General features: G+C 71.8%; 55 protein-coding genes and 1 pseudogene (1 of these 56 cut by a window edge). 25 read left to right on the forward strand and 31 right to left on the reverse strand.

From position 1 onward, the window contains the following. Nucleotides 1-914: 914 nt before the first annotated feature. Nucleotides 915-1,652, reverse strand: coding sequence for a SigE family RNA polymerase sigma factor (locus ABZ354_RS24425; RefSeq protein WP_358660095.1), 738 nt, complete (start codon nt 1,650-1,652; stop codon nt 915-917). A 271-nt stretch (nt 1,653-1,923) separates the two neighbouring features. Between ABZ354_RS24425 and afsQ1 the strand changes: the two genes are divergently transcribed. From afsQ1 to ABZ354_RS24450, 5 genes are all read left to right on the forward strand, one after another. Continuing rightward, nucleotides 1,924-2,601 carry a two-component system response regulator AfsQ1 gene (afsQ1, locus tag ABZ354_RS24430; RefSeq protein WP_033272295.1) on the forward strand — a complete coding sequence of 226 codons (678 nt, stop codon included), beginning with the start codon at nt 1,924-1,926 and terminating at the stop codon, nt 2,599-2,601. After that, nucleotides 2,598-4,226, forward strand: a complete 1,629-nt coding sequence (locus ABZ354_RS24435; protein WP_358660097.1) for a HAMP domain-containing sensor histidine kinase — start codon at nt 2,598-2,600, stop codon at nt 4,224-4,226. Before afsQ1 ends, ABZ354_RS24435 begins: the two co-directional genes overlap by 4 nt. Further along, a complete protein-coding gene (locus ABZ354_RS24440; protein ID WP_358660099.1) occupies nt 4,223-4,825 on the forward strand; it encodes a hypothetical protein in 603 nt (200 codons plus the stop codon). Before ABZ354_RS24435 ends, ABZ354_RS24440 begins: the two co-directional genes overlap by 4 nt. A 117-nt stretch (nt 4,826-4,942) precedes the next feature. Beyond that, nucleotides 4,943-5,494, forward strand: coding sequence for a VanZ family protein (locus ABZ354_RS24445; RefSeq protein ID WP_358660101.1), 552 nt, complete (start codon nt 4,943-4,945; stop codon nt 5,492-5,494). A gap of 109 nt (nt 5,495-5,603) precedes the next feature. After that, nucleotides 5,604-5,804 (forward strand): PspC domain-containing protein, encoded by a 201-nt coding sequence (locus tag ABZ354_RS24450; RefSeq protein WP_358660103.1) that lies wholly within the window; start codon nt 5,604-5,606, stop codon nt 5,802-5,804. Between the two features lie 90 nt (nt 5,805-5,894). Here the strand turns inward: ABZ354_RS24450 and ABZ354_RS24455 are convergent, their stop codons facing one another. Both ABZ354_RS24455 and ABZ354_RS24460 read right to left on the reverse strand, forming a co-directional pair. Continuing rightward, complete coding sequence (locus ABZ354_RS24455) at nt 5,895-6,251, reverse strand: ATP-binding protein (RefSeq protein ID WP_358660104.1); 357 nt, start codon at nt 6,249-6,251, stop codon at nt 5,895-5,897. Between the two features lie 141 nt (nt 6,252-6,392). Next, nucleotides 6,393-7,550: an adenosine deaminase gene (locus tag ABZ354_RS24460; protein ID WP_358660106.1), complete on the reverse strand. Its 1,158-nt coding sequence runs from the start codon at nt 7,548-7,550 to the stop codon at nt 6,393-6,395. A 175-nt stretch (nt 7,551-7,725) separates the two neighbouring features. On the opposite strand from ABZ354_RS24460, the gene ABZ354_RS24465 reads away from it, so the two are divergent. After that, complete coding sequence (locus ABZ354_RS24465; protein ID WP_358660108.1) at nt 7,726-8,487, forward strand: alpha/beta hydrolase; 762 nt, start codon at nt 7,726-7,728, stop codon at nt 8,485-8,487. Between the two features lie 30 nt (nt 8,488-8,517). On the opposite strand, the gene ABZ354_RS24470 is transcribed toward ABZ354_RS24465, so the two are convergent. Continuing rightward, complete coding sequence (locus ABZ354_RS24470; protein ID WP_358660110.1) at nt 8,518-9,414, reverse strand: LysR substrate-binding domain-containing protein; 897 nt, start codon at nt 9,412-9,414, stop codon at nt 8,518-8,520. Nucleotides 9,415-9,605: 191 nt separating this feature from the next. Between ABZ354_RS24470 and ABZ354_RS24475 the strand changes: the two genes are divergently transcribed. Further along, nucleotides 9,606-10,901, forward strand: coding sequence for an MFS transporter (locus ABZ354_RS24475; protein WP_358660112.1), 1,296 nt, complete (start codon nt 9,606-9,608; stop codon nt 10,899-10,901). Nucleotides 10,902-11,090: 189 nt separating this feature from the next. After that, nucleotides 11,091-12,098 (forward strand): sigma-70 family RNA polymerase sigma factor, encoded by a 1,008-nt coding sequence (locus ABZ354_RS24480; protein ID WP_358660114.1) that lies wholly within the window; start codon nt 11,091-11,093, stop codon nt 12,096-12,098. Here the strand turns inward: ABZ354_RS24480 and ABZ354_RS24485 are convergent. Continuing rightward, the gene (locus ABZ354_RS24485; RefSeq protein ID WP_358660116.1) at nt 11,991-12,377 is read right to left on the reverse strand and encodes an STAS domain-containing protein; all 387 of its coding nucleotides are present in this window, start codon (nt 12,375-12,377) and stop codon (nt 11,991-11,993) included. The genes ABZ354_RS24480 and ABZ354_RS24485 overlap by 108 nt on opposite strands. A 223-nt stretch (nt 12,378-12,600) precedes the next feature. Between ABZ354_RS24485 and ABZ354_RS24490 the strand changes: the two genes are divergently transcribed. Further along, nucleotides 12,601-13,521, forward strand: coding sequence for an AEC family transporter (locus ABZ354_RS24490; protein ID WP_358660118.1), 921 nt, complete (start codon nt 12,601-12,603; stop codon nt 13,519-13,521). Between the two features lie 188 nt (nt 13,522-13,709). On the opposite strand, the gene ABZ354_RS24495 is transcribed toward ABZ354_RS24490, so the two are convergent. The 12 genes from ABZ354_RS24495 to ABZ354_RS24550 form a co-directional block, all read right to left on the reverse strand. Beyond that, on the reverse strand, nt 13,710-14,987 hold the full coding sequence (locus tag ABZ354_RS24495) for a thymidine phosphorylase (protein WP_358660120.1): 1,278 nt from the start codon (nt 14,985-14,987) through the stop codon (nt 13,710-13,712). 253 nt (nt 14,988-15,240) lie between these two features. Continuing rightward, nucleotides 15,241-15,636: a cytidine deaminase gene (locus tag ABZ354_RS24500; protein ID WP_358660122.1), complete on the reverse strand. Its 396-nt coding sequence runs from the start codon at nt 15,634-15,636 to the stop codon at nt 15,241-15,243. Beyond that, the gene (locus ABZ354_RS24505) at nt 15,633-16,910 is read right to left on the reverse strand and encodes an ABC transporter permease (RefSeq protein ID WP_358660124.1); all 1,278 of its coding nucleotides are present in this window, start codon (nt 16,908-16,910) and stop codon (nt 15,633-15,635) included. Before ABZ354_RS24505 ends, ABZ354_RS24500 begins: the two co-directional genes overlap by 4 nt. Then, nucleotides 16,907-18,031 carry an ABC transporter permease gene (locus ABZ354_RS24510; protein WP_358660126.1) on the reverse strand — a complete coding sequence of 375 codons (1,125 nt, stop codon included), beginning with the start codon at nt 18,029-18,031 and terminating at the stop codon, nt 16,907-16,909. The genes ABZ354_RS24505 and ABZ354_RS24510 overlap by 4 nt, the downstream gene beginning before the upstream one ends. Then, nucleotides 18,031-19,632 (reverse strand): ABC transporter ATP-binding protein, encoded by a 1,602-nt coding sequence (locus ABZ354_RS24515; RefSeq protein WP_358660216.1) that lies wholly within the window; start codon nt 19,630-19,632, stop codon nt 18,031-18,033. Before ABZ354_RS24515 ends, ABZ354_RS24510 begins: the two co-directional genes overlap by 1 nt. 157 nt (nt 19,633-19,789) lie before the next feature. Beyond that, the gene (locus ABZ354_RS24520) at nt 19,790-20,836 is read right to left on the reverse strand and encodes a BMP family ABC transporter substrate-binding protein (RefSeq protein ID WP_358660128.1); all 1,047 of its coding nucleotides are present in this window, start codon (nt 20,834-20,836) and stop codon (nt 19,790-19,792) included. A gap of 267 nt (nt 20,837-21,103) precedes the next feature. After that, on the reverse strand, nt 21,104-22,159 hold the full coding sequence (locus tag ABZ354_RS24525) for a BMP family ABC transporter substrate-binding protein (RefSeq protein WP_358660130.1): 1,056 nt from the start codon (nt 22,157-22,159) through the stop codon (nt 21,104-21,106). A gap of 275 nt (nt 22,160-22,434) precedes the next feature. Then, nucleotides 22,435-23,664, reverse strand: a complete 1,230-nt coding sequence (locus tag ABZ354_RS24530) for an amidohydrolase (RefSeq protein WP_358660218.1) — start codon at nt 23,662-23,664, stop codon at nt 22,435-22,437. Nucleotides 23,665-24,048: 384 nt separating this feature from the next. After that, a complete protein-coding gene (locus ABZ354_RS24535) occupies nt 24,049-25,197 on the reverse strand; it encodes a hypothetical protein (RefSeq protein ID WP_358660132.1) in 1,149 nt (382 codons plus the stop codon). A gap of 51 nt (nt 25,198-25,248) precedes the next feature. Next, nucleotides 25,249-26,187, reverse strand: coding sequence for an N-acetylneuraminate synthase family protein (locus ABZ354_RS24540; protein WP_358660134.1), 939 nt, complete (start codon nt 26,185-26,187; stop codon nt 25,249-25,251). Nucleotides 26,188-26,200: 13 nt separating this feature from the next. Continuing rightward, entirely contained in the window at nt 26,201-27,502 is a 1,302-nt protein-coding gene (locus ABZ354_RS24545) for an acylneuraminate cytidylyltransferase (protein WP_358660135.1), read from the reverse strand. Between the two features lie 68 nt (nt 27,503-27,570). Further along, nucleotides 27,571-28,863: a DUF6716 putative glycosyltransferase gene (locus ABZ354_RS24550; protein WP_358660220.1), complete on the reverse strand. Its 1,293-nt coding sequence runs from the start codon at nt 28,861-28,863 to the stop codon at nt 27,571-27,573. Between the two features lie 306 nt (nt 28,864-29,169). Between ABZ354_RS24550 and ABZ354_RS24555 the strand changes: the two genes are divergently transcribed. The 4 genes and pseudogenes from ABZ354_RS24555 to ABZ354_RS24570 form a co-directional block, all read left to right on the forward strand. After that, entirely contained in the window at nt 29,170-30,150 is a 981-nt protein-coding gene (locus ABZ354_RS24555; protein ID WP_358660137.1) for a glycosyltransferase family 2 protein, read from the forward strand. Continuing rightward, complete coding sequence (locus ABZ354_RS24560; protein WP_358660139.1) at nt 30,147-31,481, forward strand: polysialyltransferase family glycosyltransferase; 1,335 nt, start codon at nt 30,147-30,149, stop codon at nt 31,479-31,481. Before ABZ354_RS24555 ends, ABZ354_RS24560 begins: the two co-directional genes overlap by 4 nt. A 200-nt stretch (nt 31,482-31,681) precedes the next feature. Continuing rightward, nucleotides 31,682-32,833, forward strand: coding sequence for an acyltransferase (locus tag ABZ354_RS24565; protein ID WP_358660222.1), 1,152 nt, complete (start codon nt 31,682-31,684; stop codon nt 32,831-32,833). A gap of 48 nt (nt 32,834-32,881) precedes the next feature. After that, nucleotides 32,882-33,064, forward strand: a pseudogene (locus ABZ354_RS24570) (pentachlorophenol monooxygenase); the annotation flags it as partial. Between the two features lie 13 nt (nt 33,065-33,077). Here ABZ354_RS24570 and leuE read toward each other — a convergent pair. Both leuE and ABZ354_RS24580 read right to left on the reverse strand, forming a co-directional pair. Continuing rightward, nucleotides 33,078-33,728 (reverse strand): leucine efflux protein LeuE, encoded by a 651-nt coding sequence (gene leuE / locus ABZ354_RS24575; RefSeq protein WP_358660141.1) that lies wholly within the window; start codon nt 33,726-33,728, stop codon nt 33,078-33,080. 121 nt (nt 33,729-33,849) lie between these two features. Then, complete coding sequence (locus ABZ354_RS24580) at nt 33,850-35,430, reverse strand: methylmalonyl-CoA mutase family protein (RefSeq protein WP_358660143.1); 1,581 nt, start codon at nt 35,428-35,430, stop codon at nt 33,850-33,852. A gap of 261 nt (nt 35,431-35,691) precedes the next feature. On the opposite strand from ABZ354_RS24580, the gene ABZ354_RS24585 reads away from it, so the two are divergent. Continuing rightward, complete coding sequence (locus ABZ354_RS24585; protein WP_358660145.1) at nt 35,692-36,552, forward strand: L,D-transpeptidase family protein; 861 nt, start codon at nt 35,692-35,694, stop codon at nt 36,550-36,552. 210 nt (nt 36,553-36,762) lie between these two features. On the opposite strand, the gene ABZ354_RS24590 is transcribed toward ABZ354_RS24585, so the two are convergent. Further along, nucleotides 36,763-37,887, reverse strand: coding sequence for a hypothetical protein (locus ABZ354_RS24590; RefSeq protein WP_358660147.1), 1,125 nt, complete (start codon nt 37,885-37,887; stop codon nt 36,763-36,765). Next, complete coding sequence (locus ABZ354_RS24595; protein ID WP_358660149.1) at nt 37,887-38,549, reverse strand: RNA polymerase sigma factor; 663 nt, start codon at nt 38,547-38,549, stop codon at nt 37,887-37,889. Before ABZ354_RS24595 ends, ABZ354_RS24590 begins: the two co-directional genes overlap by 1 nt. A 551-nt stretch (nt 38,550-39,100) precedes the next feature. Here ABZ354_RS24595 and ABZ354_RS24600 point away from each other — a divergent pair. After that, complete coding sequence (locus ABZ354_RS24600; RefSeq protein ID WP_358660151.1) at nt 39,101-39,238, forward strand: hypothetical protein; 138 nt, start codon at nt 39,101-39,103, stop codon at nt 39,236-39,238. Next, a complete protein-coding gene (locus ABZ354_RS24605; RefSeq protein ID WP_358660153.1) occupies nt 39,235-39,501 on the forward strand; it encodes a hypothetical protein in 267 nt (88 codons plus the stop codon). The genes ABZ354_RS24600 and ABZ354_RS24605 overlap by 4 nt, the downstream gene beginning before the upstream one ends. 103 nt (nt 39,502-39,604) lie before the next feature. Here the strand turns inward: ABZ354_RS24605 and ABZ354_RS24610 are convergent, their stop codons facing one another. From ABZ354_RS24610 to ABZ354_RS24650, 9 genes are all read right to left on the reverse strand, one after another. Then, entirely contained in the window at nt 39,605-40,084 is a 480-nt protein-coding gene (locus ABZ354_RS24610; protein WP_358660154.1) for a hypothetical protein, read from the reverse strand. Nucleotides 40,085-40,271: 187 nt separating this feature from the next. Next, nucleotides 40,272-40,706, reverse strand: coding sequence for a hypothetical protein (locus ABZ354_RS24615; RefSeq protein WP_358660156.1), 435 nt, complete (start codon nt 40,704-40,706; stop codon nt 40,272-40,274). A 115-nt stretch (nt 40,707-40,821) separates the two neighbouring features. Continuing rightward, a complete protein-coding gene (locus ABZ354_RS24620) occupies nt 40,822-41,277 on the reverse strand; it encodes a hypothetical protein (protein ID WP_358660158.1) in 456 nt (151 codons plus the stop codon). Between the two features lie 152 nt (nt 41,278-41,429). Further along, a complete protein-coding gene (locus ABZ354_RS24625; RefSeq protein WP_358660160.1) occupies nt 41,430-42,935 on the reverse strand; it encodes an ATP-binding protein in 1,506 nt (501 codons plus the stop codon). Nucleotides 42,936-43,520: 585 nt separating this feature from the next. Next, nucleotides 43,521-44,363: a hypothetical protein gene (locus ABZ354_RS24630; RefSeq protein ID WP_358660161.1), complete on the reverse strand. Its 843-nt coding sequence runs from the start codon at nt 44,361-44,363 to the stop codon at nt 43,521-43,523. Nucleotides 44,364-44,536: 173 nt separating this feature from the next. Further along, nucleotides 44,537-45,154, reverse strand: a complete 618-nt coding sequence (locus ABZ354_RS24635) for an RNA polymerase sigma factor (protein WP_358660163.1) — start codon at nt 45,152-45,154, stop codon at nt 44,537-44,539. A 534-nt stretch (nt 45,155-45,688) separates the two neighbouring features. Beyond that, the gene (locus ABZ354_RS24640) at nt 45,689-46,105 is read right to left on the reverse strand and encodes a hypothetical protein (protein WP_358660165.1); all 417 of its coding nucleotides are present in this window, start codon (nt 46,103-46,105) and stop codon (nt 45,689-45,691) included. A 246-nt stretch (nt 46,106-46,351) separates the two neighbouring features. After that, entirely contained in the window at nt 46,352-46,930 is a 579-nt protein-coding gene (locus ABZ354_RS24645; protein ID WP_358660166.1) for a hypothetical protein, read from the reverse strand. Between the two features lie 281 nt (nt 46,931-47,211). Next, nucleotides 47,212-48,843, reverse strand: coding sequence for a glycoside hydrolase family 20 protein (locus tag ABZ354_RS24650; protein ID WP_358660168.1), 1,632 nt, complete (start codon nt 48,841-48,843; stop codon nt 47,212-47,214). 104 nt (nt 48,844-48,947) lie between these two features. Here ABZ354_RS24650 and ABZ354_RS24655 point away from each other — a divergent pair, with 104 nt between their 5' ends. The 9 genes from ABZ354_RS24655 (at nt 48,948) to ABZ354_RS24695 (ending at nt 55,612) form a co-directional block, all read left to right on the forward strand. Beyond that, the gene (locus tag ABZ354_RS24655; RefSeq protein ID WP_358660170.1) at nt 48,948-49,580 is read left to right on the forward strand and encodes a 2-oxo-4-hydroxy-4-carboxy-5-ureidoimidazoline decarboxylase; all 633 of its coding nucleotides are present in this window, start codon (nt 48,948-48,950) and stop codon (nt 49,578-49,580) included. A 191-nt stretch (nt 49,581-49,771) separates the two neighbouring features. Further along, nucleotides 49,772-50,152: a succinate dehydrogenase, cytochrome b556 subunit gene (sdhC, locus tag ABZ354_RS24660; RefSeq protein WP_358660172.1), complete on the forward strand. Its 381-nt coding sequence runs from the start codon at nt 49,772-49,774 to the stop codon at nt 50,150-50,152. 5 nt (nt 50,153-50,157) lie between these two features. Continuing rightward, a complete protein-coding gene (locus ABZ354_RS24665; protein ID WP_358660174.1) occupies nt 50,158-50,637 on the forward strand; it encodes a succinate dehydrogenase hydrophobic membrane anchor subunit in 480 nt (159 codons plus the stop codon). A 19-nt stretch (nt 50,638-50,656) separates the two neighbouring features. Beyond that, entirely contained in the window at nt 50,657-52,411 is a 1,755-nt protein-coding gene (gene sdhA, locus ABZ354_RS24670; RefSeq protein ID WP_358660176.1) for a succinate dehydrogenase flavoprotein subunit, read from the forward strand. Continuing rightward, nucleotides 52,411-53,181 (forward strand): succinate dehydrogenase iron-sulfur subunit, encoded by a 771-nt coding sequence (locus ABZ354_RS24675; RefSeq protein WP_358660178.1) that lies wholly within the window; start codon nt 52,411-52,413, stop codon nt 53,179-53,181. Before sdhA ends, ABZ354_RS24675 begins: the two co-directional genes overlap by 1 nt. Before the next feature lie 175 nt (nt 53,182-53,356). Continuing rightward, nucleotides 53,357-53,767, forward strand: a complete 411-nt coding sequence (locus ABZ354_RS24680; RefSeq protein WP_358660180.1) for a VOC family protein — start codon at nt 53,357-53,359, stop codon at nt 53,765-53,767. Nucleotides 53,768-53,862: 95 nt separating this feature from the next. Beyond that, entirely contained in the window at nt 53,863-54,270 is a 408-nt protein-coding gene (locus ABZ354_RS24685; RefSeq protein WP_358660181.1) for a hypothetical protein, read from the forward strand. 116 nt (nt 54,271-54,386) lie between these two features. Beyond that, nucleotides 54,387-54,863, forward strand: a complete 477-nt coding sequence (locus tag ABZ354_RS24690) for a DCC1-like thiol-disulfide oxidoreductase family protein (protein WP_358660224.1) — start codon at nt 54,387-54,389, stop codon at nt 54,861-54,863. A gap of 17 nt (nt 54,864-54,880) precedes the next feature. Continuing rightward, nucleotides 54,881-55,612, forward strand: coding sequence for a TetR family transcriptional regulator (locus ABZ354_RS24695; RefSeq protein ID WP_358660183.1), 732 nt, complete (start codon nt 54,881-54,883; stop codon nt 55,610-55,612). A 7-nt stretch (nt 55,613-55,619) separates the two neighbouring features. On the opposite strand, the gene ABZ354_RS24700 is transcribed toward ABZ354_RS24695, so the two are convergent. Continuing rightward, a protein-coding gene (locus tag ABZ354_RS24700) for a metallophosphoesterase (protein WP_358660185.1) crosses the window boundary here: on the reverse strand, nt 55,620-55,810 show its end. Its footprint extends 1,096 nt past the window's final position; the window shows 191 of its 1,287 coding nt (coding positions 1,097-1,287); its start codon lies off the right edge, out of view — the gene reads right to left on this strand; the stop codon is at nt 55,620-55,622.

The following is a 55,810-nucleotide window of genomic DNA, read 5'->3' on the forward strand; positions in this document are numbered from 1 at the left end:
AACTGGCCACCCGCTACAAGGCCGGACTCCACCTCGCGGCACTCATCCTCTGGCTCCGCGAACCCGCCCAAGATCGTTTGTCAGACAGTGCCTAGGGCCCCCGGCCCCCGGGCATCCGCCTGCGCTTCCAGCGGCATCGTGGTCGTGAGTGTGGGCGAGGCTTGTCGGTCGACGGAGGAGAGGCACGGGGGCGGGGCGTGACGGTGGCTCAGCAGGGTTGCGTCGGCCCGATATGCACCTTGCCCGGGACGTCGGCTCGCCGGCCGCCCGTCCCGGCTGCCGGTGCCGCGTGGCTGCCGCTGCGCGCCAGGGCACTGACCGGCGACTTGGCTGCTCTTGTCACGCCCGGCGCGGAGAAGAATGCGGGATGGGATCGCCGGACGACCAGTACGGCGATGCCATGTCCGTCTCGTCGCGTCGAACGGACTCGGGACCCATGGACCGGGCCCCGACCGCACCAGACGCCGCTGGGCATTGCCGTCGCGCGTCGTGTCAGTGCGCAGGCGGCACTGCTGCACGGAGCGATCCACGTCCGTCATGCCGAACCACGAGAAGCGGGACCGGACAGGCCCCCCGGCCCTACCGGTCCCGCTTCTTCTGGTGCTTCCCCCAGGGATCCCCCGATCCCCGTCGACGGGTCCCCCGTTGCCCCCGTGCGAACCCCCGTGGACCCCCCGGTCCCCGTATCCCCTCTGTTCCCGTGTCCCCTCGGGCTTGTCCCCTGCGGCCCCGCCCCCCGACGGGACCGCTGTCCCCCGTCCCTCCCCCACTCCCTCGGTTCCCCGTCCCGCAGGGCCCCTTCGGGGCTTCCCGTGAGAGAGAGTCCCGAAGGTCCCCCGTGTGGCGTCCGGGTGGGGAACTCCCCAGTTCCCCTCCCGTTTCCCCCGTCCCCCGCCCCTCCCGGGGCGGTACCTTCAGGCCACCAGCTCGCCGAAGGCGTCCTCCTCGTCACGGCCGAAGCTGAGGACCTCGTCCTCGCGCAGGCGGCGCAGGGAGCGCCAGATGCTGGACTTCACCGTGCCGACGCTTATGCCGAGGATGTCGGCGATCTCCGGGTCCGTGCGGCCCTCGTAGTAGCGCAGGACCAGCATGGTGCGCTGGAGTTCGGGCAGCCGGGCCAGGGCCTGCCACAGGACCGTGCGCAGTTCGGTGCCGCGCATCGCGTCCGTGTCGCCGGCCGTCTCCGGCAGTTCCTCGGTCGGGTATTCGTTGAGCTTGCGGCGGCGCCACGCGCTGATGTGCAGGTTGGTCATGGTGCGGCGGAGGTATCCGCCGACGGCCGCCTTGTCACTGATCCGCTCCCAGGCCCGGTACGTCGAGAACAGCGCGCTCTGCAGCAGGTCCTCGGCCTCGAAGCGGTCGCCGGTCAGGTGGTAGGCGGTGGCGTACAGGGAGGCGCGGCGCTCCTGGACGTAGGCGGTGAACTCCGCCTCCGACAGCGAGCGGCGCTCCCCCGGTTCCTCCCTGTGCGCGGCTCCCCCGAGCGTCTCCCCCGCTTTCGCGTCCACCACCGTCATGATCGCGGCGTGCTGACGCCCGGTGCCGCGAGCGCACCCCCGCCCGCTCACGGCACCGGACTTCTCGTTGCTCCGGTGCACGTCGTGCAGACGCGTGATCACTGCGCTGGTGCTGATGCCGTGCAGCGTGTTCATCTCGCGCCCCCCGTCGTGGACTTCCGGTCTTCGGCTTGCTGTGGTGCCTGCCGAAAAGCTTGCCGCCGTCACTTCATGACGGTGTCCGTCGACTGTCACAGACCTGTCACAGGGGGTGGCCCCGTGGGGAGGGGAGGGACGGGGGTGGTTCGATCACTCACGGGCGCTTCCCGGCTACGCAGACGTAGGACGGGCACTGATCGGTTGCGGTGGAAGCACGGGAGCGTTCCAGGAGTCGTATCCCCAGCCCCCATGAGCCAGAATGAGCCCCGTGCCTTCCCTGTTGCTGATCGAGGACGACGACGCCATCCGTACGGCCCTGGAGCTCTCACTGACGCGCCAGGGACACCGCGTGGCGACCGCTGCGAGCGGAGAGGACGGTCTGAAGTTGCTGCGCGAGCAGCGGCCGGATCTGATCGTGCTGGACGTGATGCTGCCCGGTATCGACGGGTTCGAGGTGTGCCGTCGTATCCGGCGCACCGACCAGTTGCCGATCATCCTGCTGACCGCGCGCAGCGACGACATCGACGTGGTGGTCGGGCTGGAGTCCGGTGCCGACGACTATGTGGTGAAGCCGGTGCAGGGGCGGGTGCTGGACGCGCGGATCCGGGCCGTGCTGCGGCGCGGCGAACGGGAGTCGAGCGATTCGGCGACGTTCGGCAGCCTGGTCATCGACCGCTCGGCGATGACCGTCACGAAGAACGGCGAGGATCTGCAGCTCACGCCCACCGAGTTGCGGCTGCTGCTGGAGCTGAGCCGGCGGCCGGGGCAGGCGCTGTCGCGGCAGCAGTTGCTGCGGCTGGTGTGGGAGCACGACTACCTGGGTGACTCGCGGCTGGTGGACGCCTGTGTCCAGCGGCTGCGCGCCAAGGTGGAGGACGTGCCGTCGTCCCCGACGCTGATCCGTACCGTGCGGGGTGTCGGCTACCGCCTGGATCCGCCTCAGTGACGAAGCGGCGAGGGGGACTCCGCGGCTGGGCCGCGGCGCGCAGGGGAGTCTGGTCGCGGCTGCGCTTCACGAGCCTGCGGCTGCGGCTGGTGGTGGTGTTCGGCCTGGTGGCGCTGACGGCGGCGGTGTCGGCGTCGGCGATCGCGTACTGGCTGAACCGGGAGGCGGTGCTGACCCGTACGCAGGACGCGGTGCTGCGCGATTTCCAGCAGGAGATGCAGAACCGGGCAGGGGTGCTGCCCGAGCGTCCGACGCAGGACGAGTTGCAGCACACCGCGGGGCAGATGGCGAACAGCAGCGAGCGGTTCAGCGTGCTGCTGGTGGCGCGGGACTCCGACGGGCGCGCGGTGTACGGCAGTTCGGGCGGGCTGAGTGGTTTCTCGCTGCAGGACGTGCCGCGGTCGCTGCGCGCGGCGGTGAACGAGAAGCAGCAGGTCACGGCGGCCAACAGGGAGTCGTACCACTTGTTCTGGCAGCGGGTGGGCGAGGGCGGTACCCCGTATCTGGTGGCCGGGAGCAGGGTGATCGGCGGGGACGTGACCGGTTACATGCTCAAGTCCCTCGAACCGGAGGCGAAGGATCTCAACTCGCTGGCCTGGTCGCTGGGGATCGCCACGGGACTGGCGCTGATCGGTTCGGCGCTGCTCGCGCAGGCGCTCGCGACGACGGTGCTGAAGCCGGTGCACCGTCTCGGGGTGGCCGCGCGGCGGCTCGGCGAGGGCAAGCTGGACACCCGGCTGAGGGTGTCGGGCACCGATGAACTGGCCGATCTGTCACGGACCTTCAACAGCGCGGCCGAGGCCCTGGAGAAGCGGGTCGAGGACATGGCGGGGCGGGAGGCGGCGTCCCGGCGGTTCGTGGCGGACATGTCGCACGAGTTGCGTACGCCGCTGACCGCGATCACCGCGGTGACCGAGGTGCTGGAGGAGGAGCTGGACTCCGAGAGCGGCAGCGTCGACCCGATGATCGAGCCGGCGGTGCGGCTGGTGGTCAGCGAGACGCGGCGGCTGAACGACCTCGTGGAGAACCTGATGGAGGTCACCCGCTTCGACGCCGGTACGGCCCGGCTGGTGCAGGACGACGTGGACGTCGCCGACCAGATCACGGCGTGCATCGACGCGCGTGCGTGGCTCGACGCGGTGGACCTGGACGCCGAGCGCGGCATCGTGGCCCGGCTGGACCCGCGCCGGCTCGACGTAATCCTCGCGAACCTCATCGGCAACGCCCTCAAGCACGGGGGTTTCCCGGTGCGGGTGTCGGTGCGGGAGGCGGACGACTCGGTGGTCATCGCCGTACGCGACCACGGGCCCGGCATCCCGGAGGACGTCCTGCCGCACGTCTTCGACCGGTTCTACAAGGCGAGCGCGTCCCGGCCGCGGTCCGAGGGCAGCGGTCTCGGCCTGTCCATCGCCCGGGAGAACGCGCACATCCACGGCGGCGAGATCACCGCGGAGAACTCCCCCGAGGGCGGCGCGGTGTTCACGCTGCTGCTGCCCCGGGACACGGACCCGGCGGGCGGCGACGAGAACGGCGGGGCCGACGCGCCCGCCGGTACCGCCGCCGGTCCCGGCAGCGGGAGCCCCGGCGGGGGCAAGGGCGAGGGGTCCGAAGGGGGCACCCGATGAACGTACGCGGGCTGTTCGCGCTGCCGCTGCTCGCCGGGGTGCTCGCCGGGTGCGGCATCCGGGCCACCCAGGTGCCGACGGACTTCGGTCCGGCGCCGTCGCAGGCGCGCTGTTCACCGGCCGAGCCGGACGCCACGGAACCGGGCGCGCACGGCATGGCCGTGCAGGTGTTCCTGCTGTGCGGCTCGTCGATGGTGACCGTCGACAGGACCGTACGGGTCCGGGAGGGCGCGGCGGACTTCGAACGGCGGGTGCTGGTGGCGCAGGGGCTGCTCGACGAGCTCGCGGCGACCCCGTCACCGGCCGAGAAGGAGGCCGGGTACAGCACGGACGTGCGGGACGGCATGAGGGTGAGCGGGCCGCGCGCCGGCGACCCGGACGACACGCTGCGAATCAGCGCCTCGCCCGGCGACCTCACGTCGTACGCCCTCGCCCAGATCATCTGTACGTTCTCCGACTCGGCCGCGGCCGGGGGCGACGGCTCGGTGATCCTGGGCGGTCCGGGGGCCGAGCGGCCCCGCCGGTACGAGTGCACGACCGAGGTGCGGGTCCGGCCGGGCAGTGCGGAACCCCCGTCGGGAGAGGTCGTCGAGGACTGACCGGGCCTGGCGGGGGCTCTGGCCGCCTGGGACCGGCGTCGAATGTGGCGCAGGCCTCATGCCCGTACCGGGGCCCGGGGCGGAACCGATTCCGTCGCGGGCCGCGTCTTGGGGGGCGTGCAGCGTCAAGGCTCCGACGGCGACAGCGCCGCGAATCGCATCCGCGTGGCGGGAAGTGTCCTCCTCGTCGCCCATCTCGTGTTCGTCGCCTGGTTCGCGCTGCGGCCCCTGGACGTCCCGTGGGTGATGCCCGCCAATCTGCGCCCGTTCGCCGGGATCCGCGCGGACCTGGCGTTCGGCTGGCCGGAGGCAGCCCGCCGGATCGGGGAGAAGATGGCGCTGCTGGCGCCGCTGGGTGTCCTGCTGCCGATGGCGAACGGCAGGCCGGCCGTGGTGCCGCTGGCCTCCCTGGCGCGTACGGTCGCCGCGGGCGCCCTGCTGTCGCTGGGCATAGAGCTGGTGCAGACCGGGGTGCCGGGGCAGGTCGTGGACGTCGACTCACTGCTGCTGAACACGGCGGGCGTGGCGCTGGCGCATCTGGCGGTCGTGCCCGCGGGCCGGACGTGGGTCCGCCGCAGGGCGGAGCGGTACGGCGGCGTCGGCGTCCGGCAGGACGAGGCCCCTCCGGGTCGCACCCCGACGATTCCCAGGGTCGGCATCGCACCGTAGAGCGACGCTTTCTCCCTTTGGTCTCCGTACCGTGGAAGACATACGAGGCAGCCGTTCAGGGGCCTCCGGCCGCCGCACCCCTGGGGTGCGCAACCACGAAGGAGCCGCGATGAACCGCCCCGTCCGACCGACCGAAGGCCGCGTGATCGGCGGCGTGTGCGCCGCGCTCGCCCGCCGCTTCGGCACTTCCGCGACGACCATGCGCGTCATCTTCCTGGTGTCGTGCCTGCTTCCCGGCCCGCAGTTCCTGCTGTACATCGCGCTGTGGATTCTGCTGCCGTCGGAGGAGAAGGCCCGCCCCGCCTGGTGACTTTCCGTCCACCTCCCTACGTCGTACTCACGCCGATGGGCGCACCCCCGGCCGCGGGGTGCGCCCATCGGCGCGTGACGGGAGGCCGCGTCAGTTGAGCGGCAGGCCGTTGAGGCCGACGCCCTGGCCGGGCAGTGCCTGGCCGGCGGGGAGGCCGCCGATGAGGTTGTGGACCGGTGCGGCCGGGCCGCCCGCGAGGGCCTGCTCGAGGGAGGGCCTGGCGGCGGCGAGGCCCGAGCCGAGGGCGTTGTGGCCCGTGGCCAGCGCACCGCTCGCGACGGGCAGCGCCCCGGAGACTTTCTGCGCCGGCACGGAGTGGGTGACGGTGCCCAGCGCCTGGCCCGCTTCCGGGACGGCCGGGGCGGCGTTGGCCGCGCCCGCGCCGACGGCGGCGAAGGCGGCACCGAGGGCGGCGACACCGAGGGTCTTGGCAGCAGACTGCTTCATGAAATGCGTCCTCGAAATGGGGTTGCGGGGAACTGAGCGGTGGTCCACGACCGTAAACATTGGATACCGTCCGCCGCAATCACCGAAATGCGGACGGCTTGTGAACGCCGTCCGCGCATTCGGTCTCCACTATGTCCCGGATCAGTCGCCGGACTCCGAAGAGTCGCTGGTGGACGCGGTCTGCTGGAACAGCCATTCGGATTTCAGCTCGGCATATCCGGGCTTGATCACGTCATTGATCATGGCAAGTCGTTCATCGAAAGGGATGAATGCTGATTTCATCGCATTAACGGAGAACCATTGCATGTCGTCGAGCGTGTAGCCGAACGCCTCGACGAGGTGCTCGAATTCCCGGGTCATGCTGGTGTGGGACATAAGCCGGTTGTCCGTATTCACCGTGGCGCGGAAATGCAGCCGGCGCAGCAGTCCGATCGGGTGCTCGGCGTACGAGGCGGCGGCCCCGGTCTGGAGGTTGGAGCTGGGGCACATCTCGAGCGGGATGCGCTTGTCCCGGACGTAGGACGCGAGGCGGCCCAGCGTGACCGTGCCGTCGTCCTGCACCTGGATGTCGTCGATGATCCGCACGCCGTGCCCGAGCCGGTCGGCGCCGCACCACTGGAGGGCCTGCCAGATCGACGGCAGCCCGAAGGCCTCGCCGGCGTGGATCGTGAAGTGGTTGTTCTCCCGCTTGAGGTACTCGAACGCGTCGAGGTGCCGGGTGGGCGGGTAGCCGGCCTCGGCGCCCGCGATGTCGAAGCCGGCGACGCCCAGGTCACGGTGGCGGTTGGCGAGTTCGGCGATCTCCAGGGCGCGGGCGGCGTGCCGCATCGCGGTGAGCAGGGCGCCGACCCGGATGCGGTGGCCGTTCTCCCGTGCGCGCCGCTCGCCCTCCCGGAAGCCCTCGTTGACGGCCTCGACGACCTCCTCCAGGGTGAGGCGGCCCTCCAGGTGCTGCTCGGGGGCGTAGCGCACCTCGGCGTAGACGACGCCGTCCTCGGCGAGGTCCTCGGCGCACTCGGCGGCGACCCGGACGAGGGCGTCGCGGGTCTGCATGACGCCGACGGTGTGCGAGAACGTCTCCAGGTAGCGTTCGAGGGAGCCCGAGTCGGCGGCCTCCCGGAACCAGGTGCCGAGCCGGTCCGGGTCGGTCTCGGGAAGCTGGGTGTACCCGCTGTCGCGGGCGAGTTCGACGATCGTGCCGGGGCGCAGTCCGCCGTCGAGGTGGTCGTGCAGCAGAACCTTGGGCGCCCGGCGGATCTGGTCCGGTGCCGGGGTCTTCGCGGTGGTCTGGCTCGTCATGGGCGCACCTTACCTCCTACGCGCGTAGATCGCTGGGTGGGCGGTGGGTCCGGTTTGCCTGGCGGTTCCCGCCGGATCGCCGTGCCGGGCGGGCGGGGGCCGCGGAGTACGCCGATACGCAACAGTGACCCGGAGCACTGGCCGCGCACCGGCGCTCTTCTGACAATGTTCTGTCATGGCACAGCAAGCGACACCGGTTCGCACGGCCCGGCTGGGACGGGCGTTCGGTCCGGAGCCGACAGCGGTCAGCGGGGTGGTGCTGCTGCTCCCCGGTGGTGACGAGACGTCGGGCCGCAGACCCGCACCGTTCCTCGCGGCCGCGTCCGTACGGGCGTTGGGGCGGCGACTGGCCCGTGCGGGCCGCCCGGACGGGCTCGCCGCGCATGTCGTGCACTACCGCTACCGGGGCTGGAACGGCAGCGAGGCGCGTCTGGCGCGCGACGCGGAATGGGCCGCCGACAGTGCCGTGGAACGCTACGGCGATGTCCCGCTGTGCCTCGTCGGCGTCGGCATGGGCGGGCGGGCGGCGCTGCGCGCGGCCGGTCACGCGGCGGTCAACTCCGCGCTGGCGGTGGCACCCTGGCTGCCGGAGGACGGAGTGGCGGCCGAGCAGGAACCGGTGCGGCAGCTCGCGGGGCGGCGGGTGCTGGTCGTGCACGGCACGAACGACGAACGGGCCGACCCGGAACTGTCGTTCCGGCTGACGGCGCGGGCCAAGAAGGCGAACCGGGACGTGTGCCGGTTCGAAGTGCACGGCGACCGGCACGGGTTGCACCAGTACCGGGACGAAGTGCTGGCACTGGCCGAGGACTTCGTGATGGGGGCGCTGTTCGGGCGGCCGTTCTCCCGGCCGGTGGAGGACGCGTTCGCCGCGCCGCCGCCGATAGGGCTGCGGATGCCGCTGGCGTCGGGGTTCGGGGCGACGCTGCGGCGATGAGCGCCGCCACCCCCGTGGGTGCACGCGTCCTCAGTCCGGCAGCAGCCTGCCCCTGCGGGACAGCAGGAACGTCTTGAAGGCCGCCACCGGGGGCGTGTCCGGGTGGCCGTCCAGCCAGGCCACCCCGATCTCCCGTACCGCCCGCGGGGCCGTGACCGTCAGTTCCGCCACTCCCGGGCGGGGGACGGCCGGCGGAGGCAGGAGGGCGACGCCGAGGCCCGCCGCCACCAGGCCGCGCAGGGTTTCCGCCTCCTCGCCCTCGAAGGCCACCCGGGGTCTGAAGCCCGCCTCCGCGCAGAGGTCGTCGGTGATGCGGCGCAGGCCGTAGCCGGGCTCCAGGGTCACGAAGGTCTCCTCGGCGGCCTCCGCGAGACGGACCCGTTTGCGGTCGGCCAGGCGGTGGTCCGCGGGGACGACCAGGCGCAGCTTCTGCTCGTCCAGGCGGCGGGCGACGAGGTCGGGGGCGTCCGGGACCGGCGAGGTCAGGCACAGGTCGAGTTCTCCGGCGCGGAGGCGTTCGAGCATGGCCTCGCCGTAGTTCTGGACGAGGCTGAAGCGGACGCGCGGGTGGTCGGCGCGGAAGGCGTGGAGCAGACCGGGGACGGTTTCGGCGCCCATGGTGTGCAGGAAGCCGAACGCGACCTTTCCGGTGGCGGGGTCGGCGTCGGCGCGTACCTCCTCGGCGGCGCGTTCGATCTCGGCGAGGGCCCGCTCGACGGACGTGAGGAAGGCGCGTCCGGCGGGCGTGAGGGACACGTTCCGGCCGCGGCGGGCGAACAGGTCGACGCCCAGGTCCTGCTCCAGGCGGACCATGGCGCGCGACAGCGTGGACTGCGGGACCCGCATCTCCCGGGCCGCCCGCGTGACGTGCTCGGTGCGGGCCACGCCGGCGAAGTGGGCGAGGCGGGGTGCCAGCAGCCGCGACATGTCGGCCGGGGCCGCCGCGCCCGCCGAGGACGACGGGGGTCGCGTGCCTGCCGTGCCTGCCGTGTCTTCTGCGTTCTTTGTGTCACCGGGCTGTGACGGGCGGGGCCGTGACCTGTGCTGATGTGCCATGGGAATGATTATGGCGATTCCATGCATTGGACGGATCGGTCGGGCCTTCGTACGTTCGTTCCATGACTCCCGCCAGTACCGGGGCGTCCACCACCGTGGACGCCGCTGCCTCCGTCCCCTCTCCCCCCGACGCCTCCCCCGACTCCCGGGTGAGCCCGGGCGGACCGGGCTACCGCCGGATGAGCCTCGCCCTGTTCCTCGCGGGCGTGGCGACCTTCGCCCTGCTGTACTCCACGCAGGCGCTGCTGCCGCTGATCTCCGGCGAGTTCGGCGTGAGCGCGAGCGACGCGAGCTGGACCGTGGCGGGGGCGACCGGCGGCCTGGCGGTCTTCGTCCTCCCGATGAGCGTCCTGTCGGAGCGGTACGGACGGCGTACGGTCATGACGGCGTCCCTCGCCGTGGCCGTGACCGTCGGACTGCTGGTGCCGTTCGCGCCCTCGCTCACCGCGCTGGTGGCGCTGCGGGCGGTGCAGGGCGCGGCGCTGGCCGGACTGCCGGCGTCGGCCACCGCGTACCTCGCGGAGGAGGTCACGCCACGGGCCCTGGTCTCGGCGATCGGCCTGTTCGTGGCCGGCAACAGCGTCGGCGGGATGAGCGGCCGGGTCGTCACCGGCTGGGTGGCGCAGGAATGGGGCTGGCGGGTCGCCGTCGGCGTGATCGGCGTGATCGCGGTGGCGTGCGCGCTGGCCTTCCGCGTGCTGCTGCCCGCACCGCGGCACTTCCGGCCGGGCTCGCTGCGCCCGCGCGTGCTGGCCCGCACGGTCCGCGAGCACCTGTCGAACCCGCTGCTGCGCCGCCTGTACGCGATCGGCGCCCTGTTCATGACGGTGTTCGGCGGCGTCTACACGGTGATCGGATACCGGCTGACGCAGGCACCGTTCGGGCTGCCGCAGGGCATCGTCGGTTCGATCTTCCTGGTGTACCTGGTCGGCACGGTGTCGGCCTCGACCGCGGGACGCCTGGTGGGCCGGCTGGGCCGCCGGGGCGCGCTGTACGCGGCCGGCGGCACCACGGCCGCGGGCCTGCTGCTCTCCCTGGCGGACTCGCTGCCGCTGGTCCTGGCGGGCCTGGTGCTGATCACGGCGGGCTTCTTCACGGGCCACACGGCCGCCTCGTCGGCGGTCGGCAGGACGGCCACGCACGGGCGCGCCCAGGCGTCCGCGCTGTACCAGTCCGCGTACTACGTCGGCTCCAGCGCCGGCAGCACGGTCGGCGCGGTCGCCTTCCACGGCAGCGGCTGGGCCGGGACGGTCGGCGTCGGCCTGCTGGCGGTGCTCGGCGTCGTGACGATCACGGTGCTGGGGACGCGGGCGGCGCGTGCCGCGCAGTCGCGGGAGGGGCTCGGGAGGGCCGCGTGAGGAGCGCCCGGCGGGCACCCTGCAAAGCCCGGTCTCGTTGCCGGATCTCGCCCCGGGGCGGCGTACCGTAGCGGCCTTCGCCGCTCCGACCTGGCCTTTTCCTCGGACGGCGGGCCGTTGTCAGTGGGCTGCGGTAGCTTCCGAAGTGGTGGGCGCAAAGGCGCGACAGGACGCAGCGGTGGGTGGACCATGACGAACAGTACGTCGGCACCGGAACTCGACACAGCGCTGGAAAAGCATCGCACCGAGCTGACCGGCTACTGCTACCGCATGCTCGGCTCGTCCTTCGAGGCGGAGGACGCGGTGCAGGACACGCTGATGCGGGCCTGGCGCAGCCACGAGAAGTTCGAGGGCCGCTCCAGCCTGCGCTCCTGGCTCTACCGCATCGCGACGAACGTGTGCCTGGACATGCTGAGCGCGGGCAACAGGCGCGCCCGGCCCGTCGACCTCTCTGGGGCCACGCCGCTCGCCCAGGCGGCCCTGATGCCCCGCCCCGACCACACCTGGCTGGAGCCCATGCCCGACGCGCGCGTGCTGCCGACGGTCGAGGACCCGGCGGAGGCGGCGGTCGCCAAGGAGTCGATCCGGCTCGCGTTCATGGCGGCCCTGCAGCAGCTGCCGCCGAAGCAGCGGGCGGTGCTGATCCTGCGCGAGGTGCTGGCCTGGCGGGCGAGCGAGGTGGCCGAGCTGCTCGACACGTCGGTCGCGTCGGTCAACAGCGCGTTGCAGCGCGCCCGCGCCACCCTCGCCGAACGGGAGGGCGACCGGGGTGCCGACGCGGCCGTGTCCGACCCGCTGGACGACGAGCAGCGCAAGCTCCTGGAGCGCTATGTCGAGGCCTTCGAGGGCTACGACATGACGGCGCTGACGGCGCTGCTGCACGAGGACGCGATCATGACGATGCCGCCGTTCGACCTGTGGCTGCTCGGCCCGTCGGACATGGCCGGCTTCATGACGACCCTCGGCGCGTCCTGCGCGGGGTCGCGGCTGCGGCTCGTCGAGGTCAACGGGCTGCCGGGTTTCGCGCACTACAAGCCGGACCCGGAGCAGGGCGGTTTCGAACCGTGGGCACTGCAGGTGCTGGAGATCTCAGACGGGCGGATCACCGGACTGCACTGCTTCCTCGACACCCAGAGGTGGTTCCCGCTGTTCGGGCTGCCCCTCCGTCTCGAAGCCGAGGCCGACAAGGCCGAGTAGCGCCGTCAGAGCCGGGTCGGGCGAGCGCAGTCTGATCCGCCCGCCGGCCCGCCGGGCGGCGAGCTGGAGCCGGGCCAGCAGGTCGACGTGGGCGAGACCCGGAGGTCCCAGCCCGCCGACGTCGCAGACGACCGTCGCGGCCCCGGTGTCCCGCAGCAGGGCGCTCACCTCGGCGCTCAGCCGGGGCAGCTCCGCGCGCGTGACAGGGCCGGACAGCACGAGTACGGCGGGTGTCATGGCGTCCACGAACGGTAGACCGGGGCCGGGCCCGTAACTCATCGCGTCCGCCCGGTCCCGCTCCGGTGCCCGGCCGGGGCGGGACCGGGTGGACGCCGCTCCGGCGCCCGGCCGGGGCGCCCCGGGCTCCGCCCCGGTACCGATCGCGCGCCGCAGTGAAGATCACATTGACCGGTGCCCGGCTCTGCCCGGAGGGTTGGCACATGCCCCTCGGATCACGTCCACCCGCGTCCGGTCATGCCGTTCTGCCCGTCAAGGGGGTTTTGTGCAGGGCGTGCTGAGCGGCTTCGCCGTGATCGCCGTCGTGATCGGCGTGGGCTATGTGATCGGCCGCAGGGACTGGCTGGGCGTGCACGGCCAGGAGGTCCTGACGAAGCTGGCCTTCTACGTGGCGTCCCCGGCGCTGCTGTTCACCCTCCTGGCCCGGGCCGACCTGTCGGTGATCTTCTCCGGCCGGCTGCTGGTGACGGCGCTGAGTACGGCAGCCGCGGCCGGCGTGTTCGTCGCGGTGGGCGTCGTGCGCGGCTGGGGCGTGGGCCGCACCACCATCGGCGCGCTGTGCTCCAGTTACGTCAACTCCGCGAACCTCGGCATCCCCATCGCCGTGTATGTGCTGGGCGACGCGTCGCTGGTGGCGCCGGTGCTGCTGTTCCAGCTGGTGGTGCTGAACCCGATCGCGCTGACGGTCCTCGACCTGTCGGGCGCGGGCGCCGAGGGCCCGATGTGGCGGCGGCTGCTCAGTCCGCTCAGCAACCCGATAGCGGTGGCGACGCTGGCCGGAGTGGCGGTGTCGGCGGTCGGCCTGGACATACCGGGGCCGGTGCTGGACCCGCTGACGCTGATCGGCAACATGTCGGTCCCGGCGGTGCTGCTGGCCTTCGGCATCTCCCTGCGCGGCAGCGCGGTGCCCGGCCGGGGCTCCGACCGCGGTGCCGTACTGCTGTCGGTCACCCTGAAGGCGGTCGTCCAGCCGCTGGCCGCCTGGGCGCTCGGGGCCCACGTGTTCGGCCTGCACGGCGCCGCCCTGCTCGACGTGGTGGTCACCTCGGCGCTCCCGGCCGCCCAGAACCTCTACACCTACGCGAGTCAGTACCGCGTCGCGGAGACCCTGGCCCGCGACGCGATCCTGCTGTCGACGACGGCGTCCGTACCGGTGCTGGTGGTCGTGGCGACGCTGCTCGGGTGAGTGGGCCCCGGGGAACTCGCTGGTGTCCCCCGAGGGCCGGACTCGCCGGTGCCGACGACGAGTCGGAGGCAAGGGGCGGCTGGAGGGCCCGCCGGAGTTCCCTGTCGGCGCGTCACCGGTTCCCGGCAGGTGGACGGGACCGGCGCCGGTCCGCCGGACCCGTTCACCCCCCAGGAGGGAACCTCAGGTCAGGCGATGCGTTCCAGCACGACCGGCGATGCCGTGAACTCCGTGCCCTCGGGCGCGATGTCGTAGGAACCCTCGACCGACTCCAGTGCGTAGGCGAAGCGTTCGGGGGTGTCGGTGTGGAGGGTCAGGAGGGGCTGGCCCTGCTTCACCGTGTCGCCGGGCCTGGCGTGGAGTTCGACGCCCGCCGCCGCCTGCACCGGGTCCTCCTTGCGCGCCCGTCCCGCGCCGAGGCGCCAGGCGGCGATGCCGATGTCGTAGGCGTCGAGGCGCGTCAGGACGCCCGCGGCACCCGCCGTCACCACGTGCCGTTCCCTCGACGTGGGCAGGGGCGCGTCCGGGTCACCGCCCTGGGCCGTGATCATGCGGCGCCAGACGTCCATCGCGGAGCCGTCGGCCAGGGCCCTCTCCGGGTCGGCGCCCTTCACTCCCGCCGCGTCCAGCATCTCGCGGGCCAGGGCGAGGGTCAGCTCGACCACGTCCGCGGGGCCGCCGCCGGACAGCACCTCGACCGACTCGCGGACCTCCAGGGCGTTGCCCGCGGTCAGGCCGAGGGGGGTCGACATGTCCGTCAGGAGCGCCACCGTCCTCACTCCGTGGTCCGTGCCCAGGCCCACCATCGTGGCGGCCAGTTCGCGGGCGTCCTCCACGGTCTTCATGAAGGCGCCCGTACCGGCCTTCACGTCCAGGACCAGGGAGCCGGTGCCCTCGGCGATCTTCTTGGACATGATGGAGGAGGCGATCAGCGGGATCGCCTCGACCGTGCCGGTGACGTCGCGCAGCGCGTACAGCTTCTTGTCGGCGGGGGCCAGGCCGTCGCCCGCCGCGCAGATCACCGCGCCCGTGGTGTCCAGGACGTGCAGCATCTCCTCGTTGGAGAGCAGCGCACGCCAGCCGGAGATGGACTCCAGCTTGTCGAGGGTGCCGCCGGTGTGGCCCAGGCCGCGGCCAGAGAGCTGCGGGACGGCCGCGCCGCAGGCCGCGACGAGCGGGGCCAGCGGCAGAGTGATCTTGTCGCCGACGCCGCCCGTGGAGTGCTTGTCGGCGGTCGGGCGGGTGAGGGCGGAGAAGTCCATGCGTTCCCCGCTGGCGATCATCGCCGCCGTCCAGCGGGAGATCTCACGGCGGTTCATGCCGTTGAGCAGGATGGCCATGGCGAGCGCCGACATCTGCTCGTCGGCGACCTCCCCGCGGGTGTACGCGTCGATGACCCAGTCGATCTGCTCGTCACTGAGTTCGCCGCGGTCCCGCTTGGCGCGGATGACGGAGATGGCGTCCATGGCCATGACTTCCTTCCGGGTGCTGCGAAAAGGGCGCGGCCCCTCCGGGTGTCCGGCGGGGTGCCGGCGCGGGAGGGGCCCAGGTCGTGTCCGCACGGTGGCGTCGCCCGGAGGGCGGCCGTGCGGCGTTGCTCACGGCGTGCCGCCCAGGAGCCGGCGTACTCGGCCGTACTGGGGCTTTCGGGCGGCGCGGTGCGAGGGCGGCCGGGCGTCGTGAGGCGGACGCCCCTGTGCGGACACGGACTGGGGGTCGTTACTTGCCGAGGTACTCGGGTCCGAAGGCCTGCGGCAGCATCCGGGACAGCGGCAGGATTCCCTCCGGGGTCTCCAGCAGCAGCTCGGGGCCGCCGAACTCGTACAGCAGCTGGCGGCAGCGGCCGCACGGGACGAGGACGTCACCGCGGCCGTCGACGCAGGTGAAGTGGGTCAGCCGGCCGCCGCCGGTGCGGGCCAGCTCCGAGACCAGCCCGCACTCGGCGCACAGCCCGATGCCGTACGAGGCGTTCTCGACGTTGCAGCCCGTGACCGTGCGGCCGTCGTCGACCTGGGCGGCGGCACCGACCGGGTAGTCCGAGTAGGGGACGTAGGCGCGGGTCATGGCGGCCCGGGCGGCGGCGCGCAGGCCGTCCCAGTCGGCGTCGGCGCTCACGTGCCCTGCCCCTTCCGGTAGGGCATGCCGTCCGCCCTCGGCATCCGCAGCCGCTGCGCGGACAGCGCGAGCACGACCAGGGTGATGACGTAGGGCGTGGCGGAGACGACCTGGTTGGGGACCTCGTTGGTGCCGGCGTACCAGGCGAAGACGAGGGCGCCGACGACCACGGTGATCGCGGCCTGGACGTACTTCTTGCGGACCAGCAGCCAGATCGCGCCGATGACCAGCAGGATCGCGCCGAGCAGCAGCAGGGCGTGCACGTTGGCGGAGCCGCCGCGCAGGTTGAGGCTGTCGGTGTAGCCGAACAGGCCGGCGCCGATGGCGAGGCCGCCCGGCATCCAGTTGCCGAAGATCATCGCGGCGAGGCCGATGTAGCCGCGCCCGCTGACCTGGCCCTCCAGATAGAAGGGGTTGGCGACGATGGCGAGGAAGGCACCGCCGAGTCCGGCGAGGCCGCCGGAGATGATCACGGCGAGGTACTTGTACTTGTAGACGTTCACGCCGAGGGACTCGGCCGCGATCGGGTTCTCGCCGCAGGAGCGCAGCCGCAGGCCGAACGGGGTGCGCCACAGCACCCACCAGGTGCCGGGGATCAGCGCGACGGCGACCAGGGTCAGCCAGGACACGTTGGTGACCAGGCCGCCGAGCAGGCCCGCGGCGTCCGAGACGAAGAACCAGCCCTTGGCGTTGAGGTCGCGCAGCGCGTCGGAGAGGCCGGGCACCGTGAAGTGCCCGAGGGAGTCGACGGCCGGGGACTGCTTGGCGGAGCCGCCCGGGTGGCCCTCGAAGGCGAGGGGCGCGAGGTAGCGGGTGGCGCCGAGGGCGAGGATGTTGATGGCCACACCGGAGACGATGTGGTTGACGTTGAAGGTGACGGTGACGAGGGCGTGCAGCAGGCCGCCGATGGCGCCGCCGACGATGCCGACGAGGACGCCGGTCCAGGGGCCCCACTGGAAGCCGGCCCAGGCACCGAACCAGGTGCCGAGGATCATCATGCCCTCGAGGCCGATGTTGACGACGCCCGCGCGCTCGGCCCACAGACCGCCGAGGCCGGCGAGGCCGATCGGCACGGCGAGCTGGAGCGCGGTGGACATCTGGCTGACGTTGGTGATGCCGTTCGCGTCGGTGATCATGCGGACGATCGACGTCAGTGCCAGGGCTCCGACGATGATCAGCAGCAGGACGGGCAGCGACAGGCGGCGGCCGGTCGGTGCCGCGGGCCGCAGCGAGGGCTGGTTGACGTCGAGCGCCGAGGTCGGGGACGTGGTCATCGGCCAGCCACCTCCTTCTGGGTGTTGTCGGTGGCGCCGAGGACGTGTCCGGCGGCGAGTTCGGCGCCGACGCGGCGCTGCTGGCGGCGCAGGCCCCACTCGCGGACGGCCTCGTAGGAGACGACGACCGAGAGCACGATCAGGCCCTGCATGATGACCGCGATCTCCTTGTCGTAGCCGTGGAAGTCCAGCTCGGGCGAGGCCTTGTCGAGCCAGGCCCACAGCAGGGCGGCGAACGCGATGCCGACCGGGCTGTTGCGGCCGAGCAGGGCGATGCCGATGCCGAGGAAGCCGATGCCGGTGGGGAAGTTCAGGCTGTACGTGTGGGTGCCGCCCATCAGGATCGGCAGGCCCGCGAGACCGGCGACGGCGCCGGAGATCAGCATGGCGGTGAGCGTCATCCGCCTGGGGTCGACGCCGCTGGCCGCGGCGGCCGTCTCCGAGGCGCCCGAGGCGCGCAGGTCGAAGCCGAAACGGGTGCGGTTGAGGACGACCCAGTAGCCGACGCCGAGGACGACCGCGAGGAGCACCAGGCCGTAGATCTCGCCCGCGTCGCCCATGTCGATGCCCGGCACCCAGCCCGACTCGTGCATCTCGCCGGTGGTGTTGTTGTTGCCGACCTTCACGCCGAAGACGTCCGGAAGCCAGAGGTAGGCGATGACCGAGGTGGCGATGGCGTTCAGCATGATCGTCGCGACGACCTCGCTGACGCCGCGGGTGACCTTGAGGACGCCGGCGATGCCGGACCAGAAGGCACCGGTGAACATGGCGGTGAGGATCAGCAGCAGGACCTGCAGGGCGCCGGGCAGGTTCGCGTGGGCGCCGACGATCGCGGCCATCATGGCGGCGAGCTGGTACTGCCCGTCGACACCGATGTTGAACAGGTTCATGCGGAAGCCGATGGCGACCGCGAGCGCCGCGATGTAGTACATCGAGGCCTGGTTGACGATCAGGACCTGGATGTCGGAGAACGACGCCTGCTCGAACATCAGGGTGAACGGCTCGACGGGGTTCTTGCCGGACGCGACCAGCACGATCGCGCTGAGCACGAAGGCCACCGCGAGCGCGATGACCGGACCGGCCACCGCGAGGAGCACGCGCTCCTTCTCGAACTTCTTCATCAGCGGGCCTCGTCCTTCCCGGACGTCCCGGATCCGGGACTTTCTTCGTGCTCCAGATGGCCGCTCGCGGCGCCCGTCATGGCCGAGCCGAGTTCCTCGGGCGTGATGGTGGCCGGGTCGGCGTCGGCGACCAGCCTGCCGTTGTAGATCACGCGGAGGGTGTCGGACAGGCCGATCAGCTCGTCGAGGTCGGCGGAGATCAGCAGCACGGCCAGTCCCTCGCGGCGGGCCTCGCGGATGTGGTCCCAGATCGCGGCCTGCGCGCCGACGTCCACACCGCGGGTGGGGTGCGCGGCGATGAGGAAGCGCGGCTTGTGGCTCATCTCGCGGCCGACGATCAGCTTCTGCTGGTTGCCGCCGGACAGCGAGGCGGCGGTGACGTCGATGCCGGGGGTGCGGACGTCGTACGTGGTGACGATCCGGCGGGTGTCCTCCTGCGCGGCCTTCGGGTCGAGCCAGATGCCCTTGGCGTTGGGCCTCTCGGTGACGTGGCCGAGGATGCGGTTCTCCCACAGGGGCGCTTCCAGCAGCAGGCCGTGGCGGTGGCGGTCCTCGGGGATGTAGCCGATGCCCTCCTCGCGGCGCCTGCGGGTGGGCCAGTGGGTGATCTCCTCGCCCGCCAGCCGGATGGTGCCGGACTCGGGTGCCCTCAGGCCGATGAGCGCGTCGACCAGTTCGGTCTGGCCGTTGCCCTCGACGCCCGCGATGCCCAGGATCTCGCCGGCGTGGATGGTGAAGGTGATGTCGTCCAGCACGGCCTTGCCGCCGGGCGCCGTCAGGCGCACCGAGTCGACGGCGAGGACGGCCCGGTCGGTGACCGTGGACTCGGCGGTCTCCGGGGTGGGCAGTTCGCTGCCCACCATCATCTCGGCGAGCTGACGGGGTGTCGTCTCGGCGGGGACGGCCGTGCCGACGGTGGTGCCGCGCCGGATGACGGTGATCTCGTCGGCGACGGAGAGAACCTCGCCCAGCTTGTGCGAGATGAAGATGACGGACAGGCCCTCGGCACGCAGTTCGCGCAGGTTGGCGAAGAGCGCGTCGACCTCCTGCGGCACGAGCACGGCGGTCGGCTCGTCGAGGATGAGGGTCGTGGCGCCGCGGTAGAGGACCTTGAGGATCTCCACGCGCTGGCGGGCGGCGACGCCGAGTTCCTCGACCAGGCGGTCGGGCTCCACGCCGAGGCCGTAGCGCTCGGAGATCTCCTTGATCCGGCGGCGGGCCCTGGCGCCGATGCCGTGCAGCTTCTCGCTGCCGAGGACGACGTTCTCCAGCACCGTGAGGTTGTCGGCGAGCATGAAGTGCTGGTGCACCATGCCGATGCCGCGGGAGATGGCGTCGGCCGGCGACGAGAAGGCGACCTGCTGGCCGCCGACGCTGATGGTGCCCTCGTCCGGCTTCTGCATGCCGTAGAGGATCTTCATCAGCGTCGACTTGCCGGCGCCGTTCTCGCCGACGAGGGCGTGGACGGTGCCCCTGTGGACGGTGAGGTGGATGTCGTGGTTGGCCACGACACCCGGGAATCGCTTCGTGATCCCGGCGAGCTCGACGGCGGTCGTACCGCCTGCCGCCGCTCCGGCCGGAGGGCTGCTGGACGCTTTGATGGCGTACTCTCCTGGGGACGGGGGTCGGCTACGCGCGTAGCGCCCCTACGGCATCGAATGGGGTGAGACCGGGACAACGGGGCGCGGGAAGCAACCCTCCCCGTACCCCGTCGAGCGGACGTGGCCCCGGGGTTGCACGCTGCTCGCAGTCGTGCTGTCAGCTGCTCTTGACCTTGATCTCGCCGCTGATGATCTTCTCCTTGGCCTCGGCGACCGCCTTCTGGAGTTCGGTGTTCCCCTTGAACTCCGGGTTGGAGTCGGCGAGGCCGACCTCGCCGGTCTTCAGATCGCCCCTGACGATACCCGTCTGCGGCCGGCCGTCCTCGACCGACTTCGCCAGGTTGTAGACCGCCTTGGCGACGTCCTTCGTCGCCGAAGTCAGGATGGAGCCCTTGACCTTGGCGAGGGCTTCCTGCCGGTACTGGTCGGAGTCGACACCGATCGCCCACACCTTGTTGGCGGCGGCGGCCTCGATCACGCCCTGACCGGACAGACCGGCCGCGGCGTACACCACGTCGGCCTTCTTCTCGATCTGGCCCTCGGCGGCCGTCCTGCCCTTGTCGGGACTGGCGAAGCCGCCCTCCTCGGCCGTCTGGGTGAGGTACTGCGCGAGCACCTTGGCCTTGGGGTTGGTGTCCTTGACGCCCTGCGCGAAGCCCGCCTGGAACTTGTGGATCAGCGGGATGTCCACGCCGCCGACGAAGCCGACGACGTTGCTCTTGGTGCTCCTGGCCGCGGCGACACCGGCGAGGTAGGAGGCCTCCTCCTCGGAGAACACGAGGTCGGCGACGTTCTTCGCCTCGATGGTGGAGTCGTCCACGATGCCGAAGGTGGTCTTCGGGAACTTCTCCGCGGCACCCTTGAGGGCGGTGGCGTAGGCGTAGCCCACCCCGATCACCGGGTTGTGGCCCTGCTTGGCCAGCGACTCCAGGCGCTGCTGCTTGTCGGCGTCGGTCTCACCCTCGGTGGGCTCGATGTCGGCGGTCTTGTAGCCGAACTCCTTCGCGGCCCTCTCCAGGCCCGCGTAGGCCGCGTCGTTGAAGGACTGGTCGCCCTTGCCGCCGACGTCGTACGCGATCGCGAGGCCCTTGTCGTCCTTCGGCTCCGAGGAGTCGGAGGTCGAGGTCCCGCCGCAGGCGGACAGCGCGAGGGCCAGGGAGGCGGTCGCCGCGCCCGCGATCGTGATCCGGGAAATCCGGCGCATGTGTGGTGCTCCTGTCGTACTGGCGCCGGACGGTACAGCTCGGTACAGCTCACAGCTACGGCGCTGGGTTCCGCCGCAGAGTAACGCGCGTAGACCTGCCGGGAAAACCCTTCTGTCCACCTCGTTATGGGGCCGTGGCCTGACGTCCGGGCGCGACGCGCAAAAGCTTGCCGAACGCAAACGGGGGGTGGCGTTCGGTGACGTCCGGGAGGGCGAAACGGGCGGACGCCGTCCGGCGCCCGCCCGCTGTGAAGAGATCGGCCGGCCCTATTCGGACTTCACCTTGATGGTGCCGTCGAGAATGCCTTCCTTGGCCTTGGCGACCGCTTCGGTGAGGCCCTTGATGTTGGCGAACTCGGGGTTGCTCTCGGAGAGGCCCACGCCGTTCTTCTTCAGGTCGAAGGTCTGGACGCCCGTCAGCGGCTTGCCCTCGTCGGCGGACTTGGCGAGGGCGTAGACCGCGCCGCCGACGTCCTTCAGCGCGGAGGTCAGGATGCTGCCCTTGTAGGAGGCCAGCGCGGCCTGCTGGTACTGGTCGGAGTCGACGCCGATCGCCCAGACCTTCGCCTTGGCGGCGGCCTCGATGACGCCCTGACCGGACAGACCCGCCGCCTGGTAGATGACGTCGGCCTTCTTCTCGATCTGGCCCTCGGCGGCGGCCTTGCCCTTGTCGGGGCTGGCGAAGCCGCCTTCCTCGGCGGTCTGGGTCAGGTACTGCGAGACGACCTTGACCTTGCCGCCGCCGGCGTCCTGGACGCCCTGCTTGTAGCCGGCCTCGAACTTGTGGATCAGCGGGATGTCCACGCCGCCGACGAAGCCGACGGTGTTCGACTTGGTGGCCTTGGCGGCGACGACACCGGCGAGGTAGGAGGCCTGCTCCTCGGCGAAGACGAGGGACGCGACGTTCTTGCCCTCGACTACGGAGTCCACGATGCCGAAGGTGGTCTTCGGGTACTTCTTGGCCACGGCCTCCATGGCGGGACCGTAGGCGAAGCCGACGCCGATGACCGGGTTGTAGCCCTGCTTGGCGAGCGACGCGAGGCGCTGTTCCTTGTCGGCGTCGGTCTCGCCCTCGGTGGGCTCGATGTCGGCGGTCTTGTAGCCGAACTCCTTCTGGGCCTTCTGCAGACCGGCGTACGCCGCGTCGTTGAAGGACTGGTCGCCCTTGCCGCCGATGTCGTACGCGATGGCGAGGCCCTTGTCGTCCTTGCTCCCGTCGCCATCACTGCCACTGCCACTGCTGGTTCCGCCGCAGGCCGTGGCGGCCAGCGCGAGGGAGGCGACCCCCACCGCGACACGGGTCAGTCTGGATATCCGACGCATTGTGAAAGTCCCCATTCTCCGAGCCCCGCCGTGGGTGCTGAGTTCGGCGCACATTAACGCGCGTAGACGCTTCTAGGAACGGGGTTCCACCGGGCTGTTATCCATTCGTGCCGATGGCCGGTTACGGCCTTGTGCACCACCGGAAATGAATGGGTGTGCCCGGGACACCGATACGCCTGCTCGACCCCGCACGGCGTCAGGCTCTCTCGCCCCTGTCCCGGCCGCAACCGGACTGCGCATTCCGGTGACGGCCGGGCGTGTCCCGCGTCGTTCTGCTACTGGGCCGCGTCGAGGAGGGCTGCCGCCGTGAACAGCTCCACGCCCACGTCGATGGCGCGCTCGTCGGCGTCGAAGTCGCCCTGGTGGAGGTCGCGGATGACGCGTTCACCCGGGGTGCGGACGCCGAGCCGTGCCATGGCGCCCGGCACGTGCTCCAGGTACCAGGAGAAGTCCTCGCCGCCCAGACTCTGTTCGGTGCCCTCGACGGAGTGCACGCCGCGCCGGGCGATCATGGCGTCGCGCAGCAGGTCGGCGACATCGGGGTCGTTGACCACGGGCGGCACGCCGCGGACGTAGTCGATCTGCGGCTTGGCGCCGTGCAGGTTGGCGACCTCGTCGATGGCGGCGACCAGCAGGTCCGGGGCCTGCCGCCAGGCGTTGATGTCGAGGCAGCGCACCGTCCCGGACAGTTCGGCGTGCTGCGGGATGACGTTCGGGGCGTGCCCCGACTCGATGCGGCCCCAGGTCACGGCGACACCGCTGCGGCTGTCGACGCGCCGCGCGATGAGTGCGGGCACGTCGACGGCGACCCGGGCGGCGGCCGTGACCAGGTCGGTCGTCAGGTGCGGGCGGGCGGTGTGGCCGCCGGGTCCGTCCAGCGCCACTTCGAGCCGGTCGCAGGCCGAGGTGATCGGGCCGTGCCGCAGTCCGATCTTCCCGGCGTCCACGCGAGGGTCGCAGTGCACGGCGATGATCTTGCCGACGCCGTCCAGGACACCGGACTCGATGGCGTCGGCGGCGCCGCCCGGCAGCACTTCCTCGGCGGGCTGGAAGACCAGCCGCACCGGGCGCGGCAGCCGCCCCTGCCGGTGCAATTCGGCCAGGACGAGACCGGCGCCCAGCACCACCGTGGTGTGCATGTCGTGCCCGCAGGCGTGCGCGCGGTCCGGCACCGTGGACCGGTAGGCGCATTCACTCTTCGTGTCCGGGATGGGCAGGGCGTCGATGTCCGCCCGCATCGCGAAGATGCCGGCGGGACCGGGTTCGAGCCCCTCACCGATGTCGCACACGAGTCCGGTCCCGCCGGCCAGCACGCGCGGCCGCAGGCCGGCCCGCTCAAGGCGCGCCTTGATCGCGGCGGTGGTGCGGAACTCCTGGTTGCCGAGCTCGGGGTGCATGTGCAAATCGCGTCGAAACGCGACAAGCTCGGCGCGCAGTGCGTCGGGGAGCACACCGGGAAGCAGGGCTCCCACGGGGAGGTCGGCCAGGGACTCTGGAGGAGACATCAGTTGCTTCACCCTCTGAAGGGTAGGACGCCGGAGGGGTCACCCGACCTGCTTTCCGCCCGATCGGGAAGAAAAAAATGATCGCCCGCGCTTAGCCGTTGATCGTGGTGGGTAAACTGCCCGACTTTCTTACGGCTTGGATCATGACAGCGACGGAGAGTCACCCACTTCTCCACAGGTACCACGGTGGACGCGCTCCATCCCGGCGATGTTCACCCATTGGACACGGCGTACCGGTAGAGGGCGACTGGAGCGTTTCCGGCCGCGCGGGGCCGTGCCGTGATCTCGCCGGGTCCGGGCTGCCCGGACAGCGCGCCGCGGGCGGCGGCGACCTGCCGGACGCTCAGCCCGCGGCGCCGCGGGCGGCGGCGACCTGCCGGACGCTCAGCCCGCGGCCACCGACGCCAGTCGGTCCACTCCCCGGGCCGTTCCGGTGACACCCGACAGGAAGCCACGGGCCCGCGGGGATGCCCCCGGGGTCAGCCACGCGGGATCGATGTCGCAGACGGCGACCCTGACCTCCGTACCGGCGAGGGCGGGCGGGAGCGTGTGGACCACGGTCGACGGGAAGCTGAGGATGGTCCGGCCGATCGGGCCGCGCCGGGCGATGAGCTCCAGCGGCAGGTCGGGGCGCACGACCTCCAGGCCGGTCTCCACGGCCAGTCGGTGCAGTTTCCCGGCGCTCTCCCTGCGGTGGGCGAAGTAGCGGGTCGCGCCGTGGGCGCGGGCCAGCGCCCGTACGGCCTCCAGATAGCGCTCGCCGTCCACGACCCCGGTCTCCACCAGGGACGTGCCCACCAGATCGGCACCCCTGGTGACGCGGGGCGGGCCGAACCGGGCGCGGGTCCAGCCGAAGTCGTTCACGGTGACGTCCACGCCCCGCGGGGTCTCCTCGATCGGCATGGCGGAGAAGAGCCGCACCGCCCGCCGCGCGCCCGGGGTGAGCCGGCGCCGGGCCGAGGACGACACCGGGGCGAGGAGCAGGTCCCGCGGCCCGGGCCGGCCGCCCTTGCGGTGCCAGCGGACGAGGCGTTCGCCGCGGGCGAGCTGGCCGGCGAACTCCATGGTCGCGGTGCCGTCGTCGACGACGACCAGTTCACCCGCCCCGGTGATGGTGAGCAGGAGCTGCACGTACCGCGAGAAGGGGTCGCCGAGCACGACCCGGCCGGCCCGGCGGAGCATGCCCGCCAGGCCGCCGATCGTCCGCAGCGGTGCCGCCGGGCCGCCGCGTGCTTCCTCCCAGCGGACCTCGTGGCCCTCCTGCCGGGCCAGTTCGGCCATCCGCCGCAACTGGCCCCGCGTCATCGGGTCGTTCGGGGCCAGCACCACGAGGGTGAGCCCGGCCGGGGATGCCGCGCCGTCTCCGGCAGCCGCCCCGCCCCGCGCCTCCCCCGCGTCCGGGGCGGGCGCGTGCCGGGGGTCCTGGGCGTGCGCGTGCGCCCACTCCAGCACGTTCAGCAGCTGTACCGGGCTCTCGACGAAGGCGAGAGTGCCGGAGGTGCGGGGGCCGGCATTCCCGGCTCGGGGGCTCATCGGCGTGCGACCGTCCCGTCTAGGACCTGTGGGGGGCGAGGGGGGCAGGGGTCAGACCGCGACCGGCTCGCCCGCGGCGTCCGCGATCTCCGTCTCGGCGACCACGCCGGCGACCCGGCGCAGCTTCTTCATCGGGCCGAGCTCGGACTCGTAGACCTTCTTGACGCCGTCGCCGAGGGAGGCCTCGATGGCGCGGATGTCCCGGACCAGGCGGGTCAGGCCCTGCGGCTCGACGGAGGCGGCCTGGTCGGAACCCCACATGGCGCGGTCGAGGGTGATGTGGCGCTCGACGAAGCAGGCACCGAGGGCGACGGCGGCGAGCGTGGTCTGCAGGCCGGTCTCGTGGCCGGAGTAGCCGATCGGGACGTTCGGGAACTCGGCCTGGAGCGTGTTGATCACGCGGAGGTTGAGCTCCTCGGACTTCGCCGGGTAGGTGGAAGTGGCGTGGCAGAGCAGGATGTTCTCGCTGCCGAGCACCTCGACGGCGTGGCGGATCTGCTTCGGGCTCGACATGCCGGTGGAGAGGATGACGGTGCGGCCGGTGGCGCGCAGCTCACGCAGCAGTTCGTCGTCGGTCAGCGAGGCGGAGGCCACCTTGTGGGCGGGAACGTCGAACTTCTCCAGGAAGGCGACGGCCTCGGTGTCCCACGGGGAGGCGAACCAGTCGATGTTCTTCGACGTGCAGTACGCGTCGATCCGGCGGTACTCGTCCTCGCCGAACTCCACGCGGTGACGGTAGTCGATGTACGTCATCCGGCCCCAGGGGGTGTCGCGCTCGATGTCCCACTGGTCGCGCGGGGTGCAGATCTCCGGGGTGCGCTTCTGGAACTTGACCGCGTCGCAGCCGGCCTCGGCGGCGGCGTCGATGAGCTTGAAGGCGTTCTCCAGCTCGCCGTTGTGGTTGATGCCGATCTCGCCGGTCACGTAGACGGGGCGGCCGGGGCCGGCCTCGCGCGAACCGAGCCGGCGGAGGCGGGAATTGGTGCTCATGGCAGAGGTGTCCTTACGTGGTGGGGGAATCGAGAGAGTCGAGCGAGGGTCCGAGAATCCAGCCGGCGATCTCCCGGATCGCGCCGTCGCCACCGGGGACGGTGGTGACCGCGCGTGCGGCGCCGCGTACGACGTCGTGGGCGCTGCCGACCGCCACGGGCCAGCCGACCAGGCCGAAGCACGGGAGGTCGTTGACGTCGTTGCCGGCGTAGAGCACGCGCTCCGGCGCGATGCCCTGCTCCTCGCACCACTGCTTCAGTGCGAGGTCCTTGCGGTCGATGCCGTGCAGGACCGGGATGCGCAGCTTCCGGGCCCGTGCGGCGACGACCGGGTTCACTTCCGTGGACAGGATCAGCATGCGCAGCCCGCTGTCGCGCAGGGCGGCGATGCCGAGTCCGTCTCCGCGGTGCACGGTGACGGACTCCCGTCCATCGGCGTCGATCAGCACCCGGTCGTCGGTCTGGGTGCCGTCGAAGTCCAGTACGACCGCGTCGATGTCGCCGGCGGTCGGGAGCGAACCGGGCCGGTCCGCGTCCAGGAGGGGGACCAGGGCGCGGGCCCGGGCCAGGTCGTGCGGGTCGTCGATCTCCAGCACCCGCGCCGGGTCGGTGCGCACCGGCTCGGTGCGGCCGAAGAAGCGGTGCCGGTGGGTGCGGAAGCCCGCCGCGTCCATCGCGTAGGCGGCGCCGGTCTCCAGCAGGTCCTGGGGGCGGTCCTGGCGGCGGGGCCGGTGGGACGTGTCGTGGTTGACGCCGTACCCGCGGCCGGCCGCGTTCCCGGCCCCCGCTGCGCCTGTGTCCGCCTCGGCGTCTGAGGCCGCGTCGGCGTCCGCGTCCACGGCCGCGTCCCGCCAGATGAAGCCGTGGAAGGGGGCCACCGTCAGCGCCGTGTCCGCGCCGTTCTCGACGACGGCCGCGGCGACGCCGTCCACGTCCTCGCCGGCGATGAAGGGGCTGGTGCACTGCACGAGGAGCACCGCGTCGAGGGGGGCGCCGTGCCGCGCCTCGTAGGCGTCCATGGCGTGCAGGACGGCCGCCTCGGAGGTCGCCGTGTCCCCGGCGATGGCGGCGGGCCGCAGCACCACCCGGGCGCCCGCCTCGCGCGCCGCGGCGGCGATGGCCCGGTCGTCGGTGGAGACGACGACGTCGGTGACGAGCCGGGCGGACCGGCACGCGCGCACGGCGCGGGCCACCAGCGGTACGCCGCCGACGGGGGCGAGGTTCTTGGCGGGCACGCCCTTGGAGCCGCCGCGCGCGGGGATCACCGCGAGCACGCGGCGTACCGAAGTGCCGGGCCCCGCTGTCGGGTCGGGCATGGGCTGTACTCCTTGGATTTCTCGGGCCTCTCGGGCTCCTGGGAACGGACCGCGGGAGCGGGGGCGGCTCACAGCTCCCCCATCCGCCGGATCACGGGCGCGACGCGCTGCACGCCGTGCCGGTAGGCCCCGCGGGCGGCGCGGCGCACGATCTGCCGGACCGGTCCCGGGTCCTGGTCGGCGGCCGGGGCTCCCGGCAGCGGGGTGCCGTCGGGGCCGAGGTGGTGGCGGGCGAGGACGCCGGGCAGGTAGCCGGGCGCGGTGCCGGGCGTGTAGTAGGGGGTCAGCGGGGGCAGGCCGCCGGGCCGGTCGAGCAGCGCGGTGACGCGTTCGCGGGCCGCGTCGAAGGCGGTGGCGTAGGAGCCGTCGGCGGCGACGCCCTGCCGGGCCACCCACTCCTCGTCGGGCACGGGCAGGTGACCGGCGTCGAGCCGGTCCCAGGAGGCGAGGCAGCCGGAGCCCGCGAAGTGGTGGTTGCCGAGGCTTTCGCGGACGCCCAGGTCGGTCAGTACGACGGTCGGAATGCGCCGGTGCAGCGCTTCCAGGGCGGCCGTGGAGCTGACGGTGACCAGCAGGTCGGTCCGGTCGAGCACCTCGCCCATGTGGCCGTACACGAGACGGAAGTTGGCGGGCGGGTCGAGGCGCTGCACCAGTTTCTGGTACGGCAGCTCCTCGATGTGCGTGGTGTGCTCGCCGGGCCGGGAGCGCAGCTTGAGCAGGACGTCGCGCCCCGGGTGCCGGCGGGCGTGCTGGATGAGCCGGTCCAGCAGGTACGTACGGTCCTTGCGGCTCTCCGGGACGGAGGGCTGCGCGGCGAAGACGACGGTGTACGGCTCGTGCTCGCCGGTGTAGGGGGCGCCGCCGAGGAAGGGCAGGGCGACCTCGGTGACGGCGGAGGCGTCGGCGCCGACTCCCTCGTACACGGCGCGGAAACGGTCCGCGTCCGCACGGGAGTTGGCGAGGACGAGGTCCGCGCCGTGCCGCAGCAGCAGCCCGTCGGTGAGTTTCTCGTAGACGACGCCGACGTAGCCGGTGACGACGGCGGGCCGCGACGTACGGTCCTCCCAGACGCGCCCGAGGCCGTGCAGCATGGCCTGCACGCCGCCGCCGACCAGAGCGAGGACGAGGACGTCGTACGGCTCGTCGGCCATGGTCCGCAGGAACTCGACTGCGGTCACCTCGCGCAGGGAGCCGGCGCGGACGCCGACCTCCCGGAGCTGACGGGGGGTCGGGGTGGCGCGTCCGCGCAGCAGGTAGCCGTCCAGCACGGCGTCACCGCCGCCCGCCGGGGACGGGGCGATACGGCGCGCGGTGAGCGCACCCCATTTCCACCGGGTGTCGGAATCGGCGAGGACGGCGATCCTCGGGCCCCTGGAGCCCGTCGTCCTGCTGGGCTTACTTACTGGCGTACTTGCTGGCGTACTTGCTGGCGTACTTGCTGGCGTACTTGCTGGCGTACTTGCTGGCACGTCGAGGACGCTAGGAAGCGATTCCGAGTAACCGCCCAACCGGAATGCAACAAACGGTTAACAGCACACCGCCGAATGGCGAATCCACTCGGGGCCGGCCCGGAAACGCGCTCGCTTCACGGCTTCGCCACGCGTCGTTCACCCGGCATCAAGGTGCGGGTAAAGACGGATGCCCGGCCGCCGCCTAACGTCACGGACGTGCTCAAGCTCTCCGTCATCGTGCCGTTCTACAACGTGCGGCAATACGCCCCCGACACCCTGAGAAGCCTGCGCGCGAACGCGCGTGACGACTTCGAATTCATCCTCGTCGACGACTGCTCGACCGACGGGACCCCCGGCATTCTCGCCCGCGCGGAACGCGAGCTGCCGGGCGCGGTGCTGGTCCGACACGAGCGGAACGGGGGTCTGGCGACCGCCCGCAACACCGGTATCGACCGGGCGCGCGGCGCGTACCTGACCTTCCTGGACGGCGACGACTGGCTGGCGCCCGGCTACCTCGCCCGGCTGGTCGGCGCCGTCGAGGACCTGGGCTGCGACTTCGTCCGCGCCGACCACGTGCAGTGCACCGGGCGCGCCCGCGCCGTGCACCGGGTGCCGCACGGCAGGCGGAACGTGGTGCAGAACCCGCGCGAGGCGATCCTGCCCGCCCACCGCTCCGCGTCCGTCGACTACGCGTACGCGTGGGCGGGCATCTACCACCGCCGGCTGGCCGACCGCGGCCTGCTGCACTTCACCGACGGGCTGCGCACGGCCGAGGACCGGCCGTGGATCTGGAAGCTGCACCGGCAGGCCGAGTCCTTCGCGGTGACGGGCCTCCTCGGCGTCTTCTACCGGCGCGGGGTGGCCTCGTCGCTGACGCAGATCGGGGACGCCCGGCAGCTCGACTTCATCCGCGCGTTCGACCAGGTGGTCGCCGAGACGGCCGAGGACCCGGAGGCGGAGAAACTGCTCCCGAAGGCCGTCCGCACGTACTGCGCGATCATCGCGCACCATCTCGGATCCATCGGAAGGTTCGAGCCTGCCGTGGCCCGGAAACTGAAGGCGATGAGTACGGCCGCGCTGCGCCGCATGCCGCAGGACGCGCTCGACGAGGTGCTCCGCACGATGGACGCCGAGCGCGCCACGCGGCTGCGGCGGCTGCGCCGCCGTCCGGTGCCGGCCGCGGAGGTGGCGGCGTGACCACGCAGATCTTCATGGCGTCCACGCTGTACGGCACGGCGACGTTGGCCGCCGCCCTGGACTCCGGCTGCTTCGACGCGGCCGACCGGCGGATCCTGCTGGTGTCCAACAACACGGCCACGCCGGAGACGACGCCCGCCGTGGACGGGATGCCGGGCTTCGAGCGACTGCGCAACCGGTTCGACGACGTCGTGTCGTGGAACGCGGCCGTCTTCCCCTTCCACCCCGGCGGCTGGCAGCCGCGCGTCGAGGACGCCCCCGTGTGGGAGCGGTATCTGCGGCTCGCCTGGGACCTCGGGGACGACGACGTGGCGCTGGCCGTGGAGTCCCTCCAGGTGCATCCGGCGCTCGGCGTGGCGCAGATGTTCCCGGACGCGCCCCTGACCGTCTACGCCGACGGTCTGATGAGCTACGGCCCGACCCGCAACAGGCTCGACCCGCTGGTCGGCACGCGCGTGGAGCGACTGCTGCACCTGGACCTGGTCCCGGGTCTGCGGCCGCTGCTGCTCACCGAGTTCGGCGTACGGCCGGAGACCGTGCCGACGGCCGCGTTCACCAGGGTGCTCGCCGAGCTGGCCGACACCGGTGCCGGCCTGCCGGACGTCGAGGAGCCGGCGCTGCTGCTCGGGCAGTACCTGTCCGCGCTGGGCATCCTCTCCGCCGACGAGGAGGAGGCGCTGCACGTACGGATGCTGCGGGGCGTCGTCGAACGGGGCCACACGCGCGTGGTGTTCAAGCCGCACCCCTCGGCCCCGGCACGTTTCGCCGGCCGTCTGGAGGAGGAGGCGGAGCAGCTCGGCGCCGGTCTCACGGTGCTGGACACGCCGGTCCTCGCGGAGGTGCTGTACCAGCGGATGCGCCCCGCGCTGGTCGTGGGCTGCTTCTCCACGGGCCTGCTCACCGCCTCGGCGCTGTACGGCCTGCCGGTCGCCCGGACCGGCACGCAGACCCTTCTGGAGCGGCTGACGCCGTACGAGAACAGCAACCGCGTGCCGGTGACGATCGTCGACGCGCTGCTGCCCGACCTGACCGAAACCGGGGCGGTCGCCACCCTGGGCGGCGTCCCGGAGACCGAGGCGCTGTCCTCGCTGGTGCGGGCGGTCGGCTTCGCGATGCAGCCGAAGATCCTGCCGGAACTGCGCACGGACGCCGAGGAATACCTGCGGACGCACCTCGGCTCCCGCACCCGGCGGTACTTCAAGAGGAAACGCCTCACCGCGCTCGCCCTGCCGGGCGGCCTGCCCGGACGGCTGGCCCTTTTGCCGCGCAGTCCGGCGGTACGCCGCGCGGTAGGAAAAGCCCGCAGTCTGAAACGGTCGGCACGGCGCTGAAGCGGAATACGGAGCGTGTTTCACGAGGACGGAATCCCGGGGACTCGCGGGAGGGGAAGAAAAGACCTCCGGGTGAACGCGCCGGAACCACCCGCCCCATCATCCGGAACACGGCCGGACGGCGCCGGAATACAGAAAGCGACGTACTGACGCACCCCCAGGAGGAATGTCCCTTGACCAGCGCCGCCGTCCGCCCGTCCGTGAACATTCCGGTGGGCCGGGGGCGGACCCGGCCGCCCCGCGGGAACCGGCTGCGTGCCCTGGACGGGCTGCGGCTGGTCGCCGCGCTGATGGTGGCGGCGTACCACTACGGGGGCCGGGGCGGTGAGGTCGCCGACGCCTGGGGCAGCTCGCCGGCACGGCAGTTCCCGACGCTGCACGAGTTCTTCGCCTACGGCTGTCTCGGCGTGCAGGTGTTCTTCGTGATCAGCGGCTTCGTGATCTGCATGAGCGGCTGGGGCCGCCCGCTGACGTCGTTCTTCGCGTCCCGCGCCTCCCGGCTGCTGCCCGCGTACTGGGTGGCGGTGGTCCTGGTGACGGCGGTGTTCGCGCTGCCGGTCGTCGCCTACGAGGCGCTCTCCCCGAGCGACGCCCTGGTGAACCTCACGATGCTTCAGCAGCCGCTGGGCGTGGACCGGGTGCTCGGGGTGTGCTGGACGCTGTGGGCGGAGGTGCGGTTCTACGCGCTGTTCGCCCTGTGCGTCGTCCTGCCGGGGGCGAGCAGGCGGCGCGTGATCATGTTCTGCGCGGTCTGGACCCTGGCCGCGGTCGTCACGGAGGCCGCGGACGAACCGCTCCTCGACCTGATCCTGATGCCGGAGCACGCGCCGCTGTTCATCGGGGGCATCGGCCTCTACCTGGTGCACCGCGACCGGCGGGACGCCTACGCGTGGGGCATCGTGGGCGTGAGCTGGCTGATCGCCCAGCACTACGCGGTGGAGAAGCTGTGGCACGCCCCGGACGCGGGCGGTTTCTCGTACCGGTCCTCACTGGGGATCGCCGCTGTGGTGACGTTCGGCTTCGTGGCGGTCGCGGCGGTCGCGCTGGGTTGGCTGCACTGGGCGAACTGGCGCCTGCTGACCGTCGCCGGGGGGCTCACCTACCCGTTCTACCTGGTGCACGAGCATCTCGGCTGGGTGGTGATCCACGCGCTGCACCGCGGCCTGGGCCTGTCGTCGGGGGTGACGTTCGCGCTGACGGTGGCGGCGATGCTGTTGCTGGCCCGGCTGCTCAACCGCTTCGTCGAGGAACCGCTCACCCCGCGCCTGCGCGCAGCACTGGCCAAGCCGCCGAACCGGCCGGGCTGTTCACGTGAGGTTCGGCCCGGCGCCGGTTCACGCACCGCCGGTTGAGCACGGGCACGCCACGGCCGACGCGCCGTGCCCCCCACCCTGCCCCCCACCCTGCTGGCGCTGGGCGTCCCGGCACCCGGCGACATCGCGGTGCCGGTGGTCGGGGGCACGGCCCACGAGCCGTACGGCACGGGCCTGTTCCTGGTGCGTTCCGACGGCCACATGGGCTGGGCGGGCGACCCGGCGGCCGGGGCGGCCGAGTACCTCGCCCGCTTCGCCAGCCGGTGGTGAGCCTCCCGTTCGGCTACGAACTCGCCAGCGAGAGCTTCACCGCGAAGCCCAGGAACAGCGCCCCCGCCGCCGAGGTCGCCCCGGCCGTCAGCCGCCTGCGGCGGCGGAAGGCGGAGGCCAGCCTGGTGCCGCCGAATATCAGCGCGGTGAGGTAGAGGAAGCTGGCGATCTGGGCCAGGACGCCGAGGACGACGAAGGACAGGGCCGGGTGGGCGTAGGCCGGGTCGACGAACTGCACGAAGAAGGCGACGAAGAACAGGATCGCCTTCGGGTTGAAGATGCTGACCAGCAGGGCCCGCCGGAAGGGCCGCTCGTCGGGGCCGGCGGGCTGCGCCTCCCGCGCCCCGGGCCGCTCTCCCCGCGTCCGCCACATACCCCGGGCGGCCCGCAGCATCCCCACCGCGAGCCAGGTCAGATACCCGGCCCCGGCGTACTTCACGATCCCGAACAGCACGGCGTTGGCCTGCAGCAGCGACGCGACGCCGGCCGCCGACAGGGTCATCAGCACGGTGTCGCCGCACCACACGCCGGCCGCGGCGGTGTAGCCCGCCCGCACCCCGCGCCGGGCGGCGACGGACAGCACGTAGAGCGAGTTGGGACCGGGCAGCAGGACGATGAGGATCAGGCCTGCCAGGTAGGTGGGGAGATCGATGACGCCGAACATGGACAGGAGTGTCGCACGCGCCTACGACACCCCGGACCGGCGCCCGTCGGGACCCGCATCCGTCGGGACCGGCGCCCGTCGGGCCCCCGGCCGGGACGGCCTCAGACGGGACCGGCCCCCGTCAGAACGCGTCCGACGGCACGTAGGTCCCCCAGACCTCCCGCAGCGCGTTGCACACCTCGCCCACCGTCGCGCGGGCGCGCAGCGCGTCCTTCATCGGATAGAGGACGTTGTCCTCGCACTCGGCGGCCTTCTTCAGGGCCGTCAGCGCCACGTCCACCGCGTGCTGGTCGCGCTCGGCGCGCAGCCTGGCGAGACGTTCCGCCTGCTGGGCCTCGATGGCCGGGTCGACGCGCAGGGGCTCGTAGGGCTCCTCCTCGTCGAGCTGGAAGCGGTTGACGCCGACGACGACCCGTTCGCCGGAGTCGGTCTCCTGGGCGATGCGGTAGGCGCTGCGCTCGATCTCGCTCTTCTGGAAGCCGCGCTCGATCGCGTTGACCGCGCCGCCCATCTCCTCGACTTTGGCCATCAGCTCCAGCGCAGCGGCCTCGACGTCGTCGGTCATCCTCTCCACGACGTAGGAACCGGCGAACGGGTCGACCGTCGCCGTCACGTCCGTCTCGTAGGCGAGAACCTGCTGGGTGCGCAGTGCCAGGCGGGCGGACTTGTCCGTGGGGAGCGCGATGGCCTCGTCGAAGGAGTTGGTGTGCAGGGACTGCGTGCCGCCGAGGACCGCGCCCAGGCCCTGCACGGCGACGCGCACGAGGTTGACCTCGGGCTGCTGGGCCGTCAGCTGGACGCCCGCCGTCTGCGTGTGGAAGCGCAGCATCAGCGACTTCGGGTTCTCCGCGCCGAACTCCTCGCGCATCACCCGCGCCCAGATGCGGCGCGCGGCACGGAACTTGGCGACCTCCTCCAGGATCGTCGTACGGGCGACGAAGAAGAAGGACAGCCGGGGTGCGAAGTCGTCGACGTCCATGCCCGCGGCGACGGCCGTGCGGACGTACTCGATGCCGTCGGCGAGGGTGAACGCGATCTCCTGTGCGGGGCTCGCCCCCGCCTCGGCCATGTGGTAGCCGGAGATCGAGATCGTGTTCCACTTCGGGATCTCGGCCTTGCAGTACTTGAAGATGTCGGCGATCAGGCGCAGGGACGGCTTGGGCGGGAAGATGTACGTCCCGCGCGCGATGTACTCCTTCAGCACGTCGTTCTGGATCGTGCCGGTGAGCCTGTCGGCACCGACGCCCTGCTCCTCGGCGACCAGTTGGTAGAGGAGCAGCAGCAGCGCGGCGGGGGCGTTGATCGTCATCGACGTGGAGACCTTGTCCAGCGGGATGCCGCCGAACAGCACCCGCATGTCGTCGATCGAGTCGATGGCGACGCCGACCTTGCCGACCTCGCCGGAGGCGATGGGGGCGTCGGAGTCGTGACCCATCTGGGTGGGCAGGTCGAAGGCGACCGACAGGCCCATCGTGCCGTTGGCGATCAGCTGCTTGTAGCGGGCGTTGGACTCGGTCGCGGTGCCGAAACCGGCGTACTGCCGCATGGTCCAGGGGCGGCCCGTGTACATGGACGGGTACACGCCCCGGGTGAAGGGATACCCGCCCGGCTCGCCCAGCTTCTCCGCCGGGTCCCAGCCCTCAAGGGTGTCCGGCCCGTAGACCGGCTCGATGGGCAGTCCGGACTCCGACTCGCGCGCCATGGTGTTGATGCCTCCCGCTGAGCGTTGTTTCGGGTCACCCGCCGGCTACTTGCCGGTAAGACGCCCTTTCGACGGACTGTAGCGGCGCCCGTGCAGCCCGTGGAGGGGCGCCCGCTGGGACCTTCCTCACAGCCATCTTGCGGTACCGGTCACACCCGTGTCGCGTTGTTCAGGGCCGTCGTGTCCGGGGAACATCCCAGTGACGCCGGGACCCGCCCGGCACATCGTGTGACGTGGGGGGCCGCAGTGCGGACCAAGGGCATGAGCAGGGGCGTCGCGGCGCTGGCGGCACTGGCCGCGGTGGGCGGCGGGTGCGTACTCGGCGGATGCAGGGTGGAGCCGGCCGCCGGGCCGGGCGGGCAGGGCGCCCCGACACGCGTCGGACTCCCGAGCGGTACTCCGTCCGCCCGCGACTCCGGCCCCGGCGCCCCGCGAGACGATCCCAAGCCCGCGTCGCCGCCCGCGTCGCGGCCCCCCTCGCAGCGGCCCGCTCCGGTGCTGTGGTCGCGGGGCGACAGCGGTCCGGACGTCCGCGAACTCCAGGCCCGGCTGCGCCAGGTGGCCTGGCTGTACGACGGCCCGACCGGGACGTACGGCGACCTCACCGAGCGTGCCGTACGGGGCTTCCAGGGCAAGCGCGGCCTGCCGCGGACCGGCGCGACGGACCGGGTCACCTGGCAGCGGCTGCTCGGGATGACGCACGAGCCGGGCAAGTGGGAGCTGTATCTGATGGGCGGGCAGCCGGCCGACGCGCCGGACCCGCGCTGTCTGACCGGCCGCGTGCTGTGCATCAGCAAGGCCAGCCGGACGCTGCGCTGGATGATCGACGGGCGGACCGTGTCCACGACGGAGGTGCGGTTCGGTGCCAAGGGCACCCCGACCCGCGAGGGCACCTTCCGGGTGTACTGGAAGTCCCGCCACCACTGGTCGACGCTCTACGACTCCCCGATGCCGTACGCGATGTTCTTCAGCGGCGGCCAGGCCGTGCACTTCTCCGCGGACTTCGCCGCCCGCGGCTACGCCGGTGCCTCGCACGGCTGCGTCAACGTCCGGGACGAGGCGGCGATCGCCGCGCTGTACGCGCAGGTGAGGAACGGGGACAAGGTCGTCCTCCACTGGTGAGGTGGGAGTGAGGCGCGGGCGGGACCGGGGGAACGGATCCCGCCCGCGCAAGGTGCACGAGCCGTGGGTACGGGGGGAACCCCGGCTCCGTGCAACGGCCGATGACCAGTCGGCTCACTCAGTACTGCGCAGGGGCGGCCGAAAGTGTCACACCTTTGGCGCAGAAAAATCCATTGACCGCGAAACAGCAGGTCAGGACCGGCATCGTGCTCACAGGGTGGTGCTGGGCGCGGGGGTCTCCGAGGCGGTCGCCCCGGGCGTCGGGGCGGGTTCGGCCGACTGGGCCGCCGCGCTGTCCGTACGGTCGCCTCCGTCCGAGCCCTCACCGGCGTCGTCCTGGGTACCGCTCCGGTCGTCCTGGTCGCCCCGGTCGCTCTCGTCGTCCTGGTCGCCTTGGCCGCCCTGGTCGTCCTGGTCGTCCTGGTCGCCCTGGCCACCCTGGTCGCCCTGGTCGCCCTGGCCACCCGGGCGGCCCTCGTTCCCGGGGCCGCCCGGCTCGTCGTGGTGCTTGCCCTGCCCGGGCTCGCCCGGGCCGGTGCCGCCTCGGTCGTCGCCGTCCGCGGCACCGTCGTCCCCGCCGGCCAGGACGCCCTCGCAGTACTTCCCCACCAGCGACGCGCCGCCCGCCGCGCGTTTCAACTCCCGCTTGCGGTCGGCGCCGAGCTTCTTGCCGTCGCGCAGGTCGCGGCAGGCGGACGCGATCCGCTCGGCGGTGGACCCCTGCTCCGTCCCCGGGGACGCCGGGTCCTGACCGGTGCCGTCACCGTCGGCCTTGTCGCGGCCCTTGCCGTCCGTCGCGCCCGGGGAGTTCCCGGGGGTCTCGTCCGCGCGCGCGGAGCCGTCCGGCGCGGGCGTGATCAGCGGCTTCGTGGTCTCGGCCGCCGACACCGACGCCGCGGGTTCCGGTTCGTTCGTGGGGAACGGCGACGGCAGCACTCCGGTGCCCGCCGCGACGGCCACACCGCCGAGCATGCCGGCGGCCAGCGCCGCGGCCAGACCGAACCGCGCGGGCCTCCCCCAGCGTCGGCGGTCCTGCCGGGCACGGCGGCCGAGGCGCACCACACCGATGTCCCCGGACGGGGCCCCGGCGTGCCCGCCCGCGGCGGCGAGCGTCGCGCCCCGCTCCGCGTGCACCTTGCGGAAAGCGGCCATCGCGGCGGCCTCGCCGGGGAGTTCGTCGCTGGTCGGCGGGGGTGGCGCGGCCAGCGCGCCCAGGGTTTCGGCAAGCTGCTCGACCTGCTCGCGGGCGGCGGCGTCGACAGCTTCGAGGGGCTCTCCGCTCAGCAAACGCTCCGCCGTTTCGCGGTCCAGCCACCTGTACTGCTCGTCGGCCATCACATGTCCTTCTGCGTCCGCGCGCGCGTATCCGTCACACCGGCCGACGTCACCGGGCGACCGCGCGGTCGTCGCTGGGGCGGCAGGGCATCGAGTCCGCCGGCTGATTCCGGATCGCCGGCGAGGAGTTCCGCGAGCCTCTTCAGGCCGCGGTGCGCCGCCGTACGGACGGCGCCGGGCCGCTTGCCGAGCGTCTCGGCCGCGGACTTGGCGTCGAGGCCCACGACCACCCGCAGCACGACCGCCTCCGCCTGGTCCTGGGGCAACTGGGCGATGAGGGAGAACGCCCTGTCGGTGGACAGTGACTCCATGGCGTCGCCCGCGGTGTCCGAGTCGGCGGCCCGCCCGGTCAGTACGGTCTCGTCGCCGCCCACGGAGGGGCGACGGCCGCGCATCCGGATGTGGTCCAGGGCGCGGTTGCGGGCGATGCGCGCGGCCCAGCCGCGGAACCGGTCGCCGTCGCCGCTGAACCTGTCCAGGTCGCGGGCGATCTGCAGCCAGGCCTCGGACGCGACGTCCTCGGCGTCCGGGTCGCCCACGAGTGTCCGCACGTACCCGAGCAGCCGCGGGTGCACGGCGCGGTACACAGTCCGGAAGGCGATCTCGTCCCCGTCCTGTGCCGCGTGCACCGCGGCGGTCAGTTCCGCGTCGTCCCCCAGCACCGCGCCCCTCTTGCGCCCGGCCGGTGCCGCTCTCGCGGACCGGGTTCTCGCCGTCGTGGTTCCTCGATCAATGGTTGCGGTTCAAGTTCGCAGGTGGTGGCGGTGGTCGCCCGCCTCCGCACCGGCGCGAACGGCACGTTACGGCCTGCACGCGTCCCCCGTCCATGCCGGTACGGGGTGCAACCAACCTGTGACGCAGAGGGTGTGACAGAAAACGCACCCACGACGCTGTAGGGAGTACGGGCCGCCGCGCGGCCCGTGCCGCGCGACGGCCGGGGCCTCTCCTGTGGGGGGTGGCGGCCCCGGTCGTCTTCGCGGTTCACCGCCTCTGACCTGGGGCTTTGCGCGGATTTCGTGACCAGCGCGACCAGCGCGTGACCAGCGGGCCAGACGCCTCGTGTGATCCGTCGGCCGAGTACGTCGCCGCCCTCGCCGCCGAGTACGTCGGCCTGTAGCGCCGCCGGATGATCGATGGCGGATGGGTCGTCGACGAGGGCGCGATCTGCGACATGTAGGCCGAGGGGCAGCACGTCGTCGCCAAACTCCCCGACATGTGCCCGTACTGGTTGAGGTGCGATTACGGCACCACGAACCCGTTCTCCGCAATCCTGCTCGGCGAGGGCGTCGACGACCGGCTGTACGTCGCCGCCGAGTGGCGCTACGAATCCCGCGCCGCGCACCGCAGATGACCGACGCGCAATACAGCGCTGCCGTCCGGGCGTGGCTCGACGACCTCGACATCGACCCCGAGGGGACGTTCGTCGACCCGAGCGCGAAGTCGTTCTCAACGCAGTTGTGGCAGGACAGACACCCCGGCCTCGCGCGTGCTTCGAACGAGGTCGACGACGGCATCCGCAGCGTGTCGAGCCTGCTCACCGCTGGCTGGCTGCTCGTATACGAATCGAGCGAGGGCCTGCTCGCCGAACTACCCGGTTACGGTTGGAACCCGTAAGCCACCGAGCGCGGCGAGGACGCCCCGTTGAAGGTGGACGATCACTCAGCCGACGTCTTGCGCTACGCCGTGCACAGCACCGCCCACGAGTGGCGCCATCTACTCACCACTCCTTGCGATCCGTCGGGATCACGATCTCCCGGCCCGCGCGCGCGTCGCGTAGTACCTTCCAACGCTGAGCCCAGCAGTAAGCAGAGAACGAGAAAAGCGCCACCCATGGCAAGGCCGGTTTGATAGAGACCATTCCGAACAGCCAGGGCACCCCGACCAAGGCGACTGTCCCACCTGTAACGATGAGGGATACGGCAGCCAGGCGCATCCTTAGCCGTACAAATGTCAGGTAGTCCTCGAAAATCCGCTGCTCTCCCTCAGCCCTCCTCCGTCGTGCGTCTCTCTCCCGCCTTCGCTCTGCCTCCTCCCTGTCTAGGATGCGGCGTTGGCGCTCTTCCCAGCGACGCTGTGTCTCCGTCATCGGCAAAGCAGGCGAGTTGAACACGACGTCGCCGTGGATGGATCCCGACTGCACCACGCCCCCGTTGACGTTTCCGCTCAACTCGTTCCGCCTAGACGGCTGTTCGCTCATGCGCCGGAAGATACGCGCTGATCAAACAAGATCACCATTGCTGGGTGGCGATGTCACAACCCGTGGATAGCACTTCGTGGCCACCTCGGACGAGGGCCGACGACCGCTCCGCCGACACGCTGCGGCATATCGTTAAACGGTGCACGTGTGGCACCGCTCTCTCATGACACCACACTGGGCCCGACCTTCACCCCTGAGCAGGAGGTGTACCGAAGTTGAGGGAACCCACAGTGCCAGCCTGAACCACCGTGCCGTGCTGCACGCCTCCACTGATCGAGTTATGGACAGCCACTACCTGCCGATCACTGGAGGCGGGCGCCAATTCGGCAAGGACTTGACGCAGTTCGGCAGCAGCACTCGGACTGGCCAACAAGGCGCGCCGCAACCGCGTGCGCCACTCCGCCTCGACGTCCGAGGCGGTCTGCTCGTGGCCGGCCTCCATCGCCGAGGTCAGCTCTACGCGCGAAGCCTCCAGCTCTCCCTCGATCACGCCTTCCTCACCGCCACGGCGTGAGAAGAACGAGACGATGCGATCACGAGCTTGTGCCCACGAGTCCGCCGCCATCTGCTGAACGAACGTTGTAGCGCCTGCGGCAGCGAGTGCCGTCAACTCCGCGTCCATCAAAGCCCCTTCGCGGCAGGTGAAACGGCCACCGTATTCCCTGATGCTCGATGAACCGAGCACCGACGCCTTGTGGTACGCCGTGCACTCCAATCGCCCGAGCGACGGCACCTGCTCACCAGTACAACCGGGAACGCGGGACCTTGATCGTCTTTCTTGCGTTCCACCTCCTGATAATCAATGTGGCCCGTACCCAACCGATGACAGAGGCGGCCCCCAGCAGCAACGCAGCGAGGGCGCCCATCTGTTGGCGTCCAGGCAACACCCATCCATGCATCTGTTCCCATACGACCGCAGCTCCTGCGAGCAGCAGGAACAGGACCGAAGTACGTCGGCGCCAGCGCATAACGGTCACGTATTGCTGGGCCCGGCGGTGACCCACCGCAGCTTGGGCAGCCTCGGCGGCCGCGATTCTCTGCTGTCGCTGCGCCCAATGACGCTGTGCTTCTTGCACCTCGGGACTGATGGGGGCCCCACCGAACACTACGTCGCCGTGGATAGCTCCCGCCTGCACGACGTTCCCCCCGACATGGCCACTCAACTCGTTGCGCGTGCCCGGCTGTTCGCTCAAGAGCGGAAGATACGCCAGGCGTTCGAATGATCACCATCGGAGGAACCATGCCCCTGCCGGAGACCGGCGCCGCCCCCACGACGCTCACACCACTCACACCACGCAGCCGGGCGTCGAACGCGTCATCGTCTGCGTGCCGGTGAGCGGGAACCTCACCTTCTGTAAAGGGTGGCCAGATCAACTAGGAGGAGGTCGTCACGGCGCTCGGCGAGGTCGACCAGATCCGGGTAGAAGCCGTGCAGGGAGTACAGGGCCAGCGTGGCGGCAGCGGTGTCGTACCCCTGGTCTGCGAGCAGGGCACGGATGCGTTCCAGGCGCTCCAGGTCACCGGTCCCCCGGCGGGCGGCGGTCGCCTTGGCCTCGCCCAGCAGCGCGATCCTCGCTCGGGGAGCCTGCGGGCGCTCACCGGCGGCCAGGGCGATGACGTCGACCTCGTGCTTGGTCCGGGCGGCCTGGTCGGCCACCTCGGTGGTGCCGACCGGGCCGGGCAGTCCACTGGCCAACAGGGTGTGGGCATAGCGGCGAGTGAAATCTCGGGCCAGGTCCTCGAAGTGCGGTCCGAGGATCTTGGAGTTGAAGGTCGGGGCAGCCTGCCGCCACACCTGCTCGGCGAAGCCCTGCTCCACGGCGGCGGCCTGCGGGAGGGTGATGAGCTGGTTGAAGCGGATGACGGGGTCGGCGAGGGTGATGACGGGGTGCTTGGAGCGGAGGATGTCCTGTTCCCGTCGGATGTAGCCGGTGGATTCCAGCACTCCGAGCGGGTGGGCGACGGCGTTGCGCGGACGCTCCAAGGCAGCGCCGATCTTGCTGGGTGTGGTGGCTCCGTTCGCGATCGCGGTGAGGATGTCGTAGTACAGCGTGTGCTGCGTGATCCTCGGGTCCTCGCGCAGCAGGTATTCGGTCTCGGTGCGGGAGTACACCGCCCGCCCCGGGTCGAGCAGCGTCCGGGTAAGCCAGGCGTCGAAGCCGTCGTCCGGATGCGGACGGGCAGCCACCGGCCGGTAGCCGGGGGCCCCGCCGAGGACCGCGTGCACTTTCAGCGCGGTCAGCGGGTCGGCGATCTGCCAGAAGTCCCGGCTGTCCCGGTAGTCGAAGGCCCCCAGCCGTAGATCGACCACGGCGCGTCCCCGCAGCGGCTTGGTCCCCGAGAGCAGTTCGTGCATGACACTCATCGCCGAGCCGCACAGAATCATCCGCGGTCCGGTCCCGACACCGGACGGGGCGCCACGCTGGCGCTCGTCATAGAGTTGCTGCAACAGACCCGGGATCTCGGGCGAGTGCTGGAGCAGATACGGCAACTCGTCGATCACCAGCAGCGGATACGCCGAGCGGGCCGTCACATCAAGGGCGTTGGACAACACGTCACGCCAGTCGGTCAGGCGCAGACTGCCCGGCCTCAGACCGGCATGCGCGGCGACCGCGTCACTGAATCGCTGGATCGCAGGCAGCCGCCCCTCCTCCCGGACCGCTGTCACGTACAGGCCGCCGACCTGCTCGGACAGGGCCTGCAGAAGGTACGACTTCCCGTGCCGCCGCCGCCCGGACACGATCCCGAGCCGCATCGCCGGATCCGGATCGGTGAGGAACTCCGCGAGCAGACCCCACTCCCGGTCCCGGTCGACCACGTCGTCCGGCTTAGCCAGCGGACTCTTCTTCACTCGCCCTCCCACACCTCGACCACGACGGAAGACGTCTAAGTCTACTCCGACAAGTTGCGTCGTACTGGAATTCACCCCATAGCCCGAACGAAGCCAAAGCGACGTGGCGCCCTGCGGGCCGTCCCGACGGCCCGCAGGGGCTGACCCGACGGTTGGACACGTGACCAGCGCGTGACCAGTAGCCGTCAGGAACAGCCAGAAACACCCAGATCGAGGCCGAGCTAGACGGGAAACGGGAACCTGCACCGAGACAGCAAAACGCCTGGTCAGAGGCCCTCTGCGGCTCAATCAAGCCAGGAGTGGCGGCCCCGGCCGTTGCCTTGGCAGCCTGCCCTCCGGGCCCTGCGGCACCGTGGGGTCCCACGGCGCGCGAGCGGGCCCACGGCCCGCCTCCGCGGACGCGCTCACCGGCTCTCCCGCGGGTCCCGTCCGCCGTGCCCCGCCTCCGGCGGCCTGACGCCGACGCCGAGCCCTCCGCTCTTCGGGCATGGCCGTCCGCCGGGAGGGTCTTCCGCCTGCCACCGGCGCTCCATCCGGCCGGGTGAATCCCCCCGTTCCCTGCGCTGCCCCGGCTCCGTGTGGCCGCTACCTGCTCGCGGCGCCGTCCCTGTCCAGGTCCGGCCGGGTGACCGCCGTGCCCAGGACGTCCTCCGTGACACTCTCCAGGTCCGGGACCGGCGGCGTGTCCAGGTGTCCGGCGATCGGGCCCGCCGTGGTGTGTGCCGTGGGCAGCGCCGGTACGTCCGGGGTGGGCACGGCCGGTATGTCCGGGACGTCGGGAGCGTCGGACCGGCCCGGTGTGGCGGCCCCGCCCTCGCCGCGGCCCTCTCCCAGTCTGCGCGCGCAGTACCCGTCGACCTTCTTTTCGCTGCCCGCCGCGTCGACGAGCCACCGCCAGGCCGTCGCCTCCAGGCTCTCGCCGCGCCCCTTCACTCTCTCGTAGGCCCGGCAACGGGCCTCGGTGTCGCGGGCGGTGCCCGGGCGGTCCCGTTCGGCGGACGCCGAGGGCGGCACGGGGGCGGCGGGGCCGGTGTCCCGCTGCCCGGGGCGGCCCGTCGCCGGGGAGCTCGCCGGGGGTCGTCCGTCGCCGGCGCCCCGCGAGGGGGAGTCCACGGCGCCGATCGCCGCGTACGCGACGCCGCCCAGGGTGAAGCCGGCGAGCAGCACCGACAGAGTCGTCCTGAGGGACCGGGCGCCGCGCAGGCCGCGGGGGCTCCAGTCGTCCCGGCGGCGGGTCCGGGCCTGGTGCGCGCCCGCCTGACGGGCGGCACGGTACGCGTGCACGGCGCGCTGTTCGGCCTCGCCGTCCACGTGGTCCACGCGCAGCGCCGCCGCGAGCAGCGCCTCCAGGCCTGCACCGGGCTCGGAGTTGCCGGGGTGCGCGCGCCGCGGGCCGGGGAGCCCGTCGCCGCTGTGCGGTTCACCCATGTCCGTACCCGCCCTTGCCTGTTCCGGCCGCGCTGCCGCCGGTTCCGTGTATCCGTCCGGGCCCGTCACCGGCCCGTGTCGCACGAACCCCGGTCCGCCCCTTTCCACGGGGGGACCCGCCCTGCCTGTTCAGGCCGCCCGGTTCCGGGTTGGGCCGCCGGTCGCGGCGAAGTTCATGTCGACTCACCCAGCGTGCGGGAAGCCTCATCCGTCACACTCTCCACGCCGAGCTGTTTCGCGAGGCGCTTCAGCCCCCGGTAGGCGGCGGTGCGTACCGCGCCCGGCCGTTTACCCAGGACGCGTGCGGCGGCCGGGCCGTCGAGGCCGATGACCACCCGCAGCAGCACGGCCTCGGCCTGGTCGCGCGGCAGGGAGCGGACCAGCCCCAGGGCGTGCTCGGTCGACATGTTCTCCAGTACCTGCTCGTGTGTGCTGTGCGGGCCGGGCAACTCCAGGACGTCCTGTTCGAGTGTGGTCCCCCGGGGCCGCACCCGGCGGCGGCGGAGGTGGTCAAGCGCCCGGTGCCGGGCGATCGTCGCGGTCCAGCCGCGAAACCCGGCGCCGTCGCCCTTGAACCGCCCGAGGTCGCGGGCGATCTCCAGCCAGGCGTCCGAGGCCACGTCCTCCGCCTCGTCCCCCACGAGACCGCGCAGATAGCCCAGCAGCCCGGGCTGCACGAGCCGGTAGGCGACCGCGAAAGCGGCTTCGTCGCCCTCCTGGGCCCGCGTGACGGCCGCGCCCAATTCCCCGTCGTACGCCTGTGCGCGGCGGGGTTCCCCTCCGTGGCCCAAGAGATGTCCTCGTCCGTACCGAGTGAGTGGCGGTTCCCGTCGTGCGACACGTCCGGCCGTGCCCACGCCCCCACGCTCATCAGCGCCGGACCGCACAGAAGTGTCACAGGTCACCCCTTGTGTCCCGAGCGGCACCTGGTCCGTGGTTCACGGACGGCGCCACCGACGCGTGCGACCTGCCGTGCAGCGTCGGGCAGAAGGTCCGCAGCGAGTCCTCGGGAGGTCCGGCCCGGAAGTGGTCGCGGGCCTCGCGGAGCGGTTTCCGGGCCCGCACGTCCGGCATCGGCATCCCGACCGGCGGGCCGAGGCGGGACCGCCGCCGGCGTCGAGATCCACCCGGTCCGCGCCCGTCCGGCGGACGAGGACCTCGCCGACGTACGCGCCGGGCCCGAACGGCGCGGCGTGCGCGGCCGGAGCCGTCCTGGCGCGGCCCGCCGACGGGGAGGTCCGCTCCCTGACGCCGTGACACCGGCACACGCGGAGGACTGCGGCCGGGGCCCCGGCCCCCGTGGACACCGGCCGCCTGTCCCGGCGTCAGCCGGCCGGCCGCGCCGCCTCCGTCGCGTCCCGGCACAGCAGCCGCAGGGACCCGCCTCCGTCGAAGCAGCGCCGCGCCTCCTCGATCGGGTCCCACAGCCGCCCGTCCGGCGTGCGCACCCAGTGGTCACCGCCCGACGACCACCACTCCCCGTCGGCCTGCCGGGCGATCACCTCTCCGGCGTACGCCCCGAAACCCCGCAGGACCAGGTCCAGCGCGGCGGGCGGCGGTGCCTCCCGCCGGATGCCGTCTATCATCCGGTCGACGCTCCACAGGCTCTGCGCCGAGTAGTCGAGCCTCAGCCGCGCCCCCTCCCGCATCGCCGCCACCGTGTCGGCCGCCCAGCGCCTCGGCTTTGCCGCGGCGGAGGGCCTGGATCCGTGCTGTGTCGTCTCAGTCGTCGCACTCGTCACATGGGTTGCAGCGCAACGCGGCAGCGAAACATCACTGCGTTCCGCGCGGGTTTCCGGGGCCGTACGGGACCTCCCCGGCGATCCCCCGTCCGCCGCACGGCACCACCGGACGGGTCACACGGCATCCCCGCAGGTGGGGTGTGCCGGCCCGCACCACGCGAACGGCGGGACGGCTCCCGCGCGCTGCCGTTCCCGGTCCGCCCCGGCCACGCCCGGCGCCCGCCCGCCGGCTCCGGTGGCGGGCCGTCAGCCCCGTACGCGTGCCCGGCGTGACACCACCGCGCGCAGTACGCGGCGCCCTTCCGTGCACACCTCCAGCGCGGGACGCAGCCCGGCGCCGCCGTGACCGGCGAGGAGTTCGAGGACGGTGATCTGGCGGCGCAGTTCGGCGGCGACCAGCGGCGACATGCCCTCCGTACGGCCCTCGCGGCGTGCCTCGGCCAGGTCCTCGTCGTCGCCGGCGTCGAGCAGCCGGTGGATCTCCAGCGACGCGACCGAGCAGGCGTCGGACCAGGTCCGTACGTCGGCGGCGGCGGTGCGGTCGGCCGGGGCGTGGGCGAGCATGCTGCGGGCCAGCAGCACGGCCTCGTCCTCGGCGTCGTCCTCGCCCTCGGGAGTGCCCGCGAGCTGGTCGCGTGCCTGCTCCAGGCTCATGGACCAGTCCTCGCCGGAGGCGTCGGCGGAGGCATCCGTGAGGCTCATCCACAGCGGGCGCAGCACCTCGTCGTCGCCGCCCAGCAGGGGCACGCACCGATCCAAACAAGCCAGTCCGCTCGCGGCGAGACCGCGTTCGTCGGCCCGTGCGATCAGTTCCACCAGGCTCATCCACGCCTCCCTCTGCGGGGTCCGTCGAGGACTCCACCGGCCTCCACGGCCCTCGCATCGGGCTCCTTGTCGGCAAGGAGCCCGCACTTCCCCCGGCCGCGTGCGACGCCCCAGGAGTCACACGGCGCGGCGCGGGTCCCGGCCGGCGGTCGGAGGAAGATGTTTTCGGCCACAGGGTCGTGGGGCGACGGTGGGTACGTCAAGGAGTCGGGCGCAGGGGGAACTCCGCCGTTCGGGCCACCCCGGCGCGGCGGGGCCGCCGGCCGGGTGCCGACGGGCCGTCAGCCGAGCCGGTCCGCCAGGGACTTGAAAGCGGCCCAGGACAGTTGGGGCCGGCCCGGGTCCCACAGTTTCTGCACGGTCGCCCGCAGGGGCATCCGGATCCCGGACGCGACCTGCTCCTGCGTCTGGGAGTTGGCCAGGTCGCACCAGACGGCGAGGCTGCCGCCGAGGATCTGGTCGTCGTAGCGGGCGGGGACGGCGGTGCTGCCGCGCAGGACGCGCGGCGTCCACTGCTGGTAGATCCGCTCGCCGGTGGGGTAGACGAAGGTCTGCGGTTCGCCGAGGACGTAGTACAGGTACTCGTCGTTGTAGTTGAGGACCTTGCGGCCCGCGCTCAGGTACTCGACGGGCTGCCGGGCGCCGATCTCCTTGCCCGTCCAGTAGGCGACCTGGAGGTTCTCGTCGGCCTTCACGGACGTGCCGGCGAAGAAGCCGTCGTTCCAGGCGCGGGGCGTGCGGTCGTGGGTGCGGACGGTGCCGGCGCGGTCGTTGAGCCAGTCGGTCGCGAGGTCGGCGACGGTTCCGCCGGACCCGTGGGCCTCGCGCGCGGCGGCGGCGAGCTGCGGGTAGGCCGACTCCGGGTCGGACGCGGTCAGCGCCAGGTACTCGTCGGCGCCGAGGTGCCACTGGTTGCCGGGGAACAGCCCCGCGTACTCGTTCAGCAGGTCGTCGACGATGTCCGCGGCCCCGCTCTTGGAGATGTCGAGGGCGCCCCTGGTCGGCACGCCGTTCACATTCCGCAGCTGGAGGCCGGGGTGGGCGGCGATGACCGCGCCGAGGTGGCCGGGTGAGTCGATCTCCGGTACGACCGTGATGTGCCGCTCGGTGGCGAGGGCGACGATCTTCTTCACCTGCGCCTTGGTGAGGTGGTCCCCGGACACGATCTCGGGGTGGCTGTCGGACTCGATGCGGAAGGACTGGTCGTCGGAGAAGTGCAGCCCGAGTTCGTTGAACTTGAGGTCGCCGAGCTCGCGGACCCGGTCCTCGATCCAGTCCGCGGCGAAGTGCTTGCGCGCGATGTCCAGCATGAACCCGCGCCGCGGCTTCGCCGGCTCGTCCCGCACGACGCCCTCCGGTGCCGTCCCGCCGTCGTGCACCTCCTGCTTCAGGGTGCGCGTGCCGTAGAAGACGCCCGCGTCGTCGGGCCCGCTGACGGTGACCCGCCCGCCGCGCACGGTCATGGTGTACGACTCCGGGTTCGCGCCCTCGTCGCCGTTGAGCGCGAGCCGCAGGTCCCCGGCCCGCACGTCGTCCTTCTCACCCGCGTAGCTCATCCCCAGCTCGGAGGCGACGAGCCGGCCCTCGTCGGCCAGGTCGGCGTCGGCGACGACCACGCGGTTGCCCCGCTCGGGGCGCCAGCCGGGGCCGCGCGCCGGGGTGTGGTCGCGCACCGCGGGGATGGTCCGGGGTGCCTTGGACAGCGGGTAGGAGCGCGTGGGGCCGGGGGTGGGCTCGGCCGGCCCGGTCGCGGCGGCGCCCGCGGACCGGTCCCCCGGATCGCCGTCGTCGCCGGAGGCCGCCCAGAGGCCGACGCCCAGACCGGCCACGGCGAGGACTCCGGCGACCGCTGCCGCCGCGACCCGCCGTCGCTCCACTGTTCGCGCCGGTGCCCGGCGCCTGTGCTGGCTCATCGCGCCCACCGTAAGCACGGAACTGTCCCTCGCACGTTCTCAAACTCTCCCGACCGGGTGAAATCCGGGCATCCGTCGGACACGCTGTGACCCTCATGGGTAACGTGGCCGCACATCGCACACATCTTCCCCTGCCGACACACACGCAACGCCCACGAGGACCCACGCTGCCCGCGCACCGTCTCCCGCACCTCTCCGGCCGTGTCGCCCCACCGGCCCCCCCGTGCGGCACCTCTTCCCCACTGGGGCGCTTCAACACGGCGCCGGCCGCCACCGCGCGCCGCGCCCTGCTCACCTGCCTCACGAGCCCCCGCTGGGCCGAGCGCGTCGCGGCGCACCGCCCGTACCCCGACCTGGACGCCCTGCTCGCCGCCGCCGACGAGGCGGCGTACGACCTGGACCCGGCGGACCTCACCCGGGCCCTGGCCGCCGAGCCCCTGCCCGCGCTGCCCGCCGGCACCTACTCCGCCGCACACACCGCCCTCAGCGCCGCCCACGCCGCCTACGAGGCCAGATTCGGACACGCGTTCGTCATCTACCTCGGCGACACGCCCGTCGGCGAAATACCGGACCGTGTCCTGGAAGGCATCCGGTCACGTCTGACGAACGATCCGGAGGAGGAGCGGGTCGTGGCGGCCGACCAGCTTCGCAGACTGGCCGGGAAACGCTTGCGGGACGCAGCCGAGGGCGCGGGGAACCGCGCGGGATGCCACGACGGCACCCCACCCGGCCCATAACCGGACGAGCCACCGTCAAAGCCGCGGCCGGTACCCCGATCGCGTGCCACTTTGATCACACCGCCCGACCCCGGCTGAGCCCGGCGGCGGCGCATCGCTACGATGCTGGGGGCCGGTGGACCGTACCCGGCCTGGCCCGACCGACAGAGAAGCCGGCGCGGCCCCAATCCCCGCTCCCGGAGGAAACTTCCGTGCCGGCTGGAACGCTGTACCGCGGCCGGGAAGGAATGTGGTCCTGGGTGGCTCACCGAGTCACCGGCGTCCTCATCTTCTTCTTCCTGTTCGTCCACGTCCTGGACACCTCACTCGTCCGCGTCTCCCCCGAGGCCTACGACAAGGTCGTGGCCACGTACAAGACGCCGATCGTCGCGCTGCTGGAATACGGCCTCGTCGCCGCCGTCCTCTTCCACGCGCTCAACGGTCTGCGTGTCATCGCCGTCGACTTCTGGTCCAAGGGCCCGCGCTACCAGAAGCAGATGCTGTGGTCCGTCGTCGGCCTGTGGGTCGTGCTGATGCTCGGGGCGATCTACCCCGTCCTCGGCCACGCCGCTCGTGAACTCTTCGGGAGCTGACGCCGATGTCCACCGAAACCACTGTCGCCGGTGTCGGCCCCGTGGAGGGCGCCTCCCTCTACAGCGTCGACAACCCCGCGCCCCTCATCGAGGCCCCGCGCAAGCGCACCAAGAAGACCCCGAAGTCCACGCGGGGCAACTTCGAGCTCTACGGCTGGCTGTTCATGCGGCTGTCCGGCGTCGTGCTCGTCGTCCTGGTCATCGGCCACCTGCTGATCCAGCTCGTGCTGGACGGCGGCGTGTCGAAGATCGGCTTCGCGTTCGTCGCCGGCCGCTGGGCGTCGCCGTTCTGGCAGGTCTGGGACCTGGCGATGCTCTGGCTCGCGATGCTGCACGGCACGAACGGCCTGCGTACGGTCATCAACGACTACGCGGAGCGCGCGAACACCAGGGTGTGGCTCAAGGGCCTGCTCTACACCGCCACGGTGTTCACCATCCTGCTGGGCACGCTGGTGATCTTCACCTTCGACCCGAACATCCGCTAGGCACGGGGCTGCGAGAATCATGAAGATCCACAAGTACGACACCGTCATCGTCGGCGCCGGTGGCGCGGGCATGCGCGCGGCCATCGAGTCCACGAAGCGCAGCCGCACCGCCGTGCTGACCAAGCTCTACCCGACCCGCTCCCACACGGGCGCCGCGCAGGGCGGCATGGCCGCCGCGCTCGCCAACGTGGAGGAGGACAACTGGGAGTGGCACACCTTCGACACGGTCAAGGGCGGTGACTACCTGGTCGACCAGGACGCCGCCGAGATCCTGGCGAAGGAGGCCATCGACTCCGTCCTCGACCTGGAGAAGATGGGCCTGCCGTTCAACCGCACCCCGGACGGCACCATCGACCAGCGCCGCTTCGGCGGCCACTCCCGCAACCACGGCGAGGCCCCGGTCCGCCGGTCCTGCTACGCCGCGGACCGCACCGGCCACATGATCCTCCAGACGCTGTACCAGAACTGCGTCAAGGAGGGCGTGGAGTTCTTCAACGAGTTCTACGTCCTGGACCAGCTGATCACCGAGGTCGACGGCGTCAGGCGCTCGGCCGGTGTCGTGGCGTACGAGCTGGCGACCGGCGAGATCCACGTCTTCCGCGCGAAGTCCGTGATCTACGCGTCCGGCGGCACCGGCAAGTTCTTCAAGGTGACGTCCAACGCGCACACGCTGACCGGTGACGGCCAGGCGGCCGTGTACCGGCGGGGCATCCCGCTGGAGGACATGGAGTTCTTCCAGTTCCACCCGACCGGCATCTGGCGCATGGGCATCCTGCTGACGGAGGGCGCCCGCGGTGAGGGCGGCATCCTGCGCAACAAGGACGGCGAGCGCTTCATGGAGAAGTACGCGCCGGTCATGAAGGACCTCGCCTCGCGCGACGTGGTGTCGCGGTCCATCTACACCGAGATCCGTGAGGGCCGCGGCTGCGGTCCCGAGGGCGACCACGTCTTCCTGGACCTCACTCACCTCCCGCCGGAGCAGCTCGACGCCAAGCTGCCCGACATCACGGAGTTCGCCCGCACGTACCTCGGTATCGAGCCGTACACGGACCCCATCCCGATCCAGCCCACCGCGCACTACGCGATGGGCGGCATCCCGACCAACGTCCAGGGTGAGGTCCTCGCGGACAACACCACGGTCGTGCCGGGCCTGTACGCCGCCGGTGAGGTCGCCTGCGTGTCCGTGCACGGCGCCAACCGGCTCGGCACCAACTCGCTGCTGGACATCAACGTGTTCGGCAAGCGGGCGGGCATCGCCGCCGCCGAGTACGCGCAGACCGCGGACTTCGCGGAGCTGCCCGAGGACCCCGAGTCCCTGGTCGTGGCGCAGATCGAGCGGCTGCGCAGTTCCACCGGCAGCGAGCGGGTGGCCACGCTGCGCCGCGAACTGCAGGAGGTCATGGACGCCAACGTCATGGTGTTCCGCACCGAGCAGACCATCAAGACGGCGGTCGAGAAGATCGCCGAGCTGCGCGAGCGGTACAAGAACGTGGCGATCCAGGACAAGGGCAAGCGGTTCAACACCGACCTGCTGGAGGCCGTCGAGCTGGGCAACCTGCTCGACCTCGCCGAGGTCATGGCCATTTCCGCGCTGGCCCGCAAGGAGTCCCGCGGCGGCCACTACCGCGAGGACTACCCGAACCGCGACGACGTCAACTTCATGCGCCACACCATGGCGTACCGCGAGGTGGGCGACGACGGCACCGAGACCGTCCGACTCGACTACAAGCCGGTCGTCCAGACCCGCTACCAGCCGATGGAGCGTAAGTACTGATGGCAACCCCTGTCCTGGACAAGGCCGAGACCCCGGGCTCCGCGTCCGCGGACTCCCCGTACATCACCGTCACCTTCCGGGTCCGCCGGTTCAACCCGGAGGTCTCGGCGGAGTCGACCTGGGAAGACTTCCAGCTGGAGATCGACCCCAAGGAGCGCGTCCTCGACGGTCTCCACAAGATCAAGTGGGAGCTGGACGGGTCGCTGACCTTCCGCCGTTCCTGCGCCCACGGCATCTGCGGCTCGGACGCCATGCGGATCAACGGCAAGAACCGCCTGGCCTGCAAGACGCTGATCAAGGACATCAGTCCGGAGAAGCCGATCACGGTCGAGCCCATAAAGGGCCTGACGGTCCTGAAGGACCTCGTGGTCGACATGGAGCCGTTCTTCCAGGCGTACCGGGACGTGATGCCCTTCCTGGTCACGAAGGACACCAACGAGCCGACGCGCGAGCGGCTGCAGACCGCCGAGGACCGCGAGCGCTTCGACGACACGACGAAGTGCATCCTGTGCGCCGCCTGCACGTCCTCGTGCCCGGTGTTCTGGAACGACGGGCAGTACTTCGGCCCGGCGGCCATCGTCAACGCGCACCGCTTCATCTTCGACTCGCGTGACGAGGCGGGCGAGCAGCGCCTGGAGATCCTCAACGACCGCGACGGCGTGTGGCGCTGCCGTACGACCTTCAACTGCACGGACGCCTGTCCGCGCGGAATCGAGGTCACGAAGGCCATCGCCGAGGTGAAGCGGGCGCTGATCACGCGCCGCTTCTGACGTCTTCGACACCCCGCGGCCCGGGGCCCCGCCTGTTCTCGCAGGCGGGGCCCCGGGCTTTTGCACACCCGCCCCGGCGTTCCCGTCTCCCGCCCGACGTCGTACGCGTGGCCGGGAATCACCCGGTAAGCCGACAATCCACAGTTTTGAGTGACTACTGACCTATTCTGACTGAATGTCAGATGAGGAGTCGTACGAACTGCTCGGGTTCGACAATGTGCTGCTGCCCGTCGGGGATCTCGGCCAGGCCGTGGAGTTCTACGAGCGCGCCGGGTTCCCGGTGGCCTACCGGTTCGACGAGGCCGGGATCGCGCTGCTCGGGGTGGGCGGCGAGACACCCGGGCTGCTGCTGCGCGCCGAGGAGGAGTTCGGGCACCGCCCGCCGCCGTGGCCCGCCACGCGCGTGTGGCTGGAGGTGCCCGACGCCCTTGCGGCCGGCCGCGCGGTGCGCGAGGCGGGCATCACACCGCTCGACGAGCCGCTGTCCACCTCCACCGGCTGGACCGTCGAGATCGCCGACCCGTGGGGGAACGTCGTTGGTTTCACGGACTACTCACGGCGTCCGGAACTCGGACGGCGGCCGTAACGCAGCCCACACGCCACTTGGTTGAACACGTTCAAAAACAGGTCTACAGTCATCTCGACAGCGTTTTTGAACGTGTTCAAGAGAGGGTGGGGGCAATGGACCGTACGGTCGTCGCCTATGTCATCTACCTCGTGGTCAGCGTCGCGCTGACCATCTGGGTGGCCCGGACGCTCAGTCACCACGGGCGGGTCTTCCTCGCGGACGTACTGCGGGGCAACGAGAAGCTCGCGGACGCCGTGAACCACCTGCTGGTGGTCGGCTTCTACCTGGTCAACCTCGGCTTCGTCGCGCTCTACCTGAGCGACGACGACACCGTCATCGACGCCCGCGGCGTCTTCGAGGCCCTGTCGGCCAAGGTCGGCGTGGTCCTGCTGGTGCTCGGCGTCATGCACCTGGTCAACGTGTACGTCCTGAACCGCATCCGGCGGCGCGGGGTCATGGAGCGGGAGCAGGTGCCGCCGGTCGCGCCGCAGGACTGGGTCGCCCCGGCCGCGGGAGCGTGACCGGCGTGCCGGCCACCGAAGGGCCGGGCGTCGCCGGGCGGGCCGCAGGGGACCCGCCCGCCGCGCCGGCCGGGACGGACCGGGGCGCCGCGCGCGTCCCGGTCCGCGGGCTCACCGTGCTGTACGACGCCGAGTGCTCCCTGTGCGCGTACCTGCGGGACTGGCTGGTCCGGCAGCCGCAGCTGGTGCCGCTGGAGCTCGTGCCGGCCGGGTCCGGGCAGGCCCGGCGGCGCTTCCCGGGCCTGGACCACCGGGCCACCCTCGACGAGATCACCGTCGTGGGCGACACCGGCCAGGTCTACCGGGGCGCCGCCGCCTGGATCGTGACCCTGTGGGCGCTGCGCGAGCACCGCCCGCTCTCCCACCGGCTGAGCACCCCGACGGGCGCGAAGTTCGCCAGGGGCGCGGTACTGGCCGCCGCCCGGTGGCGCGACGGGCAGTGGGGCGGCAGGCGGGGCCGCGCCGGACAGGGGGACGGGCCAATCCCCCGGCGGTCCGACGGCTGGGTGTACGGCCCCGGTCATGGCTGGACGTACGCCCCGCCGGCCTGCGGTTCCGGTACCTGCGGCCCGCGACGGGCCCCCTCCCCGTGACGTTAGGCTCTGTTCCCGTGCCCGCGAAGAACGAAGGACCCGACGGGGCCGCCCCGCCCAGCAAGTCCGAGCAGACCCGCGCCCTGATCCTGCAGACGGCCATGCGGCTGTTCCAGGAACGCGGCTACGACCGGACCACGATGCGGGCCATCGCCCAGGAGGCCGGGGTCTCCACCGGCAACGCCTACTACTACTTCGCGGGCAAGGAACACCTGATCCAGGGCTTCTACGACCGGATCGCCGCCGACCACCAGGTGGCCGTGCGGGAGGTCCTGGACCGGGAGACCGACCTGGAGGCGAGGCTCGCGGGCGTGCTGCGGGCGTGGCTGGACATCGCCACGCCGTACCACGAGTTCGCGGTGCAGTTCTTCAAGAACGCCGCCGACCCGGACAGCCCGCTCAGCCCGTTCTCCCCGGAGTCGCAGCACGCGCGCGAGGAGGTCATCGGCATCCACCGCGAGGTGCTTGCCGGGGCGAAGACCAAGGTGCCGGACGAACTGCGGGACGTCCTGCCCGAGTTGATGTGGCTGTCCCAGATGGGGCTCGTGCTGTACTGGATCTTCGACCGGACCGAGGGCCGCGAGCGCAGCTACCGGCTGGCCGACCGGGGTGCCCGGCTCACCGCGCGGGGCATCTCACTGGCCCGTTTCCGGGTGCTGCGTCCGCTGGTGCGGGACGTGCACGAGCTGTTCAGGGACTTCCTGCCGGGGATGACGAAGGCGCTGCCCGACCCCGGCAGGAAGCCGTAGCGGTGTCTCAGGCCTGGCGTGAGGCCAGTTCGATCACCGTGATGTCCGAGGGGGCGCCCACGCGGGTGGGCGGGCCCCAGGCGCCCGCGCCCCGGCTGACGTACAGCTGGGTGTCGCCGTAGCGCTCCAGGCCCGCGAGGGTCGGGTTGGCGGCGGAGGCGATGAAGTTGCCGGGCCAGAGCTGGCCGCCGTGGGTGT

The organism is Streptomyces sp. NPDC005925 (assembly GCF_040638805.1).
Taxonomy (GTDB): Bacteria; Actinomycetota; Actinomycetes; order Streptomycetales; family Streptomycetaceae; genus Streptomyces.

What these genes read in the sequence shown, in the direction of transcription:
- ABZ354_RS24675 (WP_358660178.1), top strand. Translation starts at nt 52,411, where the DNA reads ATGGCAACCCCTGTCCTGGACAAGGCCGAGACCCCGGGCTCCGCGTCC.
- ABZ354_RS24455 (WP_358660104.1), bottom strand. Translation starts at nt 6,251, where the DNA reads ATGAAGCAGTCTGCTGCCAAGACCCTCGGTGTCGCCGCCCTCGGTGCC.
- ABZ354_RS24605 (WP_358660153.1), top strand. Translation starts at nt 39,235, where the DNA reads ATGACCGACGCGCAATACAGCGCTGCCGTCCGGGCGTGGCTCGACGAC.
- ABZ354_RS24495 (WP_358660120.1), bottom strand. Translation starts at nt 14,987, where the DNA reads ATGGACGCCATCTCCGTCATCCGCGCCAAGCGGGACCGCGGCGAACTC.
- ABZ354_RS24450 (WP_358660103.1), top strand. Translation starts at nt 5,604, where the DNA reads ATGAACCGCCCCGTCCGACCGACCGAAGGCCGCGTGATCGGCGGCGTG.
- ABZ354_RS24425 (WP_358660095.1), bottom strand. Translation starts at nt 1,652, where the DNA reads ATGAACACGCTGCACGGCATCAGCACCAGCGCAGTGATCACGCGTCTG.
- ABZ354_RS24440 (WP_358660099.1), top strand. Translation starts at nt 4,223, where the DNA reads ATGAACGTACGCGGGCTGTTCGCGCTGCCGCTGCTCGCCGGGGTGCTC.
- ABZ354_RS24505 (WP_358660124.1), bottom strand. Translation starts at nt 16,910, where the DNA reads ATGACCACGTCCCCGACCTCGGCGCTCGACGTCAACCAGCCCTCGCTG.
- ABZ354_RS24460 (WP_358660106.1), bottom strand. Translation starts at nt 7,550, where the DNA reads ATGACGAGCCAGACCACCGCGAAGACCCCGGCACCGGACCAGATCCGC.
- ABZ354_RS24600 (WP_358660151.1), top strand. Translation starts at nt 39,101, where the DNA reads ATGTGCCCGTACTGGTTGAGGTGCGATTACGGCACCACGAACCCGTTC.
- ABZ354_RS24610 (WP_358660154.1), bottom strand. Translation starts at nt 40,084, where the DNA reads ATGAGCGAACAGCCGTCTAGGCGGAACGAGTTGAGCGGAAACGTCAAC.
- ABZ354_RS24535 (WP_358660132.1), bottom strand. Translation starts at nt 25,197, where the DNA reads ATGAGCCCCCGAGCCGGGAATGCCGGCCCCCGCACCTCCGGCACTCTC.
- ABZ354_RS24475 (WP_358660112.1), top strand. Translation starts at nt 9,606, where the DNA reads ATGACTCCCGCCAGTACCGGGGCGTCCACCACCGTGGACGCCGCTGCC.
- ABZ354_RS24650 (WP_358660168.1), bottom strand. Translation starts at nt 48,843, where the DNA reads ATGAGCCAGCACAGGCGCCGGGCACCGGCGCGAACAGTGGAGCGACGG.
- ABZ354_RS24645 (WP_358660166.1), bottom strand. Translation starts at nt 46,930, where the DNA reads ATGAGCCTGGTGGAACTGATCGCACGGGCCGACGAACGCGGTCTCGCC.
- ABZ354_RS24525 (WP_358660130.1), bottom strand. Translation starts at nt 22,159, where the DNA reads ATGCGTCGGATATCCAGACTGACCCGTGTCGCGGTGGGGGTCGCCTCC.
- ABZ354_RS24685 (WP_358660181.1), top strand. Translation starts at nt 53,863, where the DNA reads ATGGACCGTACGGTCGTCGCCTATGTCATCTACCTCGTGGTCAGCGTC.
- ABZ354_RS24465 (WP_358660108.1), top strand. Translation starts at nt 7,726, where the DNA reads ATGGCACAGCAAGCGACACCGGTTCGCACGGCCCGGCTGGGACGGGCG.
- ABZ354_RS24480 (WP_358660114.1), top strand. Translation starts at nt 11,091, where the DNA reads ATGACGAACAGTACGTCGGCACCGGAACTCGACACAGCGCTGGAAAAG.
- ABZ354_RS24580 (WP_358660143.1), bottom strand. Translation starts at nt 35,430, where the DNA reads ATGGCGCGCGAGTCGGAGTCCGGACTGCCCATCGAGCCGGTCTACGGG.
- ABZ354_RS24470 (WP_358660110.1), bottom strand. Translation starts at nt 9,414, where the DNA reads ATGTCGCGGCTGCTGGCACCCCGCCTCGCCCACTTCGCCGGCGTGGCC.
- ABZ354_RS24530 (WP_358660218.1), bottom strand. Translation starts at nt 23,664, where the DNA reads ATGTCTCCTCCAGAGTCCCTGGCCGACCTCCCCGTGGGAGCCCTGCTT.
- ABZ354_RS24520 (WP_358660128.1), bottom strand. Translation starts at nt 20,836, where the DNA reads ATGCGCCGGATTTCCCGGATCACGATCGCGGGCGCGGCGACCGCCTCC.
- ABZ354_RS24485 (WP_358660116.1), bottom strand. Translation starts at nt 12,377, where the DNA reads ATGAGTTACGGGCCCGGCCCCGGTCTACCGTTCGTGGACGCCATGACA.
- ABZ354_RS24615 (WP_358660156.1), bottom strand. Translation starts at nt 40,706, where the DNA reads ATGGACGCGGAGTTGACGGCACTCGCTGCCGCAGGCGCTACAACGTTC.
- leuE (WP_358660141.1), bottom strand. Translation starts at nt 33,728, where the DNA reads ATGTTCGGCGTCATCGATCTCCCCACCTACCTGGCAGGCCTGATCCTC.
- sdhA (WP_358660176.1), top strand. Translation starts at nt 50,657, where the DNA reads ATGAAGATCCACAAGTACGACACCGTCATCGTCGGCGCCGGTGGCGCG.
- ABZ354_RS24630 (WP_358660161.1), bottom strand. Translation starts at nt 44,363, where the DNA reads ATGGGTGAACCGCACAGCGGCGACGGGCTCCCCGGCCCGCGGCGCGCG.
- ABZ354_RS24585 (WP_358660145.1), top strand. Translation starts at nt 35,692, where the DNA reads ATGAGCAGGGGCGTCGCGGCGCTGGCGGCACTGGCCGCGGTGGGCGGC.
- ABZ354_RS24540 (WP_358660134.1), bottom strand. Translation starts at nt 26,187, where the DNA reads ATGAGCACCAATTCCCGCCTCCGCCGGCTCGGTTCGCGCGAGGCCGGC.
- ABZ354_RS24680 (WP_358660180.1), top strand. Translation starts at nt 53,357, where the DNA reads ATGTCAGATGAGGAGTCGTACGAACTGCTCGGGTTCGACAATGTGCTG.
- ABZ354_RS24510 (WP_358660126.1), bottom strand. Translation starts at nt 18,031, where the DNA reads ATGAAGAAGTTCGAGAAGGAGCGCGTGCTCCTCGCGGTGGCCGGTCCG.
- ABZ354_RS24665 (WP_358660174.1), top strand. Translation starts at nt 50,158, where the DNA reads ATGTCCACCGAAACCACTGTCGCCGGTGTCGGCCCCGTGGAGGGCGCC.
- ABZ354_RS24590 (WP_358660147.1), bottom strand. Translation starts at nt 37,887, where the DNA reads ATGGCCGACGAGCAGTACAGGTGGCTGGACCGCGAAACGGCGGAGCGT.
- ABZ354_RS24545 (WP_358660135.1), bottom strand. Translation starts at nt 27,502, where the DNA reads ATGCCCGACCCGACAGCGGGGCCCGGCACTTCGGTACGCCGCGTGCTC.